The organism is Polyangium sp. 6x1 (assembly GCF_029946515.1).
Taxonomy (GTDB): Bacteria; Myxococcota_A; Polyangia; order Polyangiales; family Polyangiaceae; genus Polyangium.
Genome location: NZ_JARZHH010000070.1, coordinates 1 through 57,065, shown reverse-complemented (window position 1 = coordinate 57,065; position 57,065 = coordinate 1). Strand labels below are relative to the sequence as shown.

Annotated in this window: 38 protein-coding genes; 16 read left to right on the top strand and 22 right to left on the bottom strand. The window is 69.4% G+C overall.

Translation table 11 applies throughout. From position 1 onward, the window contains the following. Positions 1 to 307: 307 nt before the first annotated feature. From QHF85_RS40735 to tssI, 3 genes are read right to left on the bottom strand one after another with little or no spacing between them, the layout of a single operon-like run. A complete protein-coding gene (locus QHF85_RS40735; protein WP_281332834.1) occupies positions 308 to 697 on the bottom strand; it encodes a DUF4280 domain-containing protein in 390 nt (129 codons plus the stop codon). A 2-nt stretch (positions 698 to 699) separates the two neighbouring features. Further along, positions 700 to 1,452 carry a toxin-antitoxin system YwqK family antitoxin gene (locus QHF85_RS40730; RefSeq protein WP_281332833.1) on the bottom strand — a complete coding sequence of 251 codons (753 nt, stop codon included), beginning with the start codon at positions 1,450 to 1,452 and terminating at the stop codon, positions 700 to 702. 11 nt (positions 1,453 to 1,463) lie between these two features. Further along, the gene (gene tssI / locus QHF85_RS40725; protein ID WP_281332832.1) at positions 1,464 to 3,464 is read right to left on the bottom strand and encodes a type VI secretion system tip protein VgrG; all 2,001 of its coding nucleotides are present in this window, start codon (positions 3,462 to 3,464) and stop codon (positions 1,464 to 1,466) included. Positions 3,465 to 3,580: 116 nt separating this feature from the next. On the opposite strand from tssI, the gene QHF85_RS40720 reads away from it, so the two are divergent. Together QHF85_RS40720 and QHF85_RS40715 are read left to right on the top strand one after the other, a co-directional pair. Beyond that, positions 3,581 to 4,447: a hypothetical protein gene (locus tag QHF85_RS40720; RefSeq protein ID WP_281332831.1), complete on the top strand. Its 867-nt coding sequence runs from the start codon at positions 3,581 to 3,583 to the stop codon at positions 4,445 to 4,447. Next, positions 4,444 to 5,991, top strand: coding sequence for a hypothetical protein (locus QHF85_RS40715; protein ID WP_281332830.1), 1,548 nt, complete (start codon positions 4,444 to 4,446; stop codon positions 5,989 to 5,991). The genes QHF85_RS40720 and QHF85_RS40715 overlap by 4 nt, the downstream gene beginning before the upstream one ends. Before the next feature lie 9 nt (positions 5,992 to 6,000). On the opposite strand, the gene QHF85_RS40710 is transcribed toward QHF85_RS40715, so the two are convergent. From QHF85_RS40710 to QHF85_RS40695, 4 genes are read right to left on the bottom strand one after another with little or no spacing between them, the layout of a single operon-like run. Next, entirely contained in the window at positions 6,001 to 9,795 is a 3,795-nt protein-coding gene (locus QHF85_RS40710) for a D-Ala-D-Ala carboxypeptidase family metallohydrolase (protein WP_281332829.1), read from the bottom strand. A gap of 22 nt (positions 9,796 to 9,817) precedes the next feature. Continuing rightward, entirely contained in the window at positions 9,818 to 10,105 is a 288-nt protein-coding gene (locus QHF85_RS40705) for a hypothetical protein (protein WP_281332828.1), read from the bottom strand. 14 nt (positions 10,106 to 10,119) lie between these two features. Continuing rightward, complete coding sequence (locus QHF85_RS40700; RefSeq protein ID WP_281332827.1) at positions 10,120 to 10,752, bottom strand: peptidoglycan-binding protein; 633 nt, start codon at positions 10,750 to 10,752, stop codon at positions 10,120 to 10,122. A gap of 38 nt (positions 10,753 to 10,790) precedes the next feature. Then, positions 10,791 to 12,335: a class I SAM-dependent methyltransferase gene (locus tag QHF85_RS40695; RefSeq protein WP_281332826.1), complete on the bottom strand. Its 1,545-nt coding sequence runs from the start codon at positions 12,333 to 12,335 to the stop codon at positions 10,791 to 10,793. 105 nt (positions 12,336 to 12,440) lie between these two features. On the opposite strand from QHF85_RS40695, the gene QHF85_RS40690 reads away from it, so the two are divergent. Beyond that, on the top strand, positions 12,441 to 13,547 hold the full coding sequence (locus QHF85_RS40690; protein WP_281332825.1) for a hypothetical protein: 1,107 nt from the start codon (positions 12,441 to 12,443) through the stop codon (positions 13,545 to 13,547). A 63-nt stretch (positions 13,548 to 13,610) separates the two neighbouring features. On the opposite strand, the gene QHF85_RS40685 is transcribed toward QHF85_RS40690, so the two are convergent. The 3 genes from QHF85_RS40685 to QHF85_RS40675 all read right to left on the bottom strand — a co-directional run bounded on the left by QHF85_RS40685 (position 13,611) and on the right by QHF85_RS40675 (position 22,521). Next, on the bottom strand, positions 13,611 to 15,371 hold the full coding sequence (locus QHF85_RS40685; protein ID WP_281332824.1) for a sialidase family protein: 1,761 nt from the start codon (positions 15,369 to 15,371) through the stop codon (positions 13,611 to 13,613). After that, positions 15,371 to 16,399, bottom strand: a complete 1,029-nt coding sequence (locus tag QHF85_RS40680; RefSeq protein WP_281332823.1) for a hypothetical protein — start codon at positions 16,397 to 16,399, stop codon at positions 15,371 to 15,373. Before QHF85_RS40680 ends, QHF85_RS40685 begins: the two co-directional genes overlap by 1 nt. 170 nt (positions 16,400 to 16,569) lie before the next feature. Then, positions 16,570 to 22,521, bottom strand: a complete 5,952-nt coding sequence (locus QHF85_RS40675; protein WP_281332822.1) for a sialidase family protein — start codon at positions 22,519 to 22,521, stop codon at positions 16,570 to 16,572. Positions 22,522 to 22,801: 280 nt separating this feature from the next. Here QHF85_RS40675 and QHF85_RS40670 point away from each other — a divergent pair, with 280 nt between their 5' ends. Continuing rightward, complete coding sequence (locus QHF85_RS40670) at positions 22,802 to 24,721, top strand: EGF domain-containing protein (protein WP_281332821.1); 1,920 nt, start codon at positions 22,802 to 22,804, stop codon at positions 24,719 to 24,721. 432 nt (positions 24,722 to 25,153) lie between these two features. On the opposite strand, the gene QHF85_RS40665 is transcribed toward QHF85_RS40670, so the two are convergent. Continuing rightward, complete coding sequence (locus QHF85_RS40665) at positions 25,154 to 26,191, bottom strand: hypothetical protein (RefSeq protein ID WP_281332820.1); 1,038 nt, start codon at positions 26,189 to 26,191, stop codon at positions 25,154 to 25,156. A gap of 285 nt (positions 26,192 to 26,476) precedes the next feature. Between QHF85_RS40665 and QHF85_RS40660 the strand changes: the two genes are divergently transcribed. Next, positions 26,477 to 27,229: a hypothetical protein gene (locus QHF85_RS40660; protein WP_281332819.1), complete on the top strand. Its 753-nt coding sequence runs from the start codon at positions 26,477 to 26,479 to the stop codon at positions 27,227 to 27,229. A gap of 6 nt (positions 27,230 to 27,235) precedes the next feature. After that, positions 27,236 to 29,164, top strand: coding sequence for a hypothetical protein (locus QHF85_RS40655; protein ID WP_281332818.1), 1,929 nt, complete (start codon positions 27,236 to 27,238; stop codon positions 29,162 to 29,164). Positions 29,165 to 29,395: 231 nt separating this feature from the next. Here QHF85_RS40655 and QHF85_RS40650 read toward each other — a convergent pair whose 3' ends face one another. From QHF85_RS40650 to QHF85_RS40640, 3 genes are all read right to left on the bottom strand, one after another. Next, positions 29,396 to 30,409, bottom strand: a complete 1,014-nt coding sequence (locus tag QHF85_RS40650) for a hypothetical protein (RefSeq protein ID WP_281332817.1) — start codon at positions 30,407 to 30,409, stop codon at positions 29,396 to 29,398. Positions 30,410 to 30,584: 175 nt separating this feature from the next. Next, complete coding sequence (locus tag QHF85_RS40645) at positions 30,585 to 31,199, bottom strand: hypothetical protein (RefSeq protein WP_281332816.1); 615 nt, start codon at positions 31,197 to 31,199, stop codon at positions 30,585 to 30,587. Between the two features lie 46 nt (positions 31,200 to 31,245). Then, on the bottom strand, positions 31,246 to 32,754 hold the full coding sequence (locus QHF85_RS40640; protein ID WP_281332815.1) for a M20/M25/M40 family metallo-hydrolase: 1,509 nt from the start codon (positions 32,752 to 32,754) through the stop codon (positions 31,246 to 31,248). A gap of 162 nt (positions 32,755 to 32,916) precedes the next feature. Between QHF85_RS40640 and QHF85_RS40635 the strand changes: the two genes are divergently transcribed. From QHF85_RS40635 to QHF85_RS40615, 5 genes are all read left to right on the top strand, one after another. After that, the gene (locus QHF85_RS40635; RefSeq protein ID WP_281332814.1) at positions 32,917 to 33,732 is read left to right on the top strand and encodes a metal-dependent hydrolase; all 816 of its coding nucleotides are present in this window, start codon (positions 32,917 to 32,919) and stop codon (positions 33,730 to 33,732) included. Beyond that, positions 33,729 to 34,376 carry a hypothetical protein gene (locus tag QHF85_RS40630; RefSeq protein WP_281332813.1) on the top strand — a complete coding sequence of 216 codons (648 nt, stop codon included), beginning with the start codon at positions 33,729 to 33,731 and terminating at the stop codon, positions 34,374 to 34,376. Before QHF85_RS40635 ends, QHF85_RS40630 begins: the two co-directional genes overlap by 4 nt. Beyond that, complete coding sequence (locus tag QHF85_RS40625) at positions 34,376 to 36,001, top strand: hypothetical protein (protein ID WP_281332812.1); 1,626 nt, start codon at positions 34,376 to 34,378, stop codon at positions 35,999 to 36,001. Before QHF85_RS40630 ends, QHF85_RS40625 begins: the two co-directional genes overlap by 1 nt. Positions 36,002 to 36,011: 10 nt before the next feature. Beyond that, positions 36,012 to 36,512 (top strand): hypothetical protein, encoded by a 501-nt coding sequence (locus tag QHF85_RS40620; protein WP_281332811.1) that lies wholly within the window; start codon positions 36,012 to 36,014, stop codon positions 36,510 to 36,512. Between the two features lie 110 nt (positions 36,513 to 36,622). After that, positions 36,623 to 37,051, top strand: a complete 429-nt coding sequence (locus tag QHF85_RS40615) for a hypothetical protein (protein ID WP_281332810.1) — start codon at positions 36,623 to 36,625, stop codon at positions 37,049 to 37,051. A gap of 42 nt (positions 37,052 to 37,093) precedes the next feature. On the opposite strand, the gene QHF85_RS40610 is transcribed toward QHF85_RS40615, so the two are convergent. From QHF85_RS40610 to QHF85_RS40590, 5 genes are all read right to left on the bottom strand, one after another. After that, a complete protein-coding gene (locus QHF85_RS40610) occupies positions 37,094 to 38,413 on the bottom strand; it encodes a hypothetical protein (RefSeq protein ID WP_281332809.1) in 1,320 nt (439 codons plus the stop codon). Positions 38,414 to 38,596: 183 nt separating this feature from the next. Beyond that, positions 38,597 to 39,379, bottom strand: coding sequence for a dienelactone hydrolase family protein (locus QHF85_RS40605; RefSeq protein WP_281332808.1), 783 nt, complete (start codon positions 39,377 to 39,379; stop codon positions 38,597 to 38,599). 85 nt (positions 39,380 to 39,464) lie between these two features. Beyond that, a complete protein-coding gene (locus QHF85_RS40600; RefSeq protein ID WP_281332807.1) occupies positions 39,465 to 40,766 on the bottom strand; it encodes a hypothetical protein in 1,302 nt (433 codons plus the stop codon). A 126-nt stretch (positions 40,767 to 40,892) separates the two neighbouring features. Beyond that, positions 40,893 to 42,245: a malic enzyme-like NAD(P)-binding protein gene (locus QHF85_RS40595; RefSeq protein WP_281332806.1), complete on the bottom strand. Its 1,353-nt coding sequence runs from the start codon at positions 42,243 to 42,245 to the stop codon at positions 40,893 to 40,895. A gap of 115 nt (positions 42,246 to 42,360) precedes the next feature. Next, positions 42,361 to 43,653, bottom strand: a complete 1,293-nt coding sequence (locus QHF85_RS40590) for a matrixin family metalloprotease (RefSeq protein WP_281332805.1) — start codon at positions 43,651 to 43,653, stop codon at positions 42,361 to 42,363. Positions 43,654 to 44,894: 1,241 nt separating this feature from the next. Here QHF85_RS40590 and QHF85_RS40585 point away from each other — a divergent pair. Next, complete coding sequence (locus QHF85_RS40585) at positions 44,895 to 45,569, top strand: hypothetical protein (protein WP_281332804.1); 675 nt, start codon at positions 44,895 to 44,897, stop codon at positions 45,567 to 45,569. A 57-nt stretch (positions 45,570 to 45,626) separates the two neighbouring features. Here the strand turns inward: QHF85_RS40585 and QHF85_RS40580 are convergent, their stop codons facing one another. The 3 genes from QHF85_RS40580 to QHF85_RS40570 form a co-directional block, all read right to left on the bottom strand. Continuing rightward, positions 45,627 to 46,781 (bottom strand): hypothetical protein, encoded by a 1,155-nt coding sequence (locus tag QHF85_RS40580; protein WP_281332803.1) that lies wholly within the window; start codon positions 46,779 to 46,781, stop codon positions 45,627 to 45,629. A 301-nt stretch (positions 46,782 to 47,082) separates the two neighbouring features. After that, positions 47,083 to 47,553 carry a hypothetical protein gene (locus QHF85_RS40575; RefSeq protein ID WP_281332802.1) on the bottom strand — a complete coding sequence of 157 codons (471 nt, stop codon included), beginning with the start codon at positions 47,551 to 47,553 and terminating at the stop codon, positions 47,083 to 47,085. A 1-nt stretch (position 47,554) separates the two neighbouring features. Further along, positions 47,555 to 51,007 (bottom strand): hypothetical protein, encoded by a 3,453-nt coding sequence (locus tag QHF85_RS40570; RefSeq protein ID WP_281332801.1) that lies wholly within the window; start codon positions 51,005 to 51,007, stop codon positions 47,555 to 47,557. A 121-nt stretch (positions 51,008 to 51,128) separates the two neighbouring features. On the opposite strand from QHF85_RS40570, the gene QHF85_RS40565 reads away from it, so the two are divergent. From QHF85_RS40565 to QHF85_RS40550, 4 genes are all read left to right on the top strand, one after another. Further along, positions 51,129 to 52,982 carry a hypothetical protein gene (locus tag QHF85_RS40565; RefSeq protein WP_281332800.1) on the top strand — a complete coding sequence of 618 codons (1,854 nt, stop codon included), beginning with the start codon at positions 51,129 to 51,131 and terminating at the stop codon, positions 52,980 to 52,982. A gap of 30 nt (positions 52,983 to 53,012) precedes the next feature. Continuing rightward, positions 53,013 to 54,038 carry an AAA family ATPase gene (locus QHF85_RS40560; RefSeq protein ID WP_281332799.1) on the top strand — a complete coding sequence of 342 codons (1,026 nt, stop codon included), beginning with the start codon at positions 53,013 to 53,015 and terminating at the stop codon, positions 54,036 to 54,038. Beyond that, positions 54,035 to 56,137 carry a hypothetical protein gene (locus QHF85_RS40555; protein WP_281332798.1) on the top strand — a complete coding sequence of 701 codons (2,103 nt, stop codon included), beginning with the start codon at positions 54,035 to 54,037 and terminating at the stop codon, positions 56,135 to 56,137. The genes QHF85_RS40560 and QHF85_RS40555 overlap by 4 nt, the downstream gene beginning before the upstream one ends. Beyond that, positions 56,134 to 57,065 (top strand): ABC transporter ATP-binding protein (locus tag QHF85_RS40550; protein WP_281332797.1); only part of this gene is annotated, 932 nt, incomplete at its 3' end. The genes QHF85_RS40555 and QHF85_RS40550, both read left to right, overlap by 4 nt.

Sequence of the window (57,065 nt, the reverse complement as noted above, 5' to 3'; positions counted from 1 at the left end):
CACCCGCGGTCCCTGCCGGCGCCAAACCCGCGCCCGTAGCCCCCGGCGCGCCCGCGGTCCCTGCCGGCGCCAAACCCGCGCCCGTCGCGCCCGCGGCCCCCGCCGCGCCTGCCGCGAAGCCCGTCGTTCCCGCCGCGCCCGGCTCGAAGCTGCCCGGCGGCAGCGGCAAGCCCTAACAGGCTGTTGATAAACTTGCTGCGCGCCCTGGATCGTCGGTCGTCGTCCTCGGAATACGCCTGTATTCCTGCGTCCTCCTCCCTAGCTCCAGGGCGCTCGCGGCGTTTCTCAACAGCCTGCTAAACGGCGCTCACGGCACCTGGACCGTGACCTGCCCGGGGAACGAGATCTGAATCACGCCGCCCCACATGCACATCAGCTTCGAGCTGTTGTTCAGCGCGGGCATGTTCCCGAGGAGCACCGTCGGAGCACCAACGATCCACGGCGCCGGCGTATTCGGGATGCACGGCATCGGCGTGAGCACGCCCATCGCCGCCGCCGTCGCCGCGGCCACCATCGGATTCGCCAAACTCTGACACATCCCGAACGGCAGCACGTTCAGCATCGGCTTGCCGTCCATGATGTTCGCGAGGGGCCCCGCGCTGTTCATCGTCCGGTTCGCGGGCAGCACCATGAGCGAGCTCGGCGCCACGCCGAAGCTACATTGCATCATCGCTCCCATGCATACGTGCTGGCCCATCGTCAGCCTCCCGCGAGCTTGTTCACGACCTTGTCGAAGAAGGACTCTTTTTTCTCCTCCTTCGACTTCGGAATGCCCTTGTCGTCGTACTCGACCTCGCCGCGCTTCTCGCCGTCCTTGTACATCGACTTCGCCTTCAGCTTGCCCTGCACGTCGTAGCTGAACGCGTCGCCTTGCTTCTTGCCATTGTCGTACGTGGCGCGCTCGCGGACCTCGCCGTTCGGGAAGTACTCGATCACCTCGCCGTGGAGCTTGTCCGCCTTGTAGTTCGCTTTTCGCAGCGTGTTGCCCTTGCCGTCGAGGAACAAGGACTCCCCTTCGAGCTTGCCGTTCTTGTAGAACGACCGCACGACCTCGGCGCCCTGCTCGTCGAACGAGAGGAACGGGCCGTTTTGCTTGCCCTTCTCGAAATGGATGAGCGTCCGGAGCCGGCCCTCGTCGTAGAGCCGCGTCGGGCCGTGCTGCTGGCCCTTCACGAACGTGACGATCTGCGAGATCTTGCCGTTCTCGTCGAAGAGCTTCGTCTCGCCGTGCAGCGCGCCGCTCTCGAACGACGAACGCTCGAGCTCGCGCCCCTCCGGATCGTACGTGATCGACAAACCGTGCAGCTTGCCCTTCTGGTAGCTCGCCCGGTGCGCGATCTGCTTCTCGGTCTCCCCGTACTGGACAAACTCGCCGTGGAGCTCGCCCTCTTCCATCTGGAACCGGGTGAGCAGCTTGCCGTTCTCGTCGCGCTCTTCGTGGTCGGTCGGCATCGGGCCCTCGCTCAGTTGATCTTCACCATGCCGCCCTTCAAGGTCAGCATGCCGCCGCCCTCCACCGCCGCCTGCGCGCCGCCCTTCGCCTTCAGCGCGATCGCGCCCTCCAGCGTCATGTTCGTCCCGCCCTTGGCCTTGAAATCGGTGCCGGCCTTCAGGTCCATCGCCGTGCCGGACTCGGCCTTGAAATCCGTGCCCGCCTTCATCGTGAAGGCCTGCTTGGCCTTGATCGTGACGCTCTTCGCCTCGATCACGAGGTCGCCGTCGACCTTGATCGTGTAGTTCTTCGTCACCTTGTAATCGAGGTTCGCCTTGTTCGTGTGCGCCTCGTCCTTGGTGACCTCCAGCGTGCGCTTGCCCTTCACGCTGTGCGTCTCGTCGCCCTTGTCGACCTTGATCGTGCGGTTGCCCTTGGTGACCGTGAGCGACTCGTTGCCCTCTTCAATGGTCACCTTCCGCTCGTTCTTGACGTTCTTCGTGTAATCGTGGAGGACCTTCACCGTCCAGTCGTTCTCCACCTCGAAGAGCATGTCCTTCTGGGCGTGCGCGTAGAACTCCTCGCTGTCCTTCTTGTCCTCGAAGCGCAATTCGTTCCCGGCGTCGCCCTCCTTCGTCGAGCGGCTCAGGATCGTGCTCTTCGTCTGCGCCCCGGGCAAACCGTAGGGCACCGTTTGCTCCGCGTTGTACACCGAGCCCGTCACGAGCGGCCGATCCGGGTCGCCGTCGATGAAGCTCACGACGACCTCCTGCCCGATGCGCGGCAAGAACCACGCGCCCCAGCTCTTGCCCGCCCACGACTGCACGACGCGCACGAAGCACGAGCTCTTGTCGTCCTTCGCGCCCTTGCGATCCCAGTGGAACTGGACCTTGATGCGACCGTATTCGTCGGTCCACTGCTCCTCGCCGCTCTTGCCCACGACGACGGCCGTCTGCGTGCCAGGGATCGCGGGCTTCGGCGTGATGCGCGGCGGGCGGTACGGCGTCTTCTTCGGGAACGCCTCGAAGGTATTCGTGTACCCCTCCTGGCTCGCGCGGTGCACGACCGAGCAGAGGACCCAGTCGGTGTTCGCGTCGTCCCGATCGTGCTCGTCGAACTTGAACCCGTGGCCCGCGGTGAACGCGCGGCAATTGGACGTACCCGACAAACGCACCGCCCGGGCCTCCTCGGCCTCGATGCGGAGCTTCGCCCGCGCGTCGCCCGGGCTCTTCTCGATGTGCCCGCCTGGATACTCGAAGAGCTCGAGCTTGCCGGATTCGCCCGAGACCTCCGCGAGCAGCGACGTGCTCGGCATCTCGAAGTTGTAATCCGTCGCCGCGTACTTCCCCGCGACGATCTCCTCTTCGAGCGTGCACTCGACGACCGCGTCCTCGTCCGTCGACGTGGAGAACTGCTCGACGAAGCGCGCCTTGTCGAGGTTCGGGCACGGCGTGGCCGACGCGCTGTCGTCGGTCAGCACCATGACGTGCTTGCCGTCCTCGTGCGTGAAATAATAATGGATCCCCTCGTCCTCCATGAGACGCGACACGAAATCGAGCGCGGTCTCCTGGTACTGCACGCAGTAGGGGCGCGGGTCGTACGAGCCTTTCAGCGAATCCTTGAAGTGCTCGCCCGACGAGAAGCCGAGCTCCTGGAAGAGCGCCTTCATGATCTCGGGGACGCTCTTCTCCTGGAAGATGCGGCAATCGCTCGTCTTGCCGAGGAGCCATAACCACGGGTGCAGCTCCGCGCGGTAACGCGTCTGCTTGCCGACGCGCCCCGCCTGGACGAACCGCGTGCAGATCCCGTGGATGAAGCGCGGCTTCTCCTTCGCCATGCCCCGGATCGTCAAGGTCACGCCCTTGCCGACGATCGCCTTGAAGTCGAGCGCCTTCTCCGGCGACACGAGCTCGAGCTCGAAGCGGAAGAGCCCCGAGATCCGCTCTTCGCCGTGCAGATCGACGAGCAGAACCGCGTCCGCGCCGAAGGGCGTCGAGATGGCGATGCCGAGGCTGCCCTGCGGATAAGGCATGGATCTCAGCGCGAGCGTACCCGTCTTCTCGTGCTTTCGGCAAGAGGCTTGATCTCCGGCCCACACTCATCGAAGATCGGACGCGCTGTGGTGAGCTTTCAGGGAGAGACCTGCCGATGACGTTCTTCCGAACGGGACTCGGACTCTTCCAGTTCGGCCGCCCGAGGCTGCCGAGCCGCGCCGACGTCGACGAGGCGCTCGCGCAAATGGCCGAAAAGCCGGGCGGCGCGCGGTACCTGCGCGGCGTCCTCGGCGACGACGTCCCGAAGGCGCTGCTCGACACGCTGCCCGACGAAGAGATCCTGCGTCAGCTCGCCGAGCGCATCACGACCGGCCGCGTCTCGTTCGTGTTCCTCCGGCCGCGCGACACCCGCGCGCCGGGCTTCTTCGTCGAAGGCGACGCGACGGGCGCCGTGATGGGACCCAAAAACGAGGCCGGCGATCTGCGCCCCGCGCCCGAGGTCCCGCCCGAGTATCCCGTGCTCGCGCGCGTCGAGAGCGATCAGGTCATCGCATCCACCGCGAAGCTCGTGGCGGATCTCGCGGCGCTGCTCTTCGGCAGGTTTGCCCGCGAGAAACGCGAATCGACGATCGGCCGCACGTACGTGCTCGTCGCGGGCGAGGAGGGGATGCGGATCCAGGGCGCGCGGCGGACGGTCGATATCGCGCTCGACAGCTCGCGCTGGCCCGGCGGCGGCCTCGGTCGGCCGAAGCCCTCGGTGCCCGTCGAATACAAGAGCGCCGCGAAGAGCACGGGCGAGACGGCGCGCTTCGCCATCGAAAAGCTCTCGACCTCGCTCGGCGCGGGTTCGTCCGCGAAGGCCGGCCGCCCCGCGCCCGCGGTGCCGGAGACGTACGTGCGCGTCGCGAGCGGCACCGCCGACACGACGAAGGGCGCGATCGACTCGCTCGGCAAGAGCTTCGCCGACCTCTTCCGCCCGACGCCGTTCGTGCGCCAGCGTAACGCGAGTCCCGTCGAATGAGCGCCGAGACGACGGGCTTCGGCAACCTCTTGCTCGGGCGCCCGCGGCGCCTCGATCGGCACGGCATCCTCGCGTTCTTGCGAAACGTCGCGCTCGATCGCCGCGGCATGCTCGAGCTTCGTCGCCTGCTTGCCGAGGAGCTGCATCGATCCTCGATTCACAACCTGCGCGACGAGGTCGTGATCGAGCAGCTCGCGGATCGCTACGTGCGCGGCTCGCTCTCGCTCGTGCTCGTGCGCCCGCGCGAGGTCGAGCTCGAAGGGTTTTTCATCGAGGGCGCGGACACGACGCCGCTCACGGGCCCGAAGAACGAGGCCGGCGATCTGCGCCCCGCGCCCGAGGTCCCGCCCGAGTATCCGGTGCTCGCGCGCGTCGAGTCCGATCAGATCATCGACTCCACGCTGAAGCTCGTCGCGCGGCTCGCCGATCTTCTCTTCGGCTCGTTTGGCCTGCAAAAACGTCCGTCGACGCTCGCGCAAGAGCTCGTGCTTCTCGCCGCGGACGAGGCGCGCGGCGTGAAGGGCGCGGGCACGAAGGTCGATCTCGAGCTCGAGCTCGAGCTGCATCCGCAGGGCGGCGTCATCCTGCCCGATCCGCAGATCAAGGACGCGTACGTCGCGGCCGCGGCCGAGATCGCGGCCGGTCCGCATCCGGCGGCGAAGGGCCTCATCGATCTGATCTTCCCGCTCGCGCGCGTCGACGTCACGCGCAGGTTCGACAACCCCGTGAAGAGCGGGTCTGTCCGGAACGACCGGATGGGCGAGGACAAGGCCGAGGACGGCTCGGGGGATTGGGTCGAAATCGAGCTCGTCGACGACGGCGATCCGCCGAAGCCGCTCGCGAACCAGCCGTTCCGGGTCGAGCTTCGTAATGGCAAGGTCGTCGAGGGCGTGCTCGACGAAAATGGCAAGGCGCGCGTCGAGGGCGTCACCGCGGGCAGCGCCACGGTCACGTTCCCCGAGATCGACAAGAAGAAGTGGAAGGCCAACGACGAGGGCAAGGCCTACGGGCTTGGTGGCCCGGCAAAAGCCGGCGCGAGCCCCGTCACGGGATCGTCCGTCGCAGAGGACACGACGTTTGTCGAGGTGGAACTGCTCGACGATGGAGATCCGCCGAAGCCCGTGGCCGGCGCGCGGTATCGCGTCGAGCTCGACAGCGGCGAGACGTTTGAAGGGACGCTCGACGACCGCGGCAAGGCGCGCCTCGAAGGTTTGCCCAAGGGCAAGGGGACGATCACGTTCCCCGACATCGACCAGGGGCAATGGGAGCCGAACGAGGGCGGCTCGTTCACGCCCCCGAGCGCGGGCGCGAGCGCCGCGTCCGCGCCATCACCTGCGGCTGCGGGCGCGTGGACCGAGATCGAGCTCGTCGACGACGCCGACCCGCCGAAGCCCGTGGCCGGCGCGCGGTACCGCCTGGAGCTCGCGGACGGCAAGGTGATCGAGGGGACGCTCGACGAGAATGGCAAGGCGCGGATCGACGACGTGCCCGAGGGCAGCGGGACGCTCACGTTCCCGGACATCGACGAAGGCCACTGGCGCTGAGCGCGCGGCTCACATGGGCTTCTTGATGTTCCGGTACTTCGTCTTGCCGTTCGCGTCGCTGTAGGCTTCGAGGATCTCTTTGCGGTTCGTCCCGGTGGTGTACGAGACGTGCACCCAGCGGTTGAATTCGAAGATCACCTGATCGAAGGGCATCTTCGATTCGAACGCGATGTAGTTGAAGACCTGCTTCACGGTCTTGCCGGAGACCGTGAAATCGGCGGCCTCGCCCTTCACGTGTTGCGACGTCGACGATCCGCCGATGGCGGTGTTCAGCTTCTCGCAACGGAAGCCGCTGGAGACGGCGACCGAGGCGCCGAAATGCGCGCGGACCTTCTCCAGCACGTTGTCGCAGAGCGCCTTCATGGCCGCGATCTCGGAGGCCTTGGGCGTGTTCTTGATGCCCTTCTTGTCGGCCGTGGAGGAGGCGATGAACTCGGAGAGCGTGAAATGCTCGCTGAGCTTCCCGTCGGTCACGTTGCCGTCGTACTTCTTCCCGCCGCCGGACGAGCTGGACGACGAGCTAGACGACGACGAGCTAGACGACGACGAACTCGACGAGGACGAACTCGACGAGGACGAACTCGACGACGAGCTAGACGATGACGAGCTAGACGATGAGCTGCTCGTGTTCGACGACGAGCTACTCGTGTTCGACGACGAACTGCTCGTATTCGACGACGTCTGCGAGCTCGTCGACGTCGACGCCGACGGCTGCGGCGCCGCCTCGCCGCTCGCCAGCGCGACGCGGTAGAGGAACGTGATCGGGTTGTAATGCCAAACCTTCGGGCTCGCGGGCAGCGGGACCTTTTTCCCTTGCGCCTCCTGCCACCAGATCGACGGCTTCAGCCGATCCTCGAGCCCCCACGTGTTGAAGCGGCCCTTCATCGCCGGGATCGCCTTCGAAAGATCCACGGCCCACTCGCTGATGAAGCGGCATGCATAGTTGCGCAGGTCGCGCGACTTCGGGTTCGTCTTGTAGAACCGGTGCAGCTCGTCGACGCTGAGGATCTCGTTCTCGTCGAAGAAGCTCCACGCGACCTCGTCCTGCTCCACCATCTTCAGGATGGCGTCGCAGTCCATGTTGAAGTCGTCGTCCATGTCCTCGACCTTCTTGGCCCAGGGCAGCACGAGCTCCTCCGAGAAGATCTCCCAGTGGATCATGCCGACCCGCGCGCCGGTCGAGCCATACAAGCCCGACACGAAGAGCACGTCGCCCGTCTCCACTTCGCGGTCGACCTTCGCCACGACGCCCTTGTCGAGCTCCTTCACGAGCGCCGCGTCGAGCTCGACGCCGCCATTGCCCGCCGGCGGCGGCGGTTGGCAGAGCTTGCCCCACGTCGTCCCGCCCGGGTCCACGCGGCCGTCCGGCTTCTTCGCCCACGCCGACTGGAACGTCTTGATCGCGTCCTTCGTCGCCTGATCACAGGCGTCCTGGATCGCGCTCTTGTATTTGCCGTGCTTCTGGAGCCGCGTCTGCACCTTGCGGACGTCGGCCGCCTTGTTGATCCCGCCCTCGCCCACGGACGCGGAGATCGTCTCCGTCGACGCCGGCTCCGCCGCGGGCTTCGGCGCGTGGAGCCATTTCACGCCCTTGAAGAGCTCGTTCGAGCCGTCGAATTTCACGGCCCCGAGGTGCATGTAGAGCGACCAGAACTTGTATTGCTTCTTCTCGTCGAGCTTCGGGTACGTGACGGCCTCGTGGTACGACTGGAACCAGTCGCCCTTCACCGCGACGAACCCTTTTTTCCCCTTCAGCGCCGCGTCCGCCGCGCGCGTCACCGTCACCTGTGCCCAGACGAACCCGTCGGCCGAGGTGTACTTGTCCGTGACGAGGTCGACGCGGTCGCCTTCTTTCAGCACGCCGACCTTGTCGGCCGATTTCGTGGCCTTCGCGCGTACGTTCACGTCCTGCGTGGCGCGATAGCCGATCACCTTGCCGCGCGGGGCCGTCTTGTTCAGCGTCGCGCCGTCGATCTCGTGCTGGAGCAACACGAAGCTCATGCTGCCGTACGGCGTGATCGCCTTCTTCGGATCCGAGGGCAAACGCGCCGCGATGACCTTCCCCTTGAACGGCGCCACGACCTGCGTCCCTTCGGCCACGTGCAGGTGCACGCCGCCGTGCCAGACCGTGTTCGCGCCGAGCGGGTAATAGCCGCCTTTGCTCTCGACCTCGGTGTGCGCGTAGTACGCCGCCGCGTTCTCGGGCGAGGCGACGCGCGAGTCCGCGAGCGCCACGGGGAAGCTGATCGGCGAGCGCCGCGGGCTCAGGAAATCTCCCTCGACGAGCGTGTAGATGATCGAGCGCGTCCCGTTCGCGCTCGCCTTCGGCGACAGCTCGTTCGTCGTCGTGTTCTTGAGCGAGTGATCCGTCTCGAGGAGCTGGATGAAGCGCAGGTAGTTCGCCATCCCCGAGAGGACCTGGCAGCCCTCGGACCACGCGCCCGCGCGATCCTCGGCCACGGTGTTCTTCTCGCCGCCGTAATGGATGTTGATCGACGCGTTGTCGTGCGTGCTCTCCGCGCTCTCGCCGACGGCGCCGGCCTTGCTCGCGTCCGTGATGCGCGTGCATTTCACGTGCGGATCCGGGTTCAGCGCGCGATAGCCGAACCCCTTGATGTCCGCGTACGCCTTCACGCCGTCGAGCGATTTGTACGTCTTGTCCTTCTTGTGCGTGGCCAGCTTGTACTTGTGCTGGCCGAGCAGGATGACGGCCGACGCGCCCGCCGACGTCCACTCCGTCGTGCACTGGAACTTCGAGACGTATTTCTTCCCATCCTTCTTGTAGATCAGGAAGAGGCAGTCGTCGTACTTCGTGTTCGTGCTCGGGACGGGCACCATCGTCTCGAACTCGAACCCACGCGCGCCGAGGAGGTTCATGCGGCCCTCCTCGTCCTGGAAATCGAACTCCGCCTTGCCCTCGTTGCCGAACCGCTTTTGCGCGCGCTTCCACGTGTCGCGCAGGTGATCGTAGAGCTGCTCCTGCGAGAAATTCTTCAGGTCGAACGAGGTCGTCGGCTCGCGGAGGATCACCTGATCACTCGGGCCCGCGCTCGTGCCCTGGCTCTGGTTTTTCCCGCCGCAGAGGATGAAGAGCTGGTAGCGCGCGCCGAGCGTCAGCCGCGAGTGATCCTTCACCCACGACTCCTTCGCGGCCGTCTCCCAGTTCTTCTCCTTGATGGCCTTGTTCATGTTCTTGAACTTGTCGAGGCCGGAGTTGCCGACCGCGAAGGCCAGGTTGATGACGAGCGCCCAGGCGATGGCCGGGTAATCGAGGTAGCCGCCCTCGTGCTGCTTCGTGTTCGGATACGAGCTGTTGAACAGCGAGTCCGCCTTCGACTTCATCACCTCCGTGCACTTCTTCCGCGCGGTCTCCGCGCTGATCTGGCACTTCATCAGCGAGGCGTACTTCGAGGCGATCGGCGGTTTGTCGCTGTGATCGTTGAAATGATCCTTCGCGGCGTCCCAGTCTTTTTTCTTGTCGGACGCAGAGGCCGCGGCGCCCGTGCTCTTCAACGTCATCGGCAGGCTGTCGAGCGCGCTCTTCGCGTTGCCGTCGAGCAGGAGGCCAATGCCGATCGTCACGAGCCCGAGGTGATCGCAGTACATGTGCGTCAGGCAGCCCTCGAACCGCCCCGCGAGCATCGCGGCGATCTCCAGGCACTTCGCCGCGCCCACGTCGCGCACCGTCTTCCCGACGTACGGCGACACGTCCGCCCACACCGCGTCGAGCTCCTCTTGCGTGCAGAGGCCGCCCTTGTCGGACGTGAGCTTGTCGGTGATGTACTTGTCGAGCTTCAGCGTCATGACATCTTCCCGCGAGCGCCGCTCAAATCGAGGGCTCGAACTGCGGCAGGACCTCGAGCGAGTTCACGAGCACGGTCCCCTCGGCCGAGCGCGCGACGAGCCGCATCCCCATCTGCATCGCCGGCTTCTCCGGCGACTCGCCCGCCGCGGCCTCCTCCTCGGGGATCTCGGGATCCTCGGCGGCCGCGCCCTCGGCGCTCTCCTCCTCGGGCTCCGCGCCGCCCGTCGGGGCCGTCGTCGCGCCTTTCTCTTCCAGCGCGTCGTCCGCCTCCGAGATGAACTCGAGCCCGAGATCCTCGACGTCATCCATCGCCGCTCTCCCGATCAGAACCCGTAAAACTCCGCGAGCGCCTTCTGCGTCGCCGCGTCGTACTTCCCCGTCACGCTGAGCTTTTGAATGCGCTGGAAGAACTCGATCGCGGCCGTGGTCTCGTCGCCGAGCTCGCCGTCGAGCTCACCGCGATAGAGGCCGAGGTTGTAGAGGCGCGTCTGCGCGCCGCGGATCGTGTCGATCGGATCGATCTCGCCGAGCACGAGCGTGTACGTCTGCTGCCTGCGCGGCAGCGTCAGCACGACGTCCTTTTGATCCGACGGCACCTCGGCTTCGAGCATCCCTTCGCCCGAGGTTTTTCCTTCGATCTCGCGCTCGCCGAACTCGATGCGGTAGGGCTCGTCCTTCAGCGGCTCGCGGTTCGCCGTGAGCCGGAGGTGGATCTTGATGCGCTCGCGGTGGATCACGAACCGGTGCGCCTTGCCCGTCTCGATCGGCGACTGCCGCGGCTTCGCCTTCGGCACCGTCACCTTGTCGCCCGGCGCGAGCACGTTCGGATCTTTGCGCGTCTTGCGCAACGTCGCGTTCTCCGGCGCCTCCCATACCGTCTTCCAGGGGACGCCGTACTGCGCCGCTATGGTGGCGATGCACTCCCCCGGTTTGACCTCGTGTGTCGTGCCTGCCATGGAGATCCGCTGGCGATGATACACGCCGCGGCGGCCGATCACTCCATCAAAAAACCCACGCGCGCAAAGCGGAGGAGTTTTTGCTCGGTGATCTCGGCGAAGACCTCCCCGTCCACGCAGGGCGCGCCGTTCATCTCCACCGACACGACGCCGCGCCGCGCTTCCTCGAGCGCCGCCTCCGTGAGCGCCGCGGCGTCCCGCGTCCCGTCCATGCGCGCGAGGATCGTCCGATCGAACGAGTCGACCTGCACGCCCTCGTGCAGGAGCGTGGTGCAAAACGGGCTGCCGATGCTCGCCTGATAACGGGCGAACGGGAAGGCGCGTGGCCTGTCGGCGGGGGCGCGGGCCGCGGGCCTCGGCGAGGCCCAGAGCCGGATCGCGCCCTTCGTGTAGAGCCCGAGCAGGTTCCGCGCGAGCCGCGCCCGCGCCTCGCCCTCGAACGCGGCGAGCCCGAGCTTCTCGCCGGTCTCCCAGGCGAGCGCGTCGAACGAGAGCCCGCCCGGCGCATACGCGGCGAGCGCGACGAGCGCGGCCTTCAGCGTCGCCTGATCCGTGCCGATCGCGCCGCCGGGCCCGACGAACGTCTCCTCGACGCCCTCGGCGAGGTCCGGCGCCGTGGCCCCCGGCGCGAGCGGCGAGGCGAGCACGAGCGAAAAGAGACGATCGGCCGAGACGCGGGGCGAGAGCGGCGCGTCGTCGCGGCAGAGGATGGCGCGGCGAAAACAGCGGAGCTCGAGGAGGTCGAGCGATTGCTGGACGGCGACGAGGTCGTTTCCGGCTGCCCGCGCGCGGACGGCGTCGGCGGCGGCGGGCCCGAGGCGCTCGGGGAAGACGAGCGGCACCTGGGCGTCGGTGACGAAGGCGAGCCCTTCGTCTTTCATGTCGCGGGCGAAGTCGGCGAAGTACTCGGCGCGGTTGTACGCGACGAGGTGCTCGCCGAGCAGGTAATGGTCCGACAGCTCGGCGATCGTCTCGAGCTCGCTCGCGAGCCAGGCGCGCGTGGGATCGGAGCGGAGCGTCTCCGTGCCGAGGAACCGCAAAAAAGCGCGCGCCTTTTCCACGCGCTCGGCGGCCGAGCCTTCGGCGGGGACCTCGCGGCGGAGCATGTCGCGGATCGCGCCGCGCAGGTGCCAGCCGGGGAGGGTATTGAAGCTGATGTACGCGAGCCCGTGGGGCGCGAGGTGGCGGCGGATGACGCGTCGAATGGCCTCGCGGGCGTCGTCGGGGACCCACGAGTAGACGCCGTGGCAGAGGATGTAATCGAAGGAGCCGGGTTCGTCCTCGAATTCGCGGATGTCGGCGAGGTGGAGCGTGACGTTGCGGAGGCGCGCGCCTTCGGCGTGTTTGCGGGCGACGGCGAGGGAGTCCTCGGCGCGGTCGAGGGCGACGAAGCGGCTCTCGGGGAAGGCGGCGGCCATGGGCAGGATGTTGCCGCCGGTGGCGGTGCCGATTTCCAGGACGCGGCATCGAGCGGGCGAGGCGGGCCGGAGGCCGAAGAGGACGCCGAGCGCGCCGAGGTGGTCGGGGTGCGTCTCGGCGAAGGGCAGGGCCTCGTAGAAATAATCCTCGTTCGCGACGGCCAAGCGCGTCCTCCGGACAGGGCGGGCCACCTTGGAGGGATCGGGGAGCGGGCGCAAGTGTTTGCCTTGGAGGGCCCGCCTGCCGCATGCTCGGGAGACGGCGCGCGTATGGATGGGCTCTCGTTGATTCTGGTCGCGGTGGTCGCGGCGCTCGCGCTCGTGATCGGGGTGCTCGTCCGGTCGCGGGGCGCGCTTGCGCGGGAGCTCGCGGCGGCGCGGGAGGAGGCGCGGGCGCTCACGAAGGCGGCCGCCGAGGTGAAGCAGGCGTTGCCGGCGGCGGAAGCGGAAGCGGACGCGGGAGCGGAAGCGGACGCGGAAGCGGAAGCGGAAGCGGCGGCGGAGGCGGAAGCGCGAGCGGCGGCGGCAGCGGTCGCGGAGGCGGAAGCGCGCGCGGCTGCGGCGGCGGGGGCGGAGGCGGAGGCGCGCGCGGAGGCGGAAAAGCGGGCACGCGAGCTTCAGGAACGCGACCGTGATCTGTCCCAGGTCCGCGAGGAGGTCGGGCAGCGCGACCGTGACCTATCCCAGCTCCGCGAGGAGGTCGAGAAGCGGGACCGTGATCTGTCACAGGTCCGCGAAGAGGTCGGGAAGCGGGATCGTGACGTGTCCCAGCTTCGGGAGGAGGTCGGGAAACGCGATCGTGACGTGTCCCAGCTGCGGGAGGAGGTCGAGAAGCGCGACCGTGACGTGTCCCAGCTGCGGGAGGAGGTCGGGAGCCGCGACCGTGACGTGTCACAGCTCCGGGAAGAGCTCGAAAAGCGTGAGCAAGACCTCTCCGCGGCCCGGGAGGCGCTTTCGGCGGCCGAACGTGAGCTCGCCGCCGCCCGCGAGCGGACCGACGGCCGGGGCGGGGACCTCTCCGCCGCGAGCCGTCGGATCGAAGAGCTCGGCCGCGCCCTCCGGCAAGCCGAGCAGGACGCCGAGAGCCTCGCGACGCAGAAGGACGCGTTCGCCGCGGAGGTGCGGGCGCTGCGGGATGAGCTGGAGCGGCGGAAGAAGGCTGCGGAGGCGGCTGCGGCGGCGGCTGCGGCAGCCGAGGGGAAACCGCTGCCCGCGCCGCCGCCGCGGAGGCCGGCCAAGCCGGCGCCGCCGCCCGAGCCGATTACGGCGTTTTTCTGTCTGAGCTGCGGGGAGGGGAGCACGGGGGCGAAGCCGCATCGGTGCCTCGTCGAGGAGGCGGAGTTGAAGAAGAAGGCGGCGGCGACGGTGAAGCGGTAGGCGGCTCGCCTCGCCCCAAAGCCCCCTCTCCCGGGGCGGGAGAGGGGGAGGGGACCCGAGGGGTCACTGGAAGCTCGTGGCGGCGATGGACCGGACGAAGCTGATGCCGCTGACCGTCGCGGGCGCCGACCAGATCGTGCCGCTCAGGCGCGCGTGCTTTAGGTACGGCAAAGCGCTCGTGTCGGCGTAGAGCAGCTCCGCGGCCTGGCCGCCGATGCCCGGGACCACGACCGGAGGCGCGGAGACCGTGTAGTTGTTGGCCGCGACCTTCGTGGCCGCCGTGGTCCAGCCGTTCGTCCCGTCGTAAATGACGGAGTAAAGCAGGTTGCTGTCGGTGGTGTTCCGGTAGACGAGGACCGCGCCGTTGTTCGCGAGCGGCGCGAGCGCCGGCCGCAGGTTCGTCGTCGTGACGTCGTTCCCGCCGGCGTTACGGACGGCGGTAGGCGTGGACCAGGTCCCGCCCGAGGAACGGGAGAACGCGATCTGGTTGCCGCTGTTCACGAACGTCATCAGCAGGTCGCCGCCGCTGAGCCGGATGATGTTCGGCTGGATCCCCGTGCTCGTCGTGACGTCGCTCGTGGACGTGGCCGTCGTCCAGGAGCCATTCGTCCGGAGCTGGAAGAACACCTCGGAGGAGGATTGCTCCTGGAACACCAGCGCTGCATCGCCCGTGGCGCTGCGGAGGAGCCAGTCGAGGTCGTGGACCGTCGTGTTCGTCGGCGCCCCGGTCATCTGGTAGGGCGTGAGCCACGTCGACGACGACGGCGTGCCGGCGTGCTGGATGAAGTGGTACTTGCCATCGCCCGGCCCCTGGAAGCGGAACGCGAGGCCCGCGAAGGGCCCGAACGCGCTCACCACCGGAATGCCGTTCGTTGTGACGCCGCCCGGGAGATCCGCGAGCGCAGCCCAGCTACCGGTGGTGCCGTCCCATCGGGTGAAGCGGAGCGTGTCGGCGTTGTCGCGCACGACGCCCACCGCATGACGCGTGGTCGTGACAGCGAGGGAGGGCGTCCCCACGACGGCGCTGTACGCGAGCGCTTCGCTCGTCCAGGTCGTCCCGTCGTACACGGCGCTATACAGGTTGTACGGCGAGGCCACGCCGAGCGTGACGAGCGCGAGGACGACCGGGCAAACCTGGCAATCGGCGCCGCCGCAATCGACGGCCGTCTCGGTGCCGTTCATCGTGCCGTCCTTGCACGACGCCGGCACGCAGAGGCCGCGGTCGCAGGTGTTGCTCATGCAATCGAAGTTGGCCACGCAAGCCTGACCCAGCTCGCAATCCGTGGCGCAGATGCCGCCGCAGTCGATGTCGGTCTCGTTGCCGTTCAGCGACCCGTCGCCGCAGTCCGCCGCCACGCACACACCGCCCGTGCACGCACCCGACGCGCAGTCGCTGTACACGTTGCACGACTTCGTGATCGGGCACTTCGTCGGGCAATTGCCGCCGCAATCGACGTCGCCCTCGTCGCCGTTCGCGGCCCCGTCGGTGCACGTCGGCGGCGCGCACACCTCCGTCTCGCAAATCTTCTCCTTGCAATCGCTGGAGATCTCGCAGGTCTTGCCGGTGTCACAAGGCGGGCAGTCGCCGCCCCCGCAATCCTTGTCCGTCTCCGTGCCATTGCGCTCGCCATCGACGTTGCACGTGGCGCCTTCGCCGCCCGCTCCGCCCATCCCTCCGGCTCCGCCCATCCCTCCGGCTCCGCCCGCCCCTCCCGTCCCCTCGTCGAGCGTGTACGGTTCGTCATACCCGAGGACCTGCGCGCAAGCCTGCAGGGAGAAGAGCCCCGCCGAAAGCCAGAGCCCGAAACGTCGACGCGATTTCATCAGAAGGTCCCCTTCATTCCCAGCGAGACCGCATGCGGACCGACGTCGAGCGTGGCCGCCTGGAGCCCCGTCTTGACCGGGCCTTTTCCTCCACCGCCGCTGCCCATCACGAGCAGCACGGCGCCCGCCACCGCGCCGACGAGCCCCACCCCGAGCCCCACCGTCGCCACGTTCCCGAAGAGCCGCCCCTGGTCCACGGCGTCCATCCCGGCCTGGTTGCACATGGTCCCCCTGCAATTCGCCGCGACGTCCGCCTTCTTCGCGACCGCAAGCCCGCCGGTCACGCCAAACGCGAGAAGCCCCGCGGCCCCGATCCCCAGCGCGACGAACCCCCCCGTCCGCAGCCCGCCGCTGCGGCTCGCAGGCGCGTCGAGCACCTTCGGCGTTTCGGCGACGATCGGCGCGAGCGCCGGCTTCGGATCCGCCGCGACGTCCGGCGCCGGTAGCTCGAGCTCCAGGGTCTTCTTTTCGCCGCGCTCGACGCTCACCTTCGTCTCGACGGCCTTTGCGCCCGGGACCTCCAGCAAAACGACGTGCTCGCCGGGATCGAGCGGCAACGCGATGCCGAGCATGGCGGCGCCCATCTCGGTGCCGTCACGACGAACCCGCGTCCCCGCGGGGGCCCCCGGAGGCAGGACGATCGAGAGCTCGGGGACGTCCTTCGAAAGCGCCTCTTTTTGCGCCGAGGCTTGTCGCGCCCTGTCCGCGTGTTTCGCCTGCTGGTCGGGCTTCATGCGGTCGTACGCCCGCAGGTAATCCTCGTAATGAGCGACCGCCGTCGCGATGCGGCCCGCGCTCATCTCGCAGTACGCGAGCGTGTACAGGGTCCCGGGCCGTGGATCGATCCGCTGGCTTTCCGCGAGGTGAGGACACGCAACCGCGAATTGCTGCGCCTCCATCTCGGCGACGCCCTTCTGAAAGAGCGCCTCCGCCGCGGCCACGTCTTGCGCGAGCGCCGCGCGCGCCGGCCCGAGCAGGCCGAGGCACACCACCATACCGAGGAGCGACCGTGCTTTCGTCGTTCCCATTGCCCTCACCGCCATCCATCGCCGGAGATCGGACGCATCCGGTTCCGGTGCCCTAGATTGCAGGCGTGGGCCAAGAAAGCGGCGACGTGGCTACGGCGACGGGGAAGGGGTAGAGGCGGGAGAGGGGGAGGGGGCGGGCCCGCAGGACGAACCTGCGGGCCGCGCGGGGGTCACTGGAAGCTCGCCGCGGCGATGGAGCGGACGTTCGTGCTGATGCCGCTGACCGTCGTCGGCGTCGACCACGTCGCGCCGGTCAGGCGTGAGTGCTTCAGGAGCGGTGTACCGCTCGTGTCGGCATAGAGCAGCTCCGCGGCCTGGCCGCCGATGCCCGGGACCACGACCGGAGGCGCGGAGACCGTGTAGTTGTTGGCCGCGAGCTTCGAGGTCGCCGTGTTCCAGCCGTTCGCCCCGTCGTAGATGACGGAGTAGAGCCGGCTGCTGTCGGTGGTGTTCCGGTAGACGAGGACCGCGCCGTTGCTCGCGAGCGGCGCGAGCGCCGGCCGCAGGTTCGTCGTCGTGACGTCGTTGCCGCTGCCGTTGCGGACGGCGGCAGGCGCGGACCAGGTCCCACCCGAGTAACGGGAGAACGCGATCTGATTGCCGCTGTTCACGAACGTCATCAGCAGGTCGCCGCCGCTGAGCCGGATGATGTTCGGCTGGATCCCCGTGCTCGCCGTGACGTCGCCGGTGGTCGCGGCCGTCGCCCAGGAGCCGTTCGTCCGGAGCTGGTAGAACACGTCCGACGAGCCTTGCTCGGGGAAGACGAGCCCCGCGCTGCCGAGCGCATCACGGGCGACCCAGTCGAGGTCGTGGATCGTCCCGCTCGTCGGCGCCCCGGTCATCTGGTAGGGCATGAGCCAGTTCGACGACGACGGCGTGCCGGCGTGCTGGATGACGTGGTACTTGCCCGCGCCCGGCCCCTGGAAGCGGAACGCGAGGCCCGCGAAGGGCCCGAACGCGCTCACCACCGGGATGCTGTTCGCCTTGGCGCCGCCCGGGAGATCCGCGAGCGCAGCCCAGCCACCGGTGGTGCCGTTCCATCGGGTGAAGCGGACCGTGTCTGCGTTGTTGCGCACGACGCCCACCGCGTACCGCGTGGTCGTGATGGCGATGGAGGGCGTCCCCACGGCGGAGGGGGTCGTGAACGATTGGCTGTTCCAGGTCGTCCCGTTGTACACGGTGCTCTGCATGCCGTACGGCGAGTTCGCGCCGGCCGTGACGAGCGCGACGACGGACGGGCAGATCTGGCAATCGGCGCCGCCGCAATCAACGGCCGTCTCGGTGCCGTTCTGCACGGTGTCCTTGCACGACGCCGGCACGCAGAGCCCGCGGTCGCACGTGTTGCTCGTGCAATCGGCGTTGCCCACGCAAGCGAGGCCATTGCCGCACTTCGTGGCGCAGGAGCCGCCGCAGTCGAGGTCGGTCTCGGTGCCGTTCAGGGCCCCGTCGCCGCAGGCCGCCGCCACGCACACCCCGCTGGAGCACGCGCCGGATGCGCAGTCGGCGTGCGCGTTGCACGTCTTCGTGAGCGCGCACTTCGCCGGGCAATTGCCGCCGCAATCGGCGTCGCCCTCGCTGCCGTTCTTCACGCCGTCGGTGCACGTGGCCGCCTGGCAGATGTTGCCCGAGCAGACGCCCGACATGCAGTCGTCGCCGTCGACGCAGGCCTGCGCTGCGCACTTGTTGGTCCCGCCGCAGGTGCTCGTGCCGCACTGCGCGCTCGTCGTGCAGTCGATGCCCGCGTCGGCGCACTTCACGGCGCAGGAGCCGCCGCAGTTCACGTCGGTCTCGTCGCCGTTCTTGATGGGGTCGAGGGGGCAGCAGAACGGCCCGTCGTCCGCGACCCCGTTGCAATCGTCGTCGAACCCGTCGCACGGGATCTCGGGCGACGCCTCCACGTCCTGGTTGCAGACGATCGCGCCATTCGAGCACGTGCTCGTGCCCGCCGCGCAGACGCCGGGCTGACCCGTGGGGCAGGCCGCGCCGCCGCCCGGGTTGTTCTCGTCCACGGTGCCGTCGCAGTTGTTGTCGAGGTTGTCGCAGGTCTCGGTCGACGGCGCCACATTCCGGTCGCAGACGATCGCGCCATTCGAGCACGTGTTCGTGCCGGCCGCGCAGACGCCGAGCTGACCCGTGGTGCAGGCCGCGCCGCCGCCCGGGTTGCCCTCGTCCGCGGTGCCGTCGCAGTCGTTGTCGAGGTTGTCGCAGGTCTCGGCCGACGCCGGCGTGTTCACGTTGCAAGCGATCGCGCCGCCCGTGCAGGCCGTGGTGCCCGCCGCGCAGACGCCGGGGCTGCCCGTGCTGCACGGCATGCCGCCGCCCGGGTTGCCCTCGTCCGTCTGGCTATCGCAATCGTTGTCGAGCCCGTCGCAGACCTCGGCCGACGACGCCGTGGTCTGGTTGCAGACGATGGCCCCGCTCGAGCAGGTCGTCGTGCCGGCCGCGCAGACGCCGGGGTTGCCCGTGTTGCAGGCGACGCCACTGCCCGGGTTGTTCTCGTCCGTCTGGCCGTCGCAGTCGTTGTCGAGGTTGTCGCAGGCCTCGTTCGAGGACGCCACGTTCTGGTTGCAGACGATCGAGCCGCTCGTGCAAGCGGTCGTGCCCGCCGCGCAGACGCCGAGGTTGCCCGTGCTGCAGGCCGCGCCGCCGCCCGGGTTGCCCTCATCAATCTGGCCGTCGCAGTCGTTGTCCTTGCCGTCGCAGATCTCGTTCGAGGCCGCCACGTTCTGGTTGCAAGCGATCGCGCCGCTCGTGCAGGCGGTCGTGCCGGCCGCGCAGACGCCCTGGTTGCCCGTGTTGCAGGCGACGCCGCCGCCCGGGTTGTTCTCGTCCGTCAGGCCGTCGCAATCGTTGTCCTTGCCGTCGCACGTCTCGGCCGACGACGCCGTGGTCTGGTTGCAGACGGTCGTGCCGCCCGAGCACGCGGTCGTGCCCGCCGCGCAGACGCCGAGGTTGCCCGTGCTGCAGGCGACGCCGCCGCCCGGGTTGCCCTCGTCGATGCTGCCGTTGCAGTTGTTGTCCTTGCCGTCGCAGGACTCCGACGTCGGCTGCACGTTCGCGTTGCAGATGACGGAGCCAGCCGAGCACGCGGTCGTGCCCGGAGCGCAGACGCCCGGCTGGCCCGTGGTGCAGGCGAGGCCGCCGCCCGGGTTGCCGTCGTCCACGGCGCCGTTGCAGTTGTTGTCGAGGTTGTCGCAGACCTCGGTCGACGACTGGAGGTTCTGGTTGCAGACGATCGAGCCGCTCGAGCACGCGGTCGTGCCCGCGGCGCAGATGCCGAGGTTGCCCGTGCTGCAGGCCGCGCCGCCGCCGGGGTTGCCCTCGTCGTTGGTGCCGTTGCAGTTGTTGTCGAGGCCGTCGCACGTCTCGCTCGACGGCTGCAGGTTCTGGACGCAGGAGATCGAGCCGCTCGAGCACGACGTCGTGCCCGCCGAGCAGACGCCCTGCTTGCCCGTGTTGCAGGCCGCGCCGCCGCCGGGGTTGCCCTCGTCGACCACGCCGTCGCAATCGTTGTCCTTGCCGTCGCACGTCTCGGCCGTCGCGGTCGCCGTCTGCTGGCAGATGACGCCGCCGCCCGAGCAGGCCGTCGAGCCCTTGGCGCATTCGCCAAGCTGCCCGGGGACCGTGCACGCGACGCCGCTGCCCGGGGCGCCCTCGTCGACGCTGCCATTGCAGTTGTTGTCGAGGCCGTCGCAGATCTCCGCGGTCGGCTGGACGTTTTGATTGCAAAGGATCTGCCCGGCCTGGCAGGACGTCGTGCCCGCCGCGCAGACGCCCTGCTGCCCGGCCACCGTGCAGAACTGCCCGCCGCCGGGGTTGCTCTCGTCGGTTTGTCCGTCGCAGTCGTTGTCGAGGCCGTCGCAGAGCTCGGACGAGGGCTGGTTGTTCTGGTTGCAGACGGTCGAGCCGCCCGTGCAGGCCGTGGTGCCCGCCGCGCAGACGCCGACCTGCCCCGTGGTGCACGAGATGCCGCCGCCGGGGTTGCCGTCGTCGACGCTGCCGTTGCAGTTGTTGTCCTTGCCGTCGCAGATCTCCGGGATCGACTGGACCGTCTGCGTGCACGAGAGCACGCCGTTCTGGCAGCCGAAGATGCCCTTCGCGCACTCGCCGTTGAGCCCGCCGACCGTGCAGGCGCCGCCCCCGCCCGGGTTGCCTTCGTCGACCTGCGCGTCGCAGTCGTTGTCGATGCCGTCGCAGGCCTCGGGCTGCGGGTTCACGGTCTGCTTGCAGATCGCCGAACCGCTGACGCATTCGAACACGCCCGCGGAGCAGATGCCCGGCTTGCCCGTGTCACAGGGGACGTTGCCGCCCGGGTTGCCTTCGTCGACCTGCGTGTCGCAATCGTTGTCCTGGCCGTCGCAGAGCTCGGGCGAGGGGAACTTCGTCTGCGCGCAGCTCAGCGCGCCGCTCGTGCACTTGATGATGCCGACGCCGCAGACGCCCGCCTGTCCCTGGACGTTGCAGGTCGCGCCGCCGCCCGGATCGCCCTCGTCAACGGAGCCGTTGCAGTCGTTGTCGAGGCCGTCGCAGACCTCCGCGATGGGCTGCTTGACCTGCGCGCAGATCACGACGCCGTTCTGGCAGGCGGTCGCGCCCTTGGCGCATTCGCCTTGCAGGCCGGCCACCGTGCAGGGCGCCCCCGTGCCCGGGACGTTGTCGTCCGTGGCGCCGTTGCAATTGTTGTCCTTGCTGTCGCAGATCTCGTTCGTCGGGTTCACGACCTGCGAGCAGACGATCCCGCCGCCCTGGCAGTTCGTCACGCCGTTCGCGCACACGCCGAGCTGGCCCGGGACGTTGCAGGGCTGCCCGCTGCCGGGGTTGCCGTTGTCGATGATGCTGTCGCAGTTGTCGTCGATGCCGTTGCAGAGCTCCGTCGACGGCGCCGCGGGGAGGCACGTGAGCTTGCCGGTCTGGCACTTCGTTTTGCCGTTGGCGCACGCGCCGACGGCGTCGGGCGCGTTGCACGGGGCCTGGCCCTCGGGGTCGCCGTCGTCGATCGCGCCGTTGCAATCGTCATCGACGCCGTTGCAGAGCTCCGTCGTGGCCTGCACGTTCTGCTGGCATTCGACGCCGCCGTTCACGCACGCCGTGACGCCGTCCTTGCACGGGCCGGGTTTGCCCGTATTGCAGACCTCGCCGCCGCCGGGGTTGCCCTCGTCGACGAGCCCGTTGCAGTTGTCGTCCTTGTTGTTGCAGAGCTCGGCGACCTGGAAGCTTCCGTCATCGACGACGTGGTTGCAATCGTTGTCCTTGCCGTCGCAGAACTCGTCCTTCGGCTTCACCTGGCCGATGCAGGGGCCCCAGTTGCCATCGATGCATTCCTGCTCGCCGGCCTTGCACTCCGGGGTCACGCCGCCCATGGGCGTGATCTCTTCGCTGTCCACCCCCTCCGGGCCGTCGTAACAGGACTGCTTCGTCCCCTTCGCGCAGGGGTAGCCGTCGTCCGTCTTGCCGTCGCAGTCGTCGTCCGCGCCGTTCCACGATTCGGTGCCAGGCACGACGTCGCCATCGCAGTCGCCCCACGTGCCGTTGGCCTGGCATTTCTGCGTGCCGCTGCGACAAACGCCGATGCCTTCCGTGCCTTCGGGGCCGCCGTAACACGACGTCGAGGGCTCACCTGGCGTACACTTACAGCCTTCGTCGACCTTGCCGTCGCAGTCGTTGTCCCGGCCGTCGCCGCACTCCTCGGCCGACGGGAGCACCTTGCTGTCGCACTGGGACCACGCGCCGTCGGTACAGATCTGCGAGCCCCGCTTCATGCAGAGGCCGAACTTCGACTCGTCCGTCGAGCCGTTGTAACACTCCTGCGTCGCTGCCGCCTCGCAGGGGCATCCCTCGTCGACGTTGCCGTCGCAGTTGTTGTCGATGCCGTCTTTGCACACCTCCTGATCGTTGGAGGTGCCTTCGACGCACTCCGTCGGCAGCCCGTTGAGGCAGCGCTCGTCCCTGTCCAGGAAGACGTGGCAGGCGCCCTGGCCGCACTCTTGCGGATCGATCGTGAGGTCGGTGCACGGGTTGGGATCGTAACTCGTGTCAATCCCGAGGATGTTTGCGCAGCTCGCGACGAGCCCACCCCCCAAGAGCACGATCGCCCAGTGATGGAAGCGTTTCTTGCTCATCATCGAACCTCGACCTCCACTGCCGCCGCCCCGTCGACCACGTCACACCCGACGCGGATCTCGCCACGCTCCGAAGGATCCTCGACGCCAGCCTGAACGCTGCACCGTGCGCGCGGGGAGCTCACGGATGAGACCAGGAAGCAAGGAAAGGGAGCCACTGTGACCCATGCTACGGCACACTCGTCGGCAGGTACAAGCAGATCCACACGATCGCCGCGGGGCGATATGCGGCGGATCACGTTGCGACGCGCGGTCGGTCCACGATATGTGGATGAGAAAGAACATGAAAACGAGATGGAGTGGGCTCTTCACGTCGGTCCTCGCGGGTGTGCTCGGCGCGGGCTCGATGGGCTGCGAGATCGTGGCAGGGGTGGATCGGGGCCAGATTGACCAAAATCCGCCAGGCTCGGAGGTCGTCTGCGGGGACGGGAGCGTCGCCGCGAGCGAAGGCTGCGACGACGGCAACACGGCGGCCGGCGACGGCTGCTCGGGCGCGTGCACCGTCGAGGCAGGGTACGGGTGCGCCGGGGCGCCGAGCGCGTGCGCCGACGTGGACGAGTGCGCCGCGGGCACGGACGACTGCGATGAAAACGCGACGTGCACGAACGCGGAGGGCTCGTTCACCTGCGCATGCAACGCGGGGTTCACGGGCGACGGCGCGACGTGCACGAACGACGACGAGTGCGCGCTCGGCATGGCGAGCTGCGGCGAAAACGCGACGTGCACGGATACGCCCGGCTCGTTCACGTGCGTCTGCGACATGGGGTACACGGGCGACGGCATGACGTGCGTGAACGCGGACGAGTGCGCGCTCGGCACGGACGACTGTGACGCGAACGCGACGTGCACCGACACGGAGGGCTCGTTCGTCTGCGCGTGCAACGCGGGGTACTCGGGCGACGGCGTGACGTGCACGAACGTCGACGAGTGCACGCTCGACATCGACGACTGCGGCGAAAACGCGACGTGCACGGATATGCCCGGCTCGTTCACGTGCGCCTGCGACATAGGGTACACGGGCGACGGCATGACGTGCATGAACGTCGACGAGTGCATGCTCGGCACGGACACCTGCGACGCAAACGCGACGTGCTCGGACACGGTCGGCTCGTTCGTCTGCGCGTGCAATGTGGGCTACGCGGGCGACGGACTGACGTGCACGAACGTCGACGAGTGTATGCTCGGCACGGCAAGCTGCGGCGCGAACGCGTCGTGCGTGGACACGCCCGGCTCGTTCAACTGCGTGTGCGACGGGGGCTATACGGGCGACGGCATGGTGTGCGTGAACGTCGACGAGTGCACGCTCGGGACCGACAACTGCGCGGCAAACGCGACGTGCACCGACACGGAGGGTTCGTTCGTCTGCGCGTGCGACGCGGGCTACTCGGGCGACGGCGTGACGTGCACGAACGTCGACGAGTGCACGCTCGACATCGACGACTGCGACGCGAACGCGACGTGCACCGACACGGAGGGCTCGTTCACCTGCGCCTGCAAGCCGGGCTATACGGGCGACGGCGTGACCTGCACCGCGCTGCTCGCGAGCTGCAAGGAGATCAAGGCCGCGACGCCCGCCGCGACGGACGGCGACTACGTCATCGATCCGGACGGCGCCGGCCCGACGCCGTCGTTCACCGTGCGTTGCGACATGACCACGGCGGGCGGTGGCTTCACGCTCGTCTTCAACGACGGCCCCTCGTTCGACCCGAGCTTGACCGGCGCGGACGCGGAGACCGGATACACGACGAACTACGTGAACCACGCGTACTCGACAGTGCCGATCACGGCCGACGTCCTGATCGACGCCTCCGACGCAGCGATCAGCGCGGGCGACCAGGAGGTGCGGACCCTCGTCGCAGGGCTGCCCTCGGCGACGCGCGACAAAACCATGCGCGAGCTCTTCGCCGCAGGCGGGCCGTTCCATTTCGACGCGGAAGACAACACCAACGTGACAAACACGTTCGCCGGCGGCGTGACCTGCGCATCCCTCGCGAAGTGGGACGACTACCGCAATGTCGTCTGCGGAACGTCGGTGCTCGTGGCGCGTGATCCATCGGGTCCGACGTGCGCCGGGACGACGTTCGCATTCGGCAGCGATACGAGCTACAGCGCCGCGCTCGACAACTGCGCCGGCTGGCCGCAAGCCCCCAATTACGGCGGGACGAACTTCTTCCCGGACAACGTCCGCGTCTGGGTGCGCTGAGGGATTTTCTCACCCCAGGCGCCGCGCCGGGGCGCTGCCCCGGGCCCCGCGGGGGCTATCCGCCCCTCGACCCGGACCAGGGCCAGCCCTGGACCTCTGGGCATCGACTGCGCGAAGCGCAGTCGATGCGGGGAAAGTTGTTAAAGCTGTCCGCCCCCTCTTTGCAGGGCCAGCCCTGGACCTCAGGGGAAGAACTGCGCGATGCGCAGTTCTTCCCACAGGCCCGTGGGACCGCGTTGCCGGCTCCACCGTCAGCGCTGCCGTCTTGCTTGGCAGGATCGCTCGTGGTCTTGATTCGGCCCGTTCGATGAACTGCGCATCGCGCAGTTCATCGACCACGAGTCCAGCGCTTGCGCTGGTCCAGGTCCAGGAGCGGACAGCTCCTGGTGGGGCCTGGGGCAAAGCCCCAGCGACGCGCCATCGAGAAAAGACCTAGAAGCTCCAGTCGAGCTCGACGCCTGCCCGGCTCGGGCTCGCCGTGGCGTTCAGGCGCAGGCGGGGCTCTGTCGAACCGAATTTCGAGGGCGGGGGCTCTGTCAGATACAGAATGACGCCGGCTGCCAGGGCGGCGGCGCCGACGGGGAACGCGACGCTGCTCACGACTTCGGTGATTGCTGCGGTGTCCTTGGCGCTCTCGCCGATCGGATTGCACACCCTGCCGAGGCAATTTGTGGCGATGGGCTCCTTCTGCGCCCACGTGATGACTCCTGTCACGATGCCGCCGAGGATGCCCACTGCGCCCACGCCGCCGAGCGTGTAGGCTGCGACGCGGCGCCCCGAGATCCCCTGGTCGAGTGCCGGCATCATCGAGGGCACCGGCTGCAGGGGCTTCGCCCTCTTCGTGGGGTCGCCGCTCTCGGTTGCCGGGGGCATCACCACGTTGACCACCTGGTTTTCCTTCTCCTTGATGGAGAACTTCGTGAACGCCGAGGGGCGGCCTGGGATCTCGGTCGTGAGCACGTGCTCGCCGGGGTCGATCGGGAGGGGGACGCCAATGGCGAGCTGGACGAGTGGGCCTCCGTCGAGGGGCTTGCGGAGCACGCGCGTCGTCCCTGGGGCGTCGCGCGGGACGCGCAGGATGACCTTGGGGAGCCGCTTTTCGAGCTCCTGCCGGCGCGCCGAGGCGGCCTCCTCGTTGTCGCGCTCTGCCTTTTGTTCGAGGTCCGAGAGCTGCCCGAACGCGTTGAGGTAATCGTCGTAGTGCACGGCCGCTGTCGCGATCCGGCCCCACTTGTCGTAACACGTGGCGATCCAGTAGAGCGTGGATGCGCGTGGGTCGTCGCGGTAGGCCGCCTTGAATCCTGCGCAGGCCGTCACGAAGTTTCCGGCGTCCATCTCTGCGCGCGCCGTTTGCACCGCGACTTGCGACGCTCCGGCTTGTGGCGCTCCGGCCGCAGGCTCGTCCGCCAGGACACGCCCGGTCACCGTGGAGAGAGCGATGCCCGCGAGAAGGAGCGATACAAAACGCATCGTTTGCGATGTTACAGGCGGATCCGATGGCGGATCAAGAACAATACAAGCGCGCGGCGACCACCCTTGCCCGGGCCGCCGTCGTCCGTCGTGGTTCGCCGGCTTGTGCGCGGCGTGAAACTTTGAGAACGTGGCGCGCGCAGGAGGGGCGCGAACGATCTCGCCGCCCGCGCGTCGGGAACGAGGAGCACGAAGGTATGGAGACCATCGATCACAGGACCGGCTTCCGCTGCGCGGGTGACGCACCCGTGGAGAGCGCTGCCGGGGCCTCGCGCTGAGGGCTCCGTGGGTTCCCCCTCGAAACGACGCCTCGCCACGGCGCTCGCGGGCGCGCTCTTCGCCCTGGCCACGCCGTCCGCGGCGCGCCCCGATGAACCGGCGTCGCCCGCGCCGCCCGCCGCGCCCGCGGACACGACAATCGCCATTGAGGACAAACCCTCCCCGCCGCCCGCCGCGCGCCCCACCCCGCGGCCTCTGCGCCCCGCGCCTCTGCCCGCGCCGAAAGAGCCGCCGCCCGCTCGCGCGCGCACGGTGCCGTATAGCCTCGGCATCCTTGGCCTCGGCGTGTCGTCCCTCGTGACCGGTGGCGTCCTCATGGGGGTTGCCCCGACGAACGACGAGCGCTGCGGTGTCGCCGGTTGTTATGGCGTGCTCGATCCGAAGCTCGAGTTCGCCGGCCGGCTCCTGCTCGCCGGTGGCATCGGCATGAGCCTCGCCGCCGGCACGGCGGTGGCCGTGGGGCTCGTGGGGGACAAGAACCCCGTCCCTCGCCGGAGCGACCATTTTACCGAGATGGGCATCTTCGCGTTGGCCCTCGGCGCGGGCCTCGGCGGCGTGAGCCTCGCGGCTGCCATGTCCCGGGACGACAAGCTCGACGGATTGCCGTCCGCGTTCATCCCCCGGGCCCTCGCCTTCGCGCTCGTGACCGGCGGCGCGGGGCTCGGCTTCCTGTTGTTCGGCGCGCGCGACGCGCCGGGCGCCGCCGCCGCGTCTTTGCGTGTGGGGCCGACCTCGGCGCACTTCACGGTACGATACTGACCCGCCATGGACTCCCGCTCGCCCGCCGCGCCTTTCCTCGCCGTCTCCCTCTCCGCGCTCGCGCTCGTCGCTTGCCGCGCCGACATCGCCAGCGCGCGTGTCGACTTCCTGAACCCCGAGGTCGAGCTCTCCACGGGCGTGGACGGCCGCGTCCACCTCGACGGTGCGTTCGACCTCACGGCCTCCATCAATGCGTGGAGCGAGGAGCCCGAGGCCGAGCTCTGGCTCGACAAACTCGACGTGATCACGTCGGACGCGCCGCTCACCCCCGTCGTGGGCGAGATGCGCGTGCCGGACGGCGCGTCTTTGTTCCCGCTCGAGGTCGAGTCGCCGAGCGTCGGCAGGGTCCGCGTCCCTTTCTCGGGCTCGAGCCTGAAGACGCCGGGCGACGAGCTCGCGTGGCTCTGCTCGATCGGCGGGCCGATGCAGCTCCAGGGCGCCGTCTACGACGCCGTATCCGCCACCGTGCAGTCGTTTCACGACACGGGGGTCCTCTTCGAGGGGCAGCGGAACGAGGTCAGGTTTTCCCGCAAAGACTCCGCTTCCCGGCCGCTCCCGCCGCGCGTCGTGTCGAGCCCTCCGCAGGGGCCGGGCACCGTTCTCCCGGTGATCGAGGTCGAGGACGCGTGGGGCGGGTTCGTCCTCGGCGGCTCGCTCCTTGCTCCCCTGAACCTCGGCGATCGGTTTGTCTTCGGAGACGGCGGGGGCGACGCGATGCTCGTCCGCTTCGACGCACAGGGCAACGTCCTCTGGGATCACACGTTCGGCAACATCGGCATGGAAGGGATTTCCTCCCTCTCGCAGCGCGACGGGGGGGATCTCTTCATGGGCGGGTATTTCACCCAGACGATCGATGTCGGGGCCGGCGTGCTCCTGAACCCGACCAGCGGAAACGGTTATTTCCTCGCTCGTGTATCGGACGCGGGCGCGACCGTGTGGAGCGTCGGGCTCATCGAAGACGTGGTTTTCATGCTGGAAGGTTGTTCCCCGACGAACCCGCATGTCGCCGCCCGCCCGGACGGGGGCGTGAGCTTGGTGAAGAGCCTCTTCGGGAAGATCACCTTTCCGAGCGGCCCGGTCGAGGCGACGCCGCCCGTGGACTACTGCCGCGCAGACCTGCTCGTCGCCGCGTACGACGCCGCGGGCACGCTTCTCCACGTGCGCCGCTTCGGCGACGAATACGATCAGCAGGCGCTCGACGTCGCGGTCGACGACGAGGGCAACACCTGGATCGTGGGCGTGTCCGGAGGCGTGCTCGATTTCGGCAATGGCCTACAGCCGATCGTGGGGCCCGGCCTCAGCGTGCCGCAAGACGCGAAGCTCTTCGTCGCGGCGTTCGATCCCCAAGGCACGCCGATCCTCGCGCGGGACCTCGGGCTCGTCCGCATTCGCCCGGGTTATCAGGTGCGGCTCGCGGCGCGGCCCGGAGGCGGGGTCGTGGTGGCCGGGCCGTTCACCGGCGTGATCGACGTCGGAATGGAGCCACTCGAGAGCACAGCTCCGGGCGACGATGGGTTTGTCGTGGCGCTCGACGCGACGGGCGATCCGATCTGGGCCCAGCACTTCGATCACGCGGGGAGCGCGCTCGTCGATGCGTTCACGTTCGCGGATGTAGCCGTCGCCGAGGACGGCCGCGTCGTGCTCGCGGGCCGCGCAGCGTCGGCCTTCACTGTCGGAGGGCAGCCGCTCCCGGGCGGCACGGCGAACTTCGGCGGGGGCCTCGGCAGCGCCTTCTTCGCATTCGCGCTCGACCCGGCCGGCGCGCCGCTCGGGTATCGGACCCTCGCGTGCAACGCGGGGGCCATGGGCCTCGACGTGGGGGCGAGCGAGGTGTCGCTCGTGAGCTTGGTCCTCGGGTATGCCGAGGGGGAAAACGGGCTCCTTCCGCGGAGCGACGGCGCCCTCTGGATGGGCCGGCTCTCGCTCGACCCTTGATCACGAGCGAGCGCCACCAGCGTCGAGAGCAGCGCGTAGCCGCCGAGCCGGATCCCGAGCAAGAGCCCCGCCTTCTCGTCGATCACGCCGACGAGCCCGCTGTCCGTGTTCGTCGCGTACTTCCCCGAGAAGGGCGGTCGCACGAAGACGAGTTTGTCCCCGTCATGGTGAACCTCCGCGACGTACTCGTGGCGAGCACGTCGCGGATCTCGCTCGGGATCTCCGCGCTCGTTACTTCTTCGCGGGGGCGGGCGCGGCGGGGGCGGGCGCGGGCGCAGGCGCCGCTGCGGGCGCGGCGGGCTCGGTGCCGTGGCCGGCGTGCGGATCGCTCGCGGCGGCCTCGGGATCGACCGTGATTCCCTTGCGCGTCGTCTTCGTCAGCGGGCCCTCGCTGGGCTTGCCGTCCTTGTCGACGAGCTCGACCGTCACCTCGTAGTCACCCTTCGGCAGGTTCTTCGCGACCTTCGGGGCCCACGTGGTGAACTCGCCCGTGAGCGGCGTGGTGAGGCTCGGGCCGGTGATCGTGTATTTGACCTTCTCGCCTTTGTCGAGCGTCGTGCCGAAGAGATAGAAATCGATGAGCAGGTCCTTGCCCATCGCGCCCTTGTTTTCGCCCTTCGGCCGGCTGTAGACGACGTGGCCCTTCTTCGGGTCGAACGTGCTCTTGCCCTTCTTGCCGACCCAGAACGTCACGAGCTGCTGCGCGCCCTTGCCCTTCACCGACTCGTGCGTCGCGCGGCTCGCGAACGCGACGAGCGTGTGCTCGCCCTCCTTGAGCTCGGTGCCCGCGGGCAGGAGCTCGGAGACCTTCACGGGCTTCTTCGTGTCGTAGATCGCCTTGTACGGGAGATCGTCGAGGATCAGGTGGACGTGCGGCCCCTTCTCGACCGTGGCCCAGTCCTTCACGTCGAGCTTGATCTCGAAGTCCTTCGCCTTGGCCAGGTCCCCGATCGACGCGTCGTTCTTCGGCGCCGTGATCTTCACGCTCGGCAGCGGCTTCGGGTCCTCGCTCGGCTTCATGTCCTCGACGACGGGCGGCGGCGCCGCGGGCTTCTTCGCCTCGCTCGTCGTCGTCGTCGCGGTCGTCGTCGCGGCCGTCGTCGCCGCAGGCTCGGGCGTCTTCTCGGGCGCCGTCTCGACGGGCTTCGCCTCTTCCTGCGTCTTCACCTCGGTCTCGCCGCCGCCGCACGCGAAAGCGCTCGCGACGAGGGAGAGCATCCCGACAAACGATAACGTGGTTTTCATGGTCCGCCCCTGTAACGCGGAGTCGTGTCCGCGTCGAGGGTGGATGGCGGGTTTTTCGCCCTCCGAGACCTTCGTTCAGGGGGCGATCGAACGGGCGTCCCGCGCGTGGCGGAATCGGACAACCTCGCTGCCCGTCGTCGACGGACCGGCAAGCGCGCGTCGGCCGCGACGAACGTCAGTAGAAAAAGGCCGCGCAGCACCCCTCTTGATTGTCGCATTGGCCCGAAGGCTCCGTGCACGTCCCGAGGAGCGACGCGTCCGAGCGACACGCGCACCTCCACGTCCCGTCACCCTGGAGCGTGCACGACGTGCGCAGCTCGCCGACGCCCGCGCAAGACGTCGAGCTCGTGCACGTCTCGGCTCCGCTCGTCCCGCTTTGCCCCGCGCAATCGGCCGTGTCGCTCCGCGTTTGTCCCTGCGCGCAGGCCCGGAACGCGTCCTCCTCGGCCTTGCAGCCTGCGGGCGACACGACCTGCAACGGCGAGCACGTGAAATCCGCTTTCTGATCGGCCCAGCAGCCGAGCATCGTTTCGAACGCGCCTTCACACGCCTCGCCCGCGCCGAGGTAGTCCGCGCAATCCTCGGCGCACCGAGACCACACGAAGCACTTGGTCTGCGAGACGTGGTCGCAGAGCTCGCCGCACCTCGCCGGGGGGAGCTTCGGCTCGCCGCCGCCGCTGCCGCCCGTGCCGCTCGTCGAGGCGGAGGGAGGGGGCTCCTCCGCGCCGCACGCGACGAGCCCCAGCAATGTACCGCAGACGAGCATTTTCCAGCCGATACCGATCCGCATCGGGCGACTATAGGCCGGCGCGGTCGTCCTGGAAAAGCCGGTTTGTTCAGCGCTTGCGCAGCTCTTCCGGCACGCGGGCGAACGTCTCGGGGGCGTCGGCAGCGGCCCATGCAACCGTGGCCACGGCCCCGACGACCTGATCGAGGTCTTCCTTCGTGACCTTGTCGAGCGTGTCGTTCGCCGTGTGGTGCACGTCGAAGTAGTTCGTCGCGTCCTGGTGCAGATCCACGATCGGCACGGCCGCCGCGTGCAGCGGGATGAGGTCGGCGCCGCCGTGCGCCGGGTCCTTGTCGTACTGGATGCCGAGCGGCGAAACGAGGCTCGCGATCCGCTCGGCCAAGGGCCGCGACGCGTCGGCGACGAGGAAGCGCGTCGTGTGCGCGCGGCCCGCGCCGAGATCGATCTCCAGGGCGAGCTGGTGCTTGTCGAGCTCGGCCGCGTGGTCCTTCGCGTACGCGACCGCGCCGCGCAGGCCATTCTCCTCGTTGGCGAAGAGCACCACGCGGATCGTGCGTCGCGGCCGCGCGTCGAGGCGGAGCACGAGCCGCGCGGCCTCGACGACCGCGGCGCACCCGGCGCCGTCGTCGATCGCGCCTTGCCCGAGGTCCCACGCGTCGAGGTGCGCGCCGATGAGGACGATCTCGTCGGGCTTCTCGCGCCCCTTCACCTCGCCGATCACGTTCGCGCTCTCGGCGTCGGGCAGGAGCTTCGCCCCGAGCGAGAAGCTCACGCGCACGGGTTTGCCCTGACCGACCAGGCGCGCGAGGAGCTCCGCGTCGGGCACGGAGATCGCGGCGGCCGGGATCTTGGGGACGTCCTTGTCGTAGGTCATGCCGCCCGTGTGGGGGAGCCTGTCGTGATCGGTGCCGATCGAGCGGAGGAGCACGCCGATCGCGCCTTTCTTGGCGGCGGCGATGGCGCCGCGGTAGCGGACGCCGGCGACCTTTCCGTAGCCCGAGCCGTCTTTCGTGCGGGTCATGGGGGCCGAGAAGAAGACGATCTTGCCCTTCACCTTGGCCTCGTCCATCGCGGCCATCGCGTCGAGCGACTCGACCAGGACGATCTCGCCTTCGAGCCCCTTCGGCGGCGTCCCGATGCTGCCGCCGAGCGCGGCGATCGCGAGAGAGTGCGCGTACGGCGCGACGATCCGGCCGCTCTCCGCGCCGCGCTCCCAATGCGGGACCATGACCTTTTCGGCGCGCACGTTTTCGAGCCCTTTTTCCTTCATCGTCCGGAGGGCCCAGGCGATGGCGGCCTTGTCCCCGAGCGACCCCGCGAGCCTCGGCCCGACCTCGTCGACGAGCGAACGGACCATGTCGTACGCATGCGAGTCGACCTGCGCGGCCATCTGGAGCTTGTCGACGTTCGGGTCCCGGGGAACAGAGGCGGGTGCGGGCGCGGCGGCGGAGGCGGTCGCGGTCGCGGGCGCGGCAGCGGCAGAAGCGGTCGCGGGCGCGGCGGCGGGCGCGGCGACGCGCTCGGCGGTCGGGGTTTCTGCGGCCGAGCAGGCCGCGAGCGAGAGCGTGGCGAGGAGGAGGGCGCTTCGGGCGGACATCGCGGGGCGGAGTTTGGCGCAAGTCGGCGGCGATGAAAATGGCCGGATCACGCGCGGCGAAAGCCTGTTCCTCGGAGCATCCGGCTTGCCGCGATTCCCCGGAGCATCGCGTTGACCGGGTAGCGACGTGAGGGTACCCTCGAATCGACCCAGGAGTCGGCCATGCAGACCTCGCACGAACGTCCCGCCATCAAGCCTCGTGATCCCGGGCTCGACTTCGACGAGACGGTCCCGCGCCACTGGTTCGGGGGCAACGCGCTCGCCACGCATATCGCGAACGGCGTCAATCTGCTGTTCCCGGCGGGCGAGCGTTTCTTCGTGCGCAGCGTCCACCATTACCTCGACAAACTCGAAGACCCGGCGCTCCGCGCCCAGGTGAAGGGCTTCTTCGCCCAGGAGGGCCGCCACGCCCGGACGCACGAGCGTTTCTTCGAGCGGCTCGAGGAGCAGGGCTACGACATCAAGCCGTTTTTGCGCGTCTACGAGAAGATCGCGTACGGCGTCCTCGAACCCGCGTTCCCGCCGGCCTTCCGCCTCGCCGTCACCGCCGCGGCCGAGCATTTCACCGCCATCATGGCCGAGAATGCGCTCCGCGAGCGGTTCCTCGATCGGGCGCACCCGGCGCTACGCGACCTGCTCTTCTGGCACGCCGCCGAGGAGATCGAGCACCGCGCCGTCGCCTTCGACGTGCTCGGGACCGTCGCGCCGAGCTACGCCCTGCGCGTCGCCGGCATGGCCCTCGCCGCCTCCACGCTGGCGGCGTTCTGGATCGCCGGGACGCTCGTGCTCCTCGAGCAGGATCGCCGCCGCGGGGACGTCGATCTCCGGGCCGAGCTTCGCAAGCTCCGCGAGCATCCGATCGGCCAGCGCGTCTTTTTGCGGGGCATCAAGTCCTATCTCAAGCGCGATTTTCATCCGCTCGAAGCGGAGATCGACGACCTCGCGCGGCAATGGCTCGAAGCGAAGGGCATGGCATGACGTTGCCCGTCGAATCCGCCCCGCGGATCGAGCGCCGCGTCCTCGCGATCGACAGCGCCTACGACGAGGACACGGTCGAGATCCAGCGGATGCGGGATTCGCTGTATGCGGGCTTCGGCGGCCGCGTCGTGCGCTTCGGCCGCACGCTCACCGAGCGTGGCACCGTCCTCGCCGCCCTGCGCGCCGCGGAGGAAGAGGCGCGATCGTATGCGGCGATCCTCGTGACCTCGCACGGCGAGCCGAGCCGCGTCCTCGACACGAATTCGCCGAAAGGCCTGCTCCTCGCCGACGATTTCCCCGAGGACGAGCTGCGTCTCTGGGCGGAGAACCGCGCGTTGCATTTCATGTGCTGCGATACGGGGACGGGCCCGCTCCTCTCGCGGCTCGCGGGGCTCGGGGCGCGCCTCGTCGTCGGGTTCGAGGGCAAGCCGCGCTGGCATTCGCCGGAAGGACGGCAGCGCTGGCGCGAGTTCGACGCCGAGACGGTGCGCGCGGTCGTCGACACGCCCGATCCGAGGGTGGTGGACGGGATTCGCGCGCGTTTTCTTGGGCTCGTCGAGGAATGGCTCGTGACGGCGCCGCCGGGGTATGCGCAGGACCTGCGGGACATGCGGCAAACGCTCGGGGCGATGGTGATTCTTTGATGCGAATCGATGCATCGAAACGTGCGGCGCGGCTCTTCGTCCTCGGTGCGGCGCTCGCGGCGCTGCCGCTCTCCGGCTGCGGGGGCACGCGCATGATCGGCAGCGGCCCGCATGCGTACGGGGACGCCGCGCCCGAGGGCATCCGGTATCACCTGCCGAAGACGCTGGTCGAGGTCAGCGTCCGGACCACGCTCACGTCGCGGCGGAGTGTGTCGTACGAGAAAAACGACGCGGGGCTCCACGAGTTCAAGGTGAAGAGCCTGCCGTTCGACGTCGAGGAGAGCGCGGCGACGGTCACGGTCCTGCACGTGCCGGACACGCGCGAGTTTTATGCGCTCCACCTCGAACCGGGCCGCACATCCGACGATACGCTCGCCGTCGAGACGTATGGCAATGGCTTGCTGAAGTCGATCAACATGGAGAGCGTGGGGCGCGAGGGGCAGGTCGTCGCCGATACGCTGGAAGCGGCGGCCACCATTGCTGGCTTCCTCGTCGGGCTCGCGGACCGCGGGACCGAGGCCGCGCGGACATTCGTCTGTGGCAAGCTCCGCGCCGATCCCGCGGCGGCGAAATTCCCCTGCGAGGACCTCGAAGGTTTGCCCATGCAGACCTTGTATTTCCTCGCGGCGAACGCGGAGGGGCGCAAGCTCTTCCTGCGGGGACACGAGCTCGACGCGATCACGAGCGAGCGCAGGAAGACGAGGAAGGAGCTCGACGATCGGATCGGCGCCGCGGATGCGAAGGAGCTCGCCGCGCTCGAATCGAAGCGCGCCTTGCTCGACGCCTCGCTCCGCGTGGCCCTCGACGAACGCAAGGAGGGCGCGTCCGCATTCGAAGCCCGGCTCCAGGCGTTCGCGGCGGAGCAACGGTTCGCGCCGGAGTCGATCACACGGGACGTCGTGCGCGTCTTCGACGTCGCTGAGATCCCCGAGGAGGCCACGCTGCCCGAGGGCACGAAATCGGCCGACGTGCCGGCGAAGCTCGCGAATCACCCGGCCATGCTGGAGCTCTGGAACGCGACGCGCATCGCAATCGCCTTGACCCCCGATCGAGGCGCGCCGTCGAAGACCTCGAAGGGCGCGGCGCTGGCCGAGGCCGAGGAAGAGGCGGAAGGGCGCGTGTTTTACCGTCCGTCGCGCGCGGCCACGTTGCGGCTGCTTTCCCAAGGGAAAATCGCGGATCCGGACGAAGGGCGGATCGGGGAGTCGTACGAGGGAATCCGCATCGTGGACGCGAGGATCGTCGACGTGATGGATCCACGCGAGCCGCCGGCGACGGTCTCCTTCGATCCGGCCGCGTTCGCGAAGCGCAGGCTCGCGCTCGGGTTCGACACGAAAGGCCGCCTCATCCGGCTGGAGCAGAGCAGCGCCTCGACCTTCCCCAGCGCGACGGGCGCGGTCGCGGAGGGGCTCGCCAGCGCGAGCAGCGCACTCGGGGTCGCCAGCATGGTGGACATCGCCGCGCAAGAGCCCGACCTCGCCACGGTGGATTCGCTCGCGCAGATCGAGCGGCTGCGCAGGCAGAGGCAGACGCTCGACGCGCAGATTCAGGCGCTCGAAACGCAGAAAGGTTTTGAAAGGAGAAAAGCCGCCCCGCCGGTTGAACGGCCCTCGTCGCCGCGATAAGGGACGTTGGATGAAGCGCTTCGTGATCACCTTGGCCGCCGTGACCTTTTTCGGCTGCGGCGGCGCCGCCGAGCCCGAGCCCGCGACGCCCGCACCAGCGCTGCCCTCCACGCCGCCCGTCGACGATGACGCGCCGGTGGAGCAATCCGAGTGGACGGGCGGCACGATCACCGGCGTCGTCCGGATGGCGGAGAATGCAAAGCCGATCGAGGCACCCGATTTCGAGCTCATCCTGACGCTCTCCGGCGGCAACATCCGCAAGACCGAGCGCGTGGAGCTCGGGAAGATCAAGAAGAAGCTCTCGGGGCCGGCGCCTTATGCGTTTGAAATCCAGGCCGATCAGTCGAAGTTCGATAAATTCGACAATTACACGATCAGCGGCTTCATCGCCGCGCCGGATGGCAACTTCTGGTATTCGGTCCAGAGCCTGCCGCGGGTCTACGTCAAAGGGCAGAAGCCCGGCCTCGTCGAGGTCGTGGTGATCCCCGTGGATCCGAGGGCCGGGAAGTAAGCGCTTCGGGGCCGCGCCCTGCGCCGCAAACGCCAGCGTCTTGCCACAGGGGACGCGTCATCGTAGCCTGGAAAATGGTATCTTGTGTGACCACTTTCCAGGAGGACACGATGCGCCGATCTTCATCGCGTTTTGCGTATGTGCTACCGCTGGCCCTCGCCGCGCAGGGCTTGCTCGTCGCTGCGTGCACGGTCGAGCCGCCGCAGGAGATCGAGGCCCCCGCTGCGGAGACGCTCGACCCGACGCTCCCGATCCCGGAGTGTTGTCTCCATCCGGAGACTGGCGTCTGCGGCGAGTGTATCGGAGGCAGCTACTGTGACGCGTGCCTGTGCTGGTCCCCCATGGAGCCCATCTCGCGGGAAAAATGCCACTACAATCCACCCGAGTGCCCGCTGCCGCGAGGCACCAAGCACGAATGCCCTCAAATCTCGGCATGGGCGAAGGATCCCGTGACGGGTCTGTGCTGCTACTACAACCTCTCCTGCAGTGCGCCCCTCGACTGGGACCAGTTCTACTCGTACGCGGCGTGCATGCAGTAAACCGTGCCCCCGCCGTGCAGGCGGGTCAGCCCGAGCCGGTCCTCAAGTCCTTTTCTTCTTTTTCTTTTTCTTCGGCGGAGGCGGCGGTTTCACCTTGCCCGAGACCGCAGGGAGCCACGGGGCGCTCCGGTCCACGGGCAGCGGCGTATCCGCGGGCAATGCTTGCTCGCCGGCGCGTTTGACCGTGAACGACGAGCTCACGACGTTGTACATGTGGGCGCCGCCGAAATTCGAGAGGTCGCCTCCGCCGGCGATGCCGATGGGAATGCAGAAGAGCCGCTTGCGCTCCTCGTCGAGGTCGCTGTACGGGATGAACCGGCCCTGATCGTCGCGCACGCCGCGCGTGTAGCCGCCGCCGCCGCCCTGTGACATCCCGTCCTGGATCGCCTGCGCGAGCTGCTCGATGACCTCGTTCGCGCAGAGGGGCTTGATCTCGCCCTTCACCTGGCTGCCCGCCGGATACTGGACCTTCGACTCGATCTTGACGACGATCGTGACGCCCTGTTTGTCCGGGCCCATTTGCAAGGATCGCGCGGAGAGGCCGCTCTTCACGGCCTCCACGACGCCGGTCCAGTGATTCGCATTCGCGTCCGTGGTGCTGACGAGGCGGACGCCTTCGACCTTGCCTTGTGCGTCGAGCTTGACCTCGAACGTGGCGCGCGCGTCCTTCACCGCCGAGGCGCGGACGGCGGAGGCGACGGTGGAGGCGACGACGCCGGCCGCGGGGACGTCGATGCCGGTGGATTTGTCCTTGTTGTGGAGGGTGCCCGTGAGGACGCGGCTCGCGGCATTGGAATCGACGGGGCGCGGCGCCTCGATGGTGGTGGGCGCGGGTCGGGCCGCGGGCGCGTCGGGCACGACGCCCGGGACGGCCCAGACCGGCGAGCCCAGACCGGGAAGCACGCCGACGACAGGGGCCGGCGCGGGCGCGCCGCCGTATTCGTCGACGGGAGGGCTCGGCGCGGCGGGGGCGGGCGCGGGCGCGGATTCGGGAGCGGGCGCGGAGGCGGATTCGGGAGCGGGCGCGGGAGCGGGGGCCGGAGCGGGTTCGGGCGCGGATTCGGGTTCGGGCGCGGATTCGGGAGCGGGCGCGGGCGCAGGTGCGGGTGCAGGTGCACGCACGGCCGCGCGGGCCGATTCGGGCGTGGGCGCAGGCTCGGGCGCGGGAGCCGGCGCGCGTGTCACCGTGCCGGGCGCACCTTCCTCCTCGATATCGACCGTCGTATCCGCCGGAGGTTCGACGCGGAGCGAGAGCGCCTCGGCCCCCGGCGCCGGGCCGCGCGGGGCGACGGCGAGGAAAAGCACGTGCGCGAACAGCGCGACCGCGATCGCCCCAAGCTCGCGCCCCCGTTCCTTCGCCACGCGTCGAGGCTAGCACATCCTCCGGCGCGGGGGCACCTCGCCCGTGACGCGCGGAATGGTCGCCTCCTTGTCCACCGAATCCTGCACGACGGCCGCGATGCGCCCAACGAGAGAGGAATCGCGAGGATCGGTCTACGCATGCGGCCAGAGACACCGGCCGGGCGCGTTTCGTAAAATCGAACGTCAGTGCTTGCCGAGGAAAGCGAGCGCCTTCTCGACCTGCTCGTCCGTCATCGCGTGGCCGGCGCGGGGACGCCCGAGCTCGAGGTGCGGCCAGCGCATTCGCGTGAGCATCTTCGCGAGCGCCTGCTGCTTGTCGTGCGTGGGATCCCCCGCGCCCCACGCGACCACGATCGGCGCGCGTTTCTTGTTCCCCTTGGCCTCCGTCTCGTGGTACGGCGCGCCCGAGCCGCCCGCGAAGAGCGCATATCCCGCGACGTCGAGCCGGCCGCGCATCGCCAGCGAGGTCGCGTAATACGCGCCGTTCGAGAATCCGAAGACGTAGACGCGCTCGAAAGGTTTGCCCGCGGCTTGCTCCAGCGCATTGCGCGCGGCCGTCCATTCGGCGACGAGCGCGTCCTCGTGGATCCGGCGCGCGTCCATGCCCGTCGGCCAGGCCCACCAGCTCTCCATCGTCTTCGGCCCGATCCCGCGGCGGCCGCGCGGCATGATCACGGTATGGCCGTACGTCGCGCCCACCCGCGCCGCGTTGCGCTGCGACTTCCATTGATCGAGCGTATCGGGCTGAATGACGCCGTGGAGGTGGATGATGAGCGTCCGCGGCCCGGAAGCGGGCTTCTCGGGGACGAACACGCAGACCTCGTTCGCGAGCGCCTTGAGCTCGGGCGCGCACCAGCGGCGCGTATCGACCTCCGCCGCGGGGGCCTCGGCGGACGCCTCGGCAGACGCCGGACGCGGGCCCGCCGCGAGGAGGGCAAAGACGAACGCGAAGGCCGCCGGGCGCATGGCCGGACCCTACCACGGGTCGCGCTCGGCCGGCACGTTCGTGTAAGGTGCTCGCGGCGCTCGTGGGGCGGCTCTCGCGGGCGGATCACTGGCTGGCGCGCCAGCAGTCCTCGTCCAGCATCCACGCTTCGAGGATCCCGGGTCGGTCGCCGAAACCCTCATAGTACTCGGCATTCAGGCACTCCACGAGGGCTCGACGCTCGGACGCCGAGAGGTCGGTCACGCCGAGCGGCATCTTCTGATGATTCACGACATACCAGCTCACGAGCGTCCCGCCCTGGGGCTGGAGCTGCTTTCCGCTCGGATAATTGAGCTCCCCGCGCTGCGTTCCATCGTGGCAACGGGCGCATTGCATGGCCTCTCCGAGCCGCGCGAGCCGCTCCGGTTCCACGAGCCCGGCGGAGCAAGCGGCGAGGAACTCCGGCGTTCGCAGCGGCGAGGTCCGGGGGCCGATCGACGGCCCGTAGGCCGAGCGCGTGAATCCGTCGAGGTCGATGGCGCCATGGCTCGCCATTCGCGCGTTCACGAGGCGGAGCTTCTCGCCGAAGCGAGCCTCGTCGAATGCGAGGGGATCGGGGGTGATCGGCAGGGTGGCCTGCTTGTGGCAGGTGTAGCAGTTCTCGACGAGGCCGGTCTCCTCGAATCGCGTGCCGATCTCGATCCTTTGGCCGTCACGCTTCCGCCAGAAATCCTTCAATCTCGCGCGTGGCGTTCGCAGCGTCTCGCCCGTGCCCGCCTCCGTTTTCTGGACGGCCACGACCGAGACGCCGCTCGGCAGCTCGCCTTCGGGATCTTGCTGGAGCCCGAACTGGATGTACTGGTCGAAGTCGTCGCGCGGGACGTAGACGAAGAATCGACCGAGCGCGCGCGTGCCGTCGGGGGTGGGGAGGTGCGTCGACTCGTAAAGGAAGGCGATCCATTGGCGCCGTGGATCCGTGATCGTCGCGTTGATCCCGTCGATGTATTGCAACGCGCTCGTGAGCGATGCGGCGTCGTTTTCGTCGAGCCACCGGAGAAGCGCCTGGTCCTTCAGCTCCTCCGGTAGCTCCAGCATCTCGGGATACGGCATTTCGGAGAAGTATTCCTCGTCCGGCATCGAAGCGCCGAGCTTGTGGCCGCTCATCAGCTTGCTGCGCGTCACCGCCTCGACGAAGCTCGAGAAGTGGCTCATGCATTTCTGCGCCGCGGGGATCGCGTCGAGCTCGGGTTTGCAGCGCCGCAGCGTCGCGCCGGTCTCGAGGAGCATTTCGTTCTCGAGATCGCTGGCGAAGAGGGCGCGCGTCGTGCGCTCGTGCCAATCACGAAAGCCGGAAACGTCGGTGGGGCAGGGCGGGAGCACCGCGAGGCTCGCCGCCAGGTTGAGGATTCCCCACGGTCGCGCGCGCATCGTTTGCCCTCCGAGTGCCTCGATGGCGCAAGGAGGCAAGAGGCATGCGATGCCGCGTGGAGCCGAACGCTCGGGCGCGCCGAAAAGTGAATTTTGCGGAGGGAGCGGGGGGAGGGGAGGGAATCGTTACGACGAGGCGCGGCGGGGCGTGAGGCGCGCGGTGCCTTCGAGGCCCTGTGCGCGGGCGGCCTCGACGACGGCCTCACAGACGGCCTCGTGCACGTGCGGCAGGAGCGGCGAGGGGACGACCTCGCCCTTCTCGGCACAGGACGCGATCGCGCGCGCCGCGGCGATGCGCATCTCCGGCGTGATCGCGCGGCTCTCCACGGCGAGCGCGCCGCGGAAGAGGCCCGGGAACGCGAGCGCATTGTTGATGCTGCGCCCGTCGCTGCAGAAGGCCGCGCCCGCCGCGAGCGCGTCGATCGGCTCGATCTCCGGGTCCGGGTTCGACAGCGGGAAGATGACCTGCCCGGGCCGGATCCATTTCGGATTGATGAGGCCGGGCTTGCCCGTCGCCGCGATCACGATATCGGCCTCGCGCATGAGCGTGGGCAGATCGACCGGGTGCGCGCCCATGCCCTTCAGCCAGTTCATGGCCTCCTCGGACCGGTCCGTCACGAGCACGTCGCGCGCCCCGTGCGCCATCATGAGACGCGCGATCGCGCTGCCCGCCGCGCCGAGGCCGATCTGCCCGACGCGCGCCTTCTCCAGGGACACGCCCGTCATCTTGCACGCATTGAGCACCGCGGCGAGCGCGACCGTGGCCGTGCCGTGCTGGTCGTCGTGCATGACGGGTTTGTCGAGGCGCTCGATGAGCTCTTCCTCGATCTTGTAACAATCCGGGATGCGGATGTCTTCGAGGTGAATGCCGCCGAACGTGAGCGAGAGGCGCAGGACCGTGTCCACGAACTCCCGCGGATCGAGCGTGTCGACGAGGATCGGCGAGGCGCTGATCCCGACGAACTTGTCATAAAGGACGGCTTTTCCTTCCATGACCGGCAGCGAGGCGAGCGGCCCGACATGGCCGAGGCCGAGCACGCGCGTGCCGTTCGTGAAGATACCGACCGAGTTGCCGATCCCCGTGAGGTGCCGCGCGCGCTCGGGCTCGCGTTCGATCGCCCGCGCAACGCGGGCCACGCCGGGCGTGTAGATGTAACGCAAATCGCGCTGATGCCGGAGCTCGATCCGGCTCGACATGTGGAGCTTGCCGCCCTTGTGCAGGTCGAAGACGCGGTCGATCGTGTCGAGCAGCTCGACGCCGTCGACGGCCCGCACGGCCTCGATGACGCGGTCGCGCTGAACTTCGTCCAGCGTTTCGACCGTCACCTCGCGCAGCGTATCGCCCTCCATGCTGCGCAAGGTGGTGATGTCACCGAGCAAACCACCCTGCTCGGCCACGGCCGTCGCGAGGGCGGCAAGCTGGCCCACACGGTGTTTGCATTTGACGCGAAGTACGGTGTCGAGGCTGGTCTTCCTCATGGGGGCGCGGACCATACCACGAGAAGGACGGGGTGGGGGACGAGGGACGAGGAAGAGCAGGCGGGTGGGGCGCCGCGGCCCGGGGGCGGGCGGGCGGAGCGGCGTGGGCAGGGCCTCAGTGGCAGCAGGTATTGCTGGCCCAGGCCACACCGCCGCCGGAGCGGTAGATTACGACGTTCCCGTCATTCTGCACGGCGAGGTTGGCATAACGATTCGACGTCCCGGCCGTGCCCGAGGCCCACACGGGATGGCCGTCGGACTTGTAGATGACGAGGTTTCCATCCTCCTGCATGATCACCCGGTCCCCGCCGTCGCCGTTCGTGCCCGAGGCCCAGAGCGGATTGCCGCCCTGGTAGAGCACGAGGTTGCCGTCACCCTGGTACTTGAGCTGGAACCGGCCGTCGCATGACCAGACCGATTGCTCCGCCCCGAGCCCCTGGCCGGAGCTGAGCGAGCCGCAGCCCGAGGGCGACGCATACGCGGCGTAACGGGACCAGATGCCCGCGCGATCGTCGTCCGCGAGCTGGGTGTCGTTGCCGGTGTAATACGCGTACATGGTCGCGCTGGAGACGGCCGAATGGCCGAGGCCGAGCGCGTGTCCGACCTCGTGCAGGGCGACGGTCTCGAGGTACGCCGACGACCAGCCCTCGGCGTCGTCGAAATGCACGTCGCCCCCGAGGCCGCCGCCCGGCGAATAGGCGTGGGCGAGGACGCCGGACGAGCCGTCGAAGGCGTCGGAGCAGCCATGGCTGCCCGTGTAGAACCCGAACGAGATGTTCTCGCCCGAGCTCACCTCGGAGAAGCTGAAGGACGACGAGGACCTCCACGAGAACAGCGCGCTCTCGATCGCGGAGCGGACCGAGGCCTGGGCGAAGTCCGAGGTGTAATTCGCGAATCGATAGGTCAGGGCCGTCGAGGACCAGGTGCTGCCGAAATGCGTGTAGGGGTTCTCGATCTCCAGCGTCGGCACGACGCTCGGCGGATCGTAATAATCGGGGTGGCTGCAGCGCGGCATCTTCATGATTCGCTGCGTCTCGGCGTCGACGACGCCGGTCACGGGCAGGCCCTGCTGGGCCTGGTAGAGCCGCACGCCCTCTTCGAGCGCCTCGTCGAAGAGCTCGGGGTCGGCCGGCTCGCGCGAGACGGCGGGCGTCCAGTCGGCGTAATGCGCGGCGAGCTCCTCGTTCTGGAAATACCCATAGCGGCGCAGATACTCGTACACCTCGCGCACCTCCGTGCCCCGCGCGCCGAGGCCGAGGCCCGCCGCGCTCTCGGAATCGAGGGCGGACGCGTCGCCGAGCGTCGAAACGTCGTCGGCCGCGCATCCCACGAGGGTCGATGCGGCGACGATGGCGATGTTGGCGGCGAGAAGCGCGAAGCGGGAGTCGAGAAGGTTCGTCGAGGCCATGGGATTCACTCTCCGTATGCGAGGGACGCGGACCCTCATCGCAACGGGTGTGCCACCTCGGTGGGGCGCGACGAATTTGAGTGTAAGTTGTCGGAAGGAATCGTGTTTCCGGCTTTGGAGCTTGGGGCTCGGGGGGGGGCGGGTACGTCGAGGGGTGGTGGTTCCAGCCTCCAGGCTTGGAGGTGGGAACCGCCAACGCGCGCCGTCGGCGTCGTGAAAAAGATGGTGGCTGGGCGTCACCCAGGTCCGCACGCGTCGTGAAGCAGCCAGGTGAGCCCGATTTGGCCGAGGGACGGGCGTGGGGGCGGTGGGGCGAGGCGTCACCCAGGAGAGGTCACGGCGTGCGCGGGGGTGGATCGGGGCGCGGAAACTCGTGGCACGGCGCGCGGGCGAAGGGATACGGGTGATCCGGGCGTGCGCGGGGCGCGCGCGGGGGTGGGTGAGGGCGGATGTTGAGGGTTCAGGGGCCGGAGCTAGGCAGGGTGAGCGCGTCGCCGAGCTCTCCGCCAGGTGGCTAACGCTTCACACCAGAGGCGGACGTGTTGTACCGTCGTTATGTTGGACCTCGTCGGTCGGGGTTCCGACCACGGCCGTGGGGTGCGTCAACACCGCTGGGGCCACTTCATGCTTCAGGTGGGCTTGCTGGTCATGGCTCGTCGCATCGTGAACCTTTCGATCGCACCGGAGGCCGTCGACCATCTCGACGTGCTCGCCACCCGTCTCTGCGTTTCGCGCTCTGTCGTCGTCGAGGCGCTGGCACAAGCAGAGCAGGCTGGGGACATTCGAGGCCTCGAGGCACATGTCGCTGCCGTGCAGGCGAGCATCAAAGCCGGTGAAGTGGAACGCGGGCTCAAACTCGCGCCGATTGGAAGAGCCGCCCCACGCCGTAGTCCGAATAAAGGCGGCCGCCCAGCCGGCTCAGGTGGCACGTACACGTGCTCCATGTGCGGCGAACCAGGCCACAGTCGGAGGACGTGCCCGACTGCGCCAGGCGAGCACTGACGCGAACGGGAGAATGCGGAATCGGTCGATCCGGAGCCGCGTGAGCCGCACCCTGCGGGTCTTCTGACCTTCGCCCACCCTGGATGCATAGGGCAAAAGCCGGAGCGCCGCCGCCCGGACCGGGCCGGGGAGCCTCCCAGCCCCAGCCCGTCGAACTCGTGCTCCCGCCCACTCCCCACCTGGCGGGCCATCCGGCCCATGCTTATCGCTCTCCCCCTCACCCCATCTGGAGGTATCTCATGCGCAAAATCCCCCTGTCGCACGGCTTGATCACGTTCCTCGACGAGCTCGAATACAGCGAGGCCGCCCTCTCCGCCGACCCCGAGGCCTCCCACCTCGTCGCCCCCTTCCATGACGCGATCCTCGATTGGGAGCCGCTCTTCAAAAAAGAGCGCGAAGGCCGGCGGGGCGTGACGCGCGCCGAGGCCGTGGTCGCCGTGCGGAACGAGCGGCTCGACGCGCTGACCACGCGCTTCGCCGCGGCCACGCGCGCCTTCGCTTCCCCGCTGCTCGGGAAGCTCTTCGGGGGAGCGACGCCGGGGCAGTTCGTCCGCAAGGGGCTGCGCGTGCAATGCGAGAAGACCCGCGATGTGATCCTGCCCGAGATCGGGAAGCTCGAACCAGGCCACGGGCTCAAGGTGTTCGCGCCCGAGCTCGATGCGTCCGTGAACACCGCGCTCAGCGCCCTCGACGCGCGCGCGAAAGCCAAGGGGAACCGGCAGGTCGTCGCCAACGAGACCGATGAGTGGAAGGAGGGCATCAACGCCCTGCGCACCACGACCTACGCCGAGCTACTCAAGATCGCCGTGGCGAACAAATACCCGAAGTCCTGGGTCGAATCGTTCTTCCGCGCAGCCGCCGCGGAAGGCGCCGAGGATACGGCCGAGCCCGAGGTCGCCGCGGAAAGCGGCTGAAGTCCCCCACCCCGACACCGGGAGGCTTTTGCCGGAGCAAAAGCCTCCCGGCCTTTCCTACTGGCACACGCCGTAGTCCTCGTAGTTGGGGATGAAGTACGGCGAGCACGACTTCCCACCGGAGCAAGGGTGCGCGTTGTCGCAATACGCGACGCAGCGCTTGTTGCCGTCGTTCATCGAGTAATCGACGCCGCACCGGGCATTCACGCCGCAATCGGCGTCCCACAGGCAGATGTCACCGACGGCCACGGGGCCGGCGTGGCCACACGCGAAGCCCCCGTTGCCGGAGATGTCCACGATTCCGTCGTTCGTGAGGGAGTTGCGGTCGCGACAGGTCGAGCCCGCCTCGCAGTCATTGGTGAAGGGCGTACACGTCGGGATGCAGACGCCGGCCAGGGGCGAGCCGGTCCAGTAAGCAAGGCACAACTCGTTCGCGTCGCAATCGGTCCGCTTGGCGCAGTACGCCCGGCAGGCGAAGTTGTTCGGCGCCTTGGCGTCGTCGGTGCAGAGCAGGCCCGGCGCGCAGTTGTCTTCGCCGAAGGCGGTCCGGCTGCACGCATTGCCCTCGGCGACGGCGCCGCCCACGGCCTCGCATACCGAGAAGTAGGTCTTCTTTTCCCCCGCGGGGTCGACCAGCGTGCATTCGCTGCCGGCGCCGCAGCTCTGTCCCACGAGGTCGCAGCAGGCGCTCGTGGCGCCGGCCGGCAGGGCCTGCTCGGGGAGCGCCATGGCGCAGGTGCTACCGTTCGTGGGGATGGTGCAATCCAGCGCCAGGCTGCCGTTCTCGAGCTTGGCGGTGCATTCGTAGGGAAAGTTCTTGATGAGGTGGGAGAGCTCTCCCGAGAAGGTCGCGATGTCCCCGTCCACGGTGCCGGTCATCACGCCCATGTTGGTGGAGACGGTGAGTGTGCAGTCGGTTTGTGCGACGCATGCGCTCTTGAGCAGCCCCCCCATGGCGCACGGGGCCTGCTCCGTCACGACGTAGGTGCCATTGAAATCGGCGCAAGCCGGGCCACCGCCACCCGCGCCACCGGAACCACCGGAGCCGCCCGCGCCACCGGAACCACCGGAGCCGCCGACGCCACCGGAGCCACCAGAGCCACCAGAGCCACCGGAACCGCCGGCGCCGCCATTGTTGGTCTCCGTGCAGCCGAAGGCCACGAGCGACGTGAGGAGAAGACTGGCGAGAAGAACGCGATTGCGAATTTGCATGGGAATCGATGCGCTCCGAATTTTGCCCTGCAGTCCGGGCCTCTCGCCGGACACGGGGCGTGGTGCGCCGTGCCCCTGGCAAACTCCGCACCACCGCGAAATCACAGCAGCTTTTCGTCGGGGCCCGTCGCGGAATCGCGGCGATCGAGCGGTTCGGCGGGGCGAATGGGGCGTTGCCGGAATCTCCAATGGTTGCGCCAACCTGGGCCGGAGGGAGGCCGGGCGGACAGGCGCGTCGTGGGCTGGGCCGAGCCCACCCCGGACGCCCGCCCGAGCAGCGATGGCGCCTCGTGTTCTTCGATTAGAACCGACCTAACACGACGATTCCGCGCTGCTCCGCTCCGAGGAGGGGCGCGATGGAGACCTTCGCCGGCGTCGGGCTGCTCGGGTGCACCTCGGGATTGACCCACGCGAGCACCAATCCGAGAAAAACCCCCGCCGCGCCGACGCCGAGCGCCGTGGTCGCGACCCGGCCGTCGACCGTCGATTTGTCGCGGAGCGCATATCCCTCCGCGTCGCATTTGTCCGGATCCGACGTGAGGCAATGCGGTTTCGTCGCCGCGTTCGCCTCGTCCGAGCGCGCCGCATACACCGCGCCGGCCACGATCGCGCCCACGCCCGTGGCCATGACGATCGACGCCGCCATGCGCGGGCCCGTCCAGAAGGGCGCCGGCGGGGGCGCGGGAGGCGCTGGCTGCGGCGCGGGGGGGTCTTCGGCCCAGGCGATCGAGGGGAGGACGAGGGCAGCCAGGAAAACGGGGAGGAATCGCATGTCAGAGATCGAAGAGCTCGTCGTCCTGGCCCGCGTCCTGCTCGGCGAGGAGCGCCTCCGCGTGCTTGGCGACCGATTCGAAGAACTTTTGCTCGGGGGATTTCGGGGGCAATCGGGACGCGGCCTCCCGCGCCTGGGAGCGAAGGAGCGTCTCGCTGCGATCCGTCCGTCCGCCCGATCGAGGCCGCGCCTGGCCCGTCACCACCGAAAAGAGCGCGCTGCGGACACGCTCGAAGGAGCCCTCGCCCGCCCCATGCGCCCGCCGGAGGAGCGTCGCGACGAGCTCGAGGTGCGCGAAGAGGAAGCTCGGCGGCGCCTCTTCGAGGAGCGCCGAGATCGCTTCGAGCTCGCTCTCGCCGCCGTCCTGCACCCACTCGGAGAGGACCTCGATCGTCGGCAAAGCAAAGGCATGCGAAGCGTCGTGGAAGAGGCGCGCGGCGTGGAAGCGGACCCAGCCCATGCGAGCACGCGCGAGGTGCCGGACGCGGCGCAGGAGCGAGAGCCACTCCGGTGAGCGCGCGAGGCCCGCGAGGATCGAGGAGAGGCCCTCCGGCGGGAGCGGCTCGTACTCCTCGGCCCCGGCGACGATGCCCGACGCGGCGCGCGCGATGCGCTCGATGAAGAGGCCCGTGATCTCCTCGGGCATGCGCTTGCCCGCATGGTGCAAGAACCGCATCGTGGAGTGGCCGTCGAGGCTTCGGGCCGCGCCGAGGCGCGTGAGAAAGAGGATGATCTCCTCCTCGGAGAGCGCGGCTTCGAAGAAGAGGCCACCCGCGTCGAGGGCGCCGAAGAGGGCCTCGGCGACCTCGGGGCCCTCGGAGAGATCCACGCCGACCGCGAGCTCGACCGCGTCGCGCGGAGAAGACTTGGCCAGCGTGCGGAGCGCCCCGAGCGCCGCCCGGCGCACGAAGCCGTCGCGATGACCGAGGAGGTGCCGAAGCGCCTCGCGATCCCCAGGCAGGGGTTTTTCGACCCAGCGATGGAAGACCTGCGCGAGCGAGGCGCAGAGCGTGGCGTTGCCGCCCGCGACGATGGTGCCGACGAGGGACTCGGCGCGCTCGGGCGCGGCCTCGCGGAGCGCATGGAGCAAGGAGGCGACGTGCGGGCCGAGCGGGCTCTCGGGCGCGCCCATGACGGCGTCGCAGATCGCCGCCGCCGCCGCCGGGTGCATGCGGGAGAGGACGTGCAGGAGGAGCCGCGGCGAGCCGGACTTGCCCGCGAGCGCGAGGGCCTCGAGCGCCGCGCCGAGCCACTCGGCCGTCTGCTCAGGCGGGCGGCCCTCGGCGAGCATCTCGTCGACGACCGCGCGACACGCGTCGGCCGAGCGTCGCTCGACGCCGCCCCGATCGACCTCGCCCGAGCCCGGGATCTCGCTGGCCGGGAGGTCGAACATGCCGCGCTGCGCGGGCGAGCGTTGCGTGAGCGCCTCGTAGAGCCTTCGCTCGGCCGAGGTCGGGACCGCGTCGAGGGCCACCTCGGCCGCGGCGCGGACCTCGGAGGAGCTCGCGCGCCTCGCGGCGCGTCGGAGCGCGTCGGCGACGGCGAAATGAACGAGCGGGTCGGTGGAGGTCTTCGCGGCGGTGCCGAGCATCGCGAGGATGTCGAGCCGCTCCTCGTCGCGCCACCCAGGCTCCATCCGATCGTCGAGCGGACCGCCAGAGCCGTCGGAGAGGACGCGCTCGAGGCCGCTGACGCCCGAGAGGGCCGCGCGTCGCTTCGGCGATTGCGCGCAGCCGGCGAGCGCGGCGAGGGCCTGTCTGCGCAAGGCGCGGCGGCGCTCGTCGGAGGGGCCGGCGAAGGCGGCGCCCTCGGAGAGGAAGGTGTCGATCACGTCGAGCGGCGAGTGCTTGTGCTCGTGCGCGTCGTCCGCGACGAGCCAGCGATCGACGGCGTCGAGCAGGGCCTCGTGGATGCCCACAGGGCGCCCGGACGCGCGAGACGCGAGCTCGCGGAGGACGCGCATGGGGTGGTCGGGGTGCGGGCTCTGGAGGCGGAGATCGTCGCGGCCGAGCTGCCAGAGCAGGTCCGCGGCGCGGGGCAGGTGCGCGAGGTGCAAGCCCACGCGGCGCAGGATCGCGGGCAGCTCGTAGAGGGCGGACGCGGCGGAGAAGAGGGCGCCCGGCCCCCGCGCGGCCTCGGTGAGCGCAGGAGAACGGAGGATCGCCGCGGCGAGGTCGAGCATCGCGGCGGGGTGATCCGAGGAGAGCTCGCGCAGGCCGGCGAGCAGGCGGCATCGATCCGCCGCCGAGGCCGCCTCGACGGTGCCGCGGACGTGGCGGAAGAGGGCGGCGACGATCTCGCTGGCCGCGCCCTCCGGCGTGGAGGGGCCGTCGATCTCGCCGGCGTTGCGCAGGAGCGGGACGACGGCGTGGGCGCCGAAGCGCTCTTCCAGCGCGCGCACGCGATCGTCGAGCGAGCCCGTGAGCCCACCCGTGGAAAGGGGGCCCATGAGCGCGCGGTGGAGCGCGTGGTCGGAGAGGGCGCCCGGGACGACGCGCGCGCCGTGCGGGCCGCGATCGACGACGCCCGCGGCCTCGAGCGCGCGGAGCGCCGACACGAGATCACGACGGCGACAGCCGAGCAGATCACCCGCGCCCTGGAGGAAGCGCTCGTCCGAGGTGCGCACCGGCGCGAGGAGCGCGACGAGCGCGAGGACGCCGGCGAGGAGCTTCGGGTCCCCCGCGGCCGCCGAGCGGAGCAGCAAGAGCTCGTGGCCACGATCGAGCGCGCAAGACGCGAGCTCGCCTTTGCCGAGCGCGACCGGGTGGATCGCACCTTCGCGCATGAGGCGGCCGGCAAGCGCGATCACGAACGGATGCCCCTCGGCGAGCTCGGCGAGGCGCGCGGCGTGCGTGTCCGCCTCGTCGCCGAGCACGTGCCGCGCGGCCGCCTCCGCCTCGCTCGGCGAGAGCGCGCCGAGCTCGGGCAGCACGCGCACCGCGTCCGACGAGAGGCCGACCTGCGCGAAGAGCGCCGAGAGGCGTGGCAGGCCCGCGGGGCGCGTCGTCATCACGAAGCGCACGTCCCGCCGTTCGAGCGCCATCGCCAGGAGCGTCGCGGGCGCCGCCTTGCGGGCCGCGTCGTCGATCACGATCAGACACGGACCAGGCGGCAGGCGCGTGGTCGGGGGCGAGCTCGCGACGGCGACGTCGGTCGCGAACCGGAGCATCGTGCCGATGCGCTGCGCGGCGAGGGCGTCGGCGAGCGCGGAGAGCAGGCTCGTCTTGCCCGTGCCCGTGCGCCCGGGGAGCACGGCGACGCGCGCCGGGCCGCGGGCGCTCGCGAAGTCGACGAGCGCCGCGAGCATCTCGGCGCGCCCGCCGAAGGGCAGCGCCTCCAGGAAGGGGCGGCCTGCGGCGAGCGCGCCGCCTTCGAACTCGCTCGGGCCGATGAGCGCCACGCCGTGCTCGACGTGGGCATCCGGAGGAGGGGGAAAGCCGAGGGTCGTCTCCATGGAAGTCGAGCGCGCCGCGGGGCGAGCGCGCGAAGCCTACCACGGGCTGCGCCTTGCTCGGCCAGGGACGAAAAGCCGGCCGTGGCGCCCGGGCCCTGCAAAAGGTAGAAAGTAAGCTGCCATGAGCAAGCGCCCGTCTTCCCCCACGGATCGCCCCTTCCGCGACGCGTTCCGGAGCTTCTCCGGTCGGGTGCGGCGGCGCCTCGCGCTCGAACGGATGCTCTCGGGCGCGGCGATCGGGCTCGTGCTCGGTGCGGGCGCGGCCGCGGCGGCGTGGCAGACGCGGCACGGCGCGCTGCGGCCGTGGATGGCCGCGGGCGGCGCGCTCGGCGCGGTGGCGGGCGCGATCGTGGCGCGGCGCAAGCGCTGGCGCGACGAGGAGGTCGCGCTGTACCTGGACGGGCGGCTCGGCGGCAAGGAGTCGATCTCGACGGCGATCGAGCTCGACCGTGAAGACGAGCGGGACGATCCGGCGCGCGCGGTCGTGCTCTCGCAGGCGACGACGGTGCTCGAAAAGGCGAACCCCAAGGACGCGCGCCCGCGGTTCGTTCGGGCCTACCACCTCGCGATCCCGCTCGGGCTCGCGGCGATCGGCTACGTGTCTCTGCTGCCGCTGCCCGCGCTCCCGCCGCCTCCTCTGCCGCCGCCCGGCGCCGAGCAGGTCAAGCTCGCGGACATCAAGGGGCTCGACAAGATCATCGACCTCGCGAACACGAACGCGCGCGACGACGCCCAGAGGAAGCGGCTCGACAAGCTCGCCGAGGACGCGAAGAAGCTGCGCGAAAAGCTCCGGGACGGCATGGAGAAGCGCGAGGCGCAGGCCGAGATCGGCAAGCTCAAGGACGCGATCACGGCCGAGCGCCTCTCGCTCGGCGACGGCGAGCAGCGTCAGGGCCTGGAGAGCGCGCTCGGCAAGCTCGCGGAGAACCCCGACCTCAAGGACGCGGCCAAGGCGCTCGGGGACCGGGATCTCGTCTCGTTCGACGACGCGATGGAGAACCTCGCGAACAAGCTCGAAAAAGAGGACCGCGAGCGCGCGAAGAAGACGCTCGAAGAGGCCGCCGAGGCCGCGCGCAAGCAGAACGCGCCGGACGTGGCCAAGGCGCTCGAGGAGCAGAAGAAGCGCCTCGAAGAGATGGCCAAGAAGAACGAGAAGCTGAAGGAGCTCGGCAAGGCGCTCGGCGAAGGTCTGTCCGAGGACGCCAAGGAAGCCCTGAAGGATCTCGACAGCGGCAAGGGCGGCAGCAAGGAGCAGCAGAAGCTCGCGGAGAAGCTCGAAGAGGCGCTCGGCAAGCTCACGCCCGAGGAGCGCAAGCGGCTCGCCGAGAACATGAAGAAGCGCGCCGCCGAGATGAACGGCGAGGAAGCGCCGGGCGAGGGGCCGAGCAAGGAGCAGATGCAAGAGCTCGCCGAGGAGCTCGAATCCGAGGAGGGCCAGAAGCGGCTCGCCGAGGAGCTCAAGAAGATGGCCGAGCCCGAGCCCGAGGGTGAGGGCAGCGAGGAAGGCGAGCGGCAGAAGCGGCTGGAGGAGGCGCAGAAGGGCGCCGGCGAGGCCGAGGGGCAGCTCGGCGGCGCGCCGATGCCGGTGCCCGTGCCCGGGCAGGGGAACAAGCCAGGGAACAAGGCCGGTGAGAAGCCCGGCGGGAACAACGGGACCCCCGGCTCCGGCGGCAAGGACGAGGGGCAGCCGTACGCCGGCCACAGCGAGGGCGGCGGGCCGGGCGACCACAAAGGCCAGACCGGCGTGGTCGACGGGCCGGGCGTCAAGTCCCGCGCGAGCGGCCCGATCAACAAGGGCAAGCCGATGCCGGGGCTCGTCATGGGACGGACTTCGGGGCGCGCGGGTGACACGGCGAACATCCAGGGAACGGGCGCGCTCGGGCAGGCGGCGGCGGGGGAGCTCGGGGCGATCGAGCGGAGCGACGTGCCCGAGGAGTACCGCGAGCAGGTCGGGCGCTATTTCCAGCCCAAATAGCGCCCGGGCGCGAGTACGCTGCGCCTTTGCATGACGACGACGGGCGACTTTCAAAAGAGGCTCGATCGGGCCCGCGAGGCGAGCGCGCGCCTCAAGGACGCGATCGGGCAGGTGATCGTGGGCCAGGGCGAGGTCGTGGAGCAGGCGCTCTGGGGCCTCGTGGCCGGCGGGCACGTGCTGCTCGAAGGCGCGCCCGGGCTCGGCAAGACGCTGCTCGTGCGGACGATCGCGAGCTGCCTCGACCTGAAGTTCTCGCGCATCCAGTTCACGCCCGACCTCATGCCGAGCGACGTGACGGGCACGAACATCCTCGTGACCTCGGCCGACGGGTCGAGGCACTTCGCGCTGCACAAGGGCCCGATCTTCGGGCAGGTCGTGCTCGCGGACGAGATCAACCGCGCGACGCCGAAGACGCAGAGCTCGCTGCTCGAAGCGATGCAGGAGCACGGGTGCACGATCGGCGGCGTCCGGCACGCGATGGAAGAGCCGTTTTTCGTGCTCGCCACGGAGAACCCGATCGAGATGGAAGGGACGTACCCGCTGCCCGAAGCGCAGCTCGATCGGTTTCTGCTCAAAGTGATCGTGCCGAGCCCGACCGAGGACGAGATGACCGAGATCCTCGCGCGCACCACGGGGCAACCGAAGGACGCGCCGCCGCGCGTGCTCGATCGCGACGAGGTGCTCGCGATCCGCTCGGCGTGCCGCGACGTCGCCGTGGCCGAGCCGATCATGCGCTTCGCCTCGCGCCTCGTCCGCGCGAGTGATCCGGCGACGCAAGGCGCGCCCGATCTCGTGCGGCGCGCGATCCGCTACGGCGCGGGCGTGCGCGGCGCGCAGTCGCTCGTGCTCGCGGCCAAGGCCGTGAGCGTGCTCGAAGGCCGCGCGCACGTCTCGTTCGGCGACGTGCAGCGCGTCGCCAAGCCCGTCCTGCGCCACCGCCTGATCCGATCGTTCGAGGGCGAGGCCGACGGGATCACGACCGATCAAGTGGTCGACGCGCTCGTCGAGAGCGTGCCCGCCCGCCCGGAGAACGTGGAGCAGGCGATCCGTCGATGAGGCTCCGCGCGCTCTCCCTGGTCCCGATCCTCGCGCTCGCGCCGCTCGCGACGCACGCCGAGCCGGCGCCGACGATCGCCGCCACGTCCATCGCGGAGGTGCCGCCGCCGGGGCGCGTGAACGTGAAGTTCGAGGTCGCGCCGCTGCTCGGCTCGACGTCGCCGACGCCCGCGGGCTGGAGCGGGTTCCTCGTGCGGGTGCAGAACAACGAGGCGAAGCCGCTGCGGGGCGAGGTCGAGGTCCTGAGCCGGCTGCACTCGGATCAGATGCGCTTCCGCGCGACGGCGCCCTTCGTCGTCGGCGCGGGCACGTCCGTGGTCGTGCGGCTGCCGACGCACGGGAGCGTGTACGGCGAGACGGTGGTCGTCGCGCGGGACGACGCGGGCACGGTGCTCGGCACGCAGACGACGGCCGTGACGAACATGCAGGAGGTCTTCCTGCTCGACGTCAGCGAGACCTCGCTGCTGAAAGGCGCGCTGCACGACGCCTCGATCACGCCGCTCTTCTCGCCGTGGGGCGGCTACGGCGCGTACGGCACGGGGCCGCAGCTCAAGGTGGGCGCGCCGCGCTTCGATCCGGCGACGGGGGATCCGATCCTGCCCGATCGCGCCGCGCTCTACGCGCCCGCGTCGGCCGTGCTCCTGCGCTCGGATGCGCTCGTGAAGATTGGCGCGGCCGAGCTCGAAGCGCTGAGCGGCTACGTCCTCGCCGGCGGCACGCTCGCCGTCGCGCTCGCGCGCCCCGAGGATCTACGGAGCCCCATCCTCGCCGCGTTCGCGGGCGGCGAGATCACGCAGACGTCGCCGCACTCCGAGACGCTCCGGGAGCTCGTGTTGCCTTCGGCGCCCTCGAACGCCACGAAGTCGATCCCCTTCGCCGAGTCGGCGACCGAGGACGTCGGCAAGACACTCGCGGGTTTCTCCGGGGGCAACCTGCACGGCAGCCGCTATGGCGCCTCCGCGACGTACGGGCTCGGCGAGTTTCACCTGCTCGCCTTCGATCCCACGCGCAAGCCCGCGGTGGATGATCCCTGGGCCAACGCGCGCGTGCTCGATCTCGCGCGCAGAGCCTTCGACCGGAAGAGCTCCATCGTCTACCGGCAGGGCGGCTCGCCCGGCACCGTGGACCTCGATCGCGTGCGGCAGGAGCTCGATCCGAACGAGAGCTCGCGCTGGGCGATCGCGATCGCCGCGCTCCTGCTCATCGTCTACGCGGTCCTCGCCGCGCCCGTGAACTTCACGATGCACGCGAACAAGGGCAAACCCCTGCGCGCGCTCATCTGGCTGCCGATCCTCTCGGCGATCGCGTTCCTCGCCGTCGTGATGATCGGCCTCGTCGCGAAGGGCCTCTCGGGCAGGTCGCGTCACCTCACGCTCGTCGAGGCGGGCGCGGGCATGACGAAGGGCACGGCGCGTCGATGGCGTGGCTTCTTCACGCCGCGATCGAAGGACCTCACCGTTCGCACGAGCGACGGTTCGAGCGTCGTCACCACCGCGGTCGTGGCCGCGCCCGCGACGATCGACGATCACATGCTCGTCGATCGCGACGGCGCGCGCCTCGTCGATCTCGCGATCCTGCCGTGGCAAACCGTGGTCGTTCGCGAGGACGGGTTCGCCGACGTCGGCGAGGGGATCTCGATCGTGCACGAGGGCGAGAAGGACACGGCCGTGATGAACCGGAGCGGGCACGATCTGCGGGCCGCCGTGCTCGTCTTGCCGGGCCTGGAGCCGCGGTATTTCTCGATGATCAAGGACGGTGAGCGGGTGCTCGCGAGCGCGGGCAAGGACGTGAAGACGTCGCCCCAGGGGATGACCTGGGTCCGGCAGATCGGCGGCACGCGGCGCGCCGGGACGCTCGATCTTCATCCGCTCAGCGCGAACTACTTGCGCCCGCTCCTCGAGCCCGACGCGCCCGACCTCTCCGAGGCGTGGCTCGCCGTCGAGCAGAGCGCGGGCGGGCTCGTGGACTGGTTCCCCGAGGACGTGCCGGTGCTCCTCGGTCAGCTCGACGGCGGCGAGGGCAAGACCTCGGACGCAGGCCTCAAGCTCGAACGGGATCGGCTGCTCGTGCGGATCGTCGGATACGGAGGTCGGCCGTGAGCGAGCCCGTCGCAACGCCGGCGACGCCGGAGACCTGGGAGCGATCCCCCGCGACGGCGATCGATCCGCCGTCCCTCGTCGTCCCCGCACCGCCGACCATCCGCGTGCGCCACCTCTGGCACCGCTTCGCGAACCGCGACGTCCTGCGCGACGTGACCTTCGACGTCGGCGCGGGCGAGATCTTCGGCTTCATCGGGCCGAACGGCGCTGGAAAGACCACGACGATCCGCGTGATGGCCACGCTGCTCGAGCCGATGGCCGGCCGCGTGGAGATCGACGGCATCGACGTCACGCTCGACCCCGAGGCCGTGCGCAAGGTGATCGGCTACATGCCCGATCACGCGGGCGTCTACGATCGCATCACGGTGCGCGAGTACCTCGAGTTCTTCGCGGACTCGTTCCGCGTGCCCTCGATCAGCGTGGTCGACGCGGTCCTCGAGCTGACGGATCTCGGCAAGCTGCAAGATCGGCTCGTCGCCGAGATGTCGAAGGGCATGAAGCAACGGCTTCAGCTCGCGCGCATCCTCCTGCACGACCCGAAGGTGCTCATCCTCGACGAGCCGGCGAGTGATCTCGATCCGCGCGCCCGCATCGAGATCCGCGATCTTTTGCTGGAGCTGCGTGGCCTCGGCAAGACGATCTTCCTCTCGTCGCACATCCTCACGGAGCTCAGCGACGTCTGCACCTCGATCGGCATCCTCGAACGCGGGCGCCTCGTCGTCGCAGGGCCGATCCACGAGATCTCGGCGCGCCTCGAAGCGATCCGCGCGGCCGAGGCCCACGGCCACGCGCCGCCGGCCCGGTACGTGCCGCCGGGCGTGCGCGCGCTCGTGCCCGCGCAAGGCGCGCAAGCCGCGGCTCCCGACGCTGCCGCCGCTGCGCCCGTGCCCATGCCGCCCGCCGGTGTCCCGCTCGTCGCGCCCCCGGG

Excerpts from the sequence above, each read along its gene's own strand:
- QHF85_RS40735 (WP_281332834.1), bottom strand. The coding sequence starts at position 697 with ATGGGCCAGCACGTATGCATGGGAGCGATGATGCAATGTAGCTTCGGC.
- QHF85_RS40730 (WP_281332833.1), bottom strand. The coding sequence starts at position 1,452 with ATGCCGACCGACCACGAAGAGCGCGACGAGAACGGCAAGCTGCTCACC.
- tssI (WP_281332832.1), bottom strand. The coding sequence starts at position 3,464 with ATGCCTTATCCGCAGGGCAGCCTCGGCATCGCCATCTCGACGCCCTTC.
- QHF85_RS40720 (WP_281332831.1), top strand. The coding sequence starts at position 3,581 with ATGACGTTCTTCCGAACGGGACTCGGACTCTTCCAGTTCGGCCGCCCG.
- QHF85_RS40715 (WP_281332830.1), top strand. The coding sequence starts at position 4,444 with ATGAGCGCCGAGACGACGGGCTTCGGCAACCTCTTGCTCGGGCGCCCG.
- QHF85_RS40710 (WP_281332829.1), bottom strand. The coding sequence starts at position 9,795 with ATGACGCTGAAGCTCGACAAGTACATCACCGACAAGCTCACGTCCGAC.
- QHF85_RS40705 (WP_281332828.1), bottom strand. The coding sequence starts at position 10,105 with ATGGATGACGTCGAGGATCTCGGGCTCGAGTTCATCTCGGAGGCGGAC.
- QHF85_RS40700 (WP_281332827.1), bottom strand. The coding sequence starts at position 10,752 with ATGGCAGGCACGACACACGAGGTCAAACCGGGGGAGTGCATCGCCACC.
- QHF85_RS40690 (WP_281332825.1), top strand. The coding sequence starts at position 12,441 with ATGGATGGGCTCTCGTTGATTCTGGTCGCGGTGGTCGCGGCGCTCGCG.
- QHF85_RS40685 (WP_281332824.1), bottom strand. The coding sequence starts at position 15,371 with ATGAAATCGCGTCGACGTTTCGGGCTCTGGCTTTCGGCGGGGCTCTTC.
- QHF85_RS40680 (WP_281332823.1), bottom strand. The coding sequence starts at position 16,399 with ATGGGAACGACGAAAGCACGGTCGCTCCTCGGTATGGTGGTGTGCCTC.
- QHF85_RS40675 (WP_281332822.1), bottom strand. The coding sequence starts at position 22,521 with ATGATGAGCAAGAAACGCTTCCATCACTGGGCGATCGTGCTCTTGGGG.
- QHF85_RS40670 (WP_281332821.1), top strand. The coding sequence starts at position 22,802 with ATGAAAACGAGATGGAGTGGGCTCTTCACGTCGGTCCTCGCGGGTGTG.
- QHF85_RS40665 (WP_281332820.1), bottom strand. The coding sequence starts at position 26,191 with ATGCGTTTTGTATCGCTCCTTCTCGCGGGCATCGCTCTCTCCACGGTG.
- QHF85_RS40655 (WP_281332818.1), top strand. The coding sequence starts at position 27,236 with ATGGACTCCCGCTCGCCCGCCGCGCCTTTCCTCGCCGTCTCCCTCTCC.
- QHF85_RS40650 (WP_281332817.1), bottom strand. The coding sequence starts at position 30,409 with ATGAAAACCACGTTATCGTTTGTCGGGATGCTCTCCCTCGTCGCGAGC.
- QHF85_RS40645 (WP_281332816.1), bottom strand. The coding sequence starts at position 31,199 with ATGCGGATCGGTATCGGCTGGAAAATGCTCGTCTGCGGTACATTGCTG.
- QHF85_RS40640 (WP_281332815.1), bottom strand. The coding sequence starts at position 32,754 with ATGTCCGCCCGAAGCGCCCTCCTCCTCGCCACGCTCTCGCTCGCGGCC.
- QHF85_RS40635 (WP_281332814.1), top strand. The coding sequence starts at position 32,917 with ATGCAGACCTCGCACGAACGTCCCGCCATCAAGCCTCGTGATCCCGGG.
- QHF85_RS40630 (WP_281332813.1), top strand. The coding sequence starts at position 33,729 with ATGACGTTGCCCGTCGAATCCGCCCCGCGGATCGAGCGCCGCGTCCTC.
- QHF85_RS40625 (WP_281332812.1), top strand. The coding sequence starts at position 34,376 with ATGCGAATCGATGCATCGAAACGTGCGGCGCGGCTCTTCGTCCTCGGT.
- QHF85_RS40620 (WP_281332811.1), top strand. The coding sequence starts at position 36,012 with ATGAAGCGCTTCGTGATCACCTTGGCCGCCGTGACCTTTTTCGGCTGC.
- QHF85_RS40615 (WP_281332810.1), top strand. The coding sequence starts at position 36,623 with ATGCGCCGATCTTCATCGCGTTTTGCGTATGTGCTACCGCTGGCCCTC.
- QHF85_RS40605 (WP_281332808.1), bottom strand. The coding sequence starts at position 39,379 with ATGCGCCCGGCGGCCTTCGCGTTCGTCTTTGCCCTCCTCGCGGCGGGC.
- QHF85_RS40600 (WP_281332807.1), bottom strand. The coding sequence starts at position 40,766 with ATGCGCGCGCGACCGTGGGGAATCCTCAACCTGGCGGCGAGCCTCGCG.
- QHF85_RS40595 (WP_281332806.1), bottom strand. The coding sequence starts at position 42,245 with ATGAGGAAGACCAGCCTCGACACCGTACTTCGCGTCAAATGCAAACAC.
- QHF85_RS40590 (WP_281332805.1), bottom strand. The coding sequence starts at position 43,653 with ATGGCCTCGACGAACCTTCTCGACTCCCGCTTCGCGCTTCTCGCCGCC.
- QHF85_RS40585 (WP_281332804.1), top strand. The coding sequence starts at position 44,895 with ATGCGCAAAATCCCCCTGTCGCACGGCTTGATCACGTTCCTCGACGAG.
- QHF85_RS40580 (WP_281332803.1), bottom strand. The coding sequence starts at position 46,781 with ATGCAAATTCGCAATCGCGTTCTTCTCGCCAGTCTTCTCCTCACGTCG.
- QHF85_RS40575 (WP_281332802.1), bottom strand. The coding sequence starts at position 47,553 with ATGCGATTCCTCCCCGTTTTCCTGGCTGCCCTCGTCCTCCCCTCGATC.
- QHF85_RS40570 (WP_281332801.1), bottom strand. The coding sequence starts at position 51,007 with ATGGAGACGACCCTCGGCTTTCCCCCTCCTCCGGATGCCCACGTCGAG.
- QHF85_RS40565 (WP_281332800.1), top strand. The coding sequence starts at position 51,129 with ATGAGCAAGCGCCCGTCTTCCCCCACGGATCGCCCCTTCCGCGACGCG.
- QHF85_RS40560 (WP_281332799.1), top strand. The coding sequence starts at position 53,013 with ATGACGACGACGGGCGACTTTCAAAAGAGGCTCGATCGGGCCCGCGAG.
- QHF85_RS40555 (WP_281332798.1), top strand. The coding sequence starts at position 54,035 with ATGAGGCTCCGCGCGCTCTCCCTGGTCCCGATCCTCGCGCTCGCGCCG.